We start from the raw sequence: 52,868 nt of genomic DNA on the forward strand, positions 1-52,868 counted from the left end.
GGGCAGCTTGCCCCTGAAACGCCGCAACCGTTGCAGAAGTTCATCGGGCCTCGGCTTGCGGCTGACGGCAAACACGCGCGGGCTATCGACGACGATTTCGATATCGTCCCCTTCGCGGAGCTCCAGTGCATCGACCACGCTGGCGGGAAGGCGGACGGCCAGGCTATTGCCCCACTTTGCGACTTGCATACGGACCTCTTGGACTTTGGATATACATCGATGATTGTATATCTCCCATATCCCGCCTGCAAAGTCGGGGCATAACGCATGCAGCGCGGGCCCCACCGTTCGATCTGCGCGATAATCGCCCACTCCCGCGCGATCACCGCGCATGACGGCACCGCTTCCCGACGATGAACAAGCCCGAACTCGACCGACGCGACTGGATTGCCGGCCTCGAAAAAGGCCTGATGATCCTGGAAGCATTCGACAGCCAGCACGCGCGCATGACGCCCACGCAGGCCGCCGCGCGCACCGGCCTCACGCGCACGGCCGCGCGGCGCTACCTGCTGACGCTCGAATCGCTCGGCTACGTCTACACCGACGGCAAGCTGTACGGCCTGACGCCGCGCGTACTGCGGGTCGGCTGGTCGTACTTCGACTCGGCGCGGCTGCCGCGCACGGTCCAGCCGTATCTGCAGCAACTGAGCGCGTCGTTGAACGAATCGGCTTACGTGAGCGTGCTCGACGGTTGGGAACTCGTGTTCATCGCGCGCAACGGCGTGTCGCGCGTGATGACGACCGGCTTCGTGCTCGGCGCGCGCGTGCCGGCGCCGCTGACGTCGCCGGGCGTCGTGCTGCTCGCGCATCATCCCGATCGCGAGGCCGTGCGAGCGTGGCTCGACGATACCGAACTGCCGCCGTTCACGCCGCACACGATCACCAACAAGGCGCGCCTGCTCGAACAGGTCGACCACGCGCGCGACGCCGGTTTTGCGGCGATCGAACAGCAATTGCAGGTCGGCGTGCGCGGGATCGCGGTGCCGCTGAAGAATCGTCACGGCGAAGTCGTCGCCGCGCTGAGCACGAACATGCCGATCGGCACGGAGACGACCGACGCCGCCGTGCGGCGCGTGCTGCCGCATCTGCAGGAAGCCGCGCTGGCGATGCTGAACGTGCTGTAGTGCCCCGCCCAGGGCGACGCCTGCTACACCGCTACGCAACGAACGGATAGCGCTTCTGCGCCGCAACCGGCAGTCTGCCGGCCGGGCAACTTCTCCTTCACCCGATCCGCCACCACCGCGGCAGCAGATCGCGCACTTCCCGCCGCCGGTAACGATCGTCGATCAGATGCACGACGCCTTCGTCGTGCTCGGTGCGGATCACGCGCCCGGCCGCCTGCACGACCTTCTGCAAGCCCGGATACAGGTACATGTAGTCGTAGCCGTTGCCGAAGCGCGCGTCCATCGCGCGCCGCATCTGCTCGTTGACATCGTTGACCTGCGGCAACCCGAGCGTCGCGATGAATGCGCCGATCAGCCGTTCGCCGACCAGGTCCACGCCTTCCGAGAACGCGCCGCCCAGCACCGCGAAGCCGACACCGCGCCCGCCCGCGTCGAAGCGCGCGAGAAACGCATCGCGTTCGCTTTCGGCCATGCCGGGCGCCTGCGCCCACACCGGCACGTCCGGATGGCGCGTCTGCATCAGCGCGACCACGCGCCCCAGGTAGTCGAAGCTGCTCAGGAAGCCGAGGTAGTTGCCGGGCCTGGTCGCGTATTGCGCGGCGATCAGGTCGGCGATCGGTTCGAGCGAACGGTCCCGGTCGCGCCAGCGCGTCGATACATGGCTCGCGACGCGCACCGTCAGTTGCTCGGCGCGGAACGGCCCGTCGACGTCGAGCCAGCCCGTGTCGCCAGGCAGCCCGAGCGTGTCGCGGTAGAAATGGAACGGGCTCAGCGTGCCCGAGAACAGCACGGTCGCGCGCGCGGCTTCGTAGCGCGGCGCGAGAAATCCGGCCGGGATCACGTTGCGCACGCACAGCGTCGACTGGACGCGGCGCCGGCGGGCGGCCGACGCGACGCCGTCGAGCGCCGGCTGGCGCGGCATCGGTACGCCGAGCAGCGTCGCGTCGAAGATCGACGCGCTGTCGAAGGCTTCGGCGAGCACGCCGAACTGGATCGCCTCGAAATGAAAGCGCAGCAGCGCGTCGCCGTTCGCGCGCGGCGCGTCGGTCAGGTGTTCGCCGATCGCCGCGACGAGGTTCTGCACGGCCGATACGATAGGGCCCGGAATGTCCGGATAGGCCGCATAGCGTTCGGCCTGCGCGCGATTGACCGTGCCCCACGCGCGGCCGAGCCGGTCGAACGCCTTGCGCAGCGCCGCGGGCGCGGCTTCGCGCGCGGCCGCGAACGCGAACGGATCGAGCGACGCGCTGTACATCTTGCGCGCACGGTCCAACAGGTTGTGCGCTTCGTCGACGAGCACGCCGACGCGCCACTGGTTCTGCTGCGCGAGCGTGTGCAGCATCGCGCTGCCGTCGTAGTAGTAGTTGTAGTCGCCGATCATCATGTCCGACCATCGCGCGAGCTCCTGCGCGAGGTAGTACGGACAGACGTCGTGCGCGAGCGCGGCCGCGCGCACGGTATCGCGATCGAGCAGCCCGGCACCGATCGCCGCGTCGCGCGCGGCCGGCAGCCGGTCGTAGAAGCCTTGCGCGAGCGGGCACGATTCGCCGTGGCACGCTTTGTCCGGATGCTCGCACGCCTTGTCGCGCGCGACGAGCTCCAGCACGCGCAGCGGCAGCGCGGGCGTGCCGGCGCCGAGCGTCGTCGCCGCTTCGAGCGCGAGTGCGCGTCCGGGCGTTTTCGCGGTGAGGAAGAACACATGGTCGAGCTCGCCCTCGCCGCACGCCTTCAGCAGCGGGAACACGGTGCCGAGCGTCTTGCCGATGCCGGTCGGCGCCTGCGCCATCAGGCAGTGCTCGTCGCGCGCCGCGCGATAGACGGCAACCGCCAGCTCGCGCTGGCCGCTGCGGAACTGCCCGTGCGGAAACGCAAGCGCGCGCAGCGCCGCATCGCGCGCCGCGCGATGGGCCGTCTCGCGCTCGGCCCAGCCGACGAAGCATGCGCACTGCTCGGCAAAGAACGCCGCGAGCGTGGGCGCGTCCAGCGTTTCCGTCAGCACGGTCTCGCGCTCGGACACGATGTCGAAATACACGAGCGCGACGTCGATTTCCGCGAGGCCGCGCGCGTCGCACATCAGGTGCGCATAGACCTTCGCCTGCGCCCAGTGCAGCGCGCGGTGGTTCGCCGGCATCGCGTCGAGGCTGCCGCGGTAGGTCTTGATTTCCTCGATGCGGTTCGCCACGGGATCGTAGCCGTCCGCGCGGCCGCGCACGGTGAGCGTGCCCCACGTGCCCGTCAGCGCGACCTCGGTTTCGTAGCGCGCGCCGCGGTTCGACGTGACCGCGCCGTGGCCGGCGATGCCTTCGAGCGCGGTCGGCGCAGGCGTGAAGCGCAGGTCGAGATCGCCGCGCCGCGCGGTGAACTCGCACATTGCCCGCACCGCGACGACGTAGCTCACGCGGACAGCCTCGCCGCGTCGGCGTGCGCGCCGCCCGCGCCGGCCCACTCGACATCGACGACGCGCACCGGCATGCCGTGCGCGACGCAGTACGCGAGCCAGCGCGTCTGGTTGTCCTGCAGCCGGTCTCCCGGGCCCTTCACCTCGATCAGTTCATAGCGGCGCTCGCCGGGCCAGAAGCGGACGAGATCGGGCAGCCCCGAGCGGTTGCTGCGGATATCCGCGAGCAGGCGCGCGAACCACAGCCGCAGGTGCTCGGGCGGCAGGCACGCGAGCGCCTCGTCGAGCAGTTCGTCCGTCAGCACGCCCCAGAACACGAACGGCGACTGCAGCCCCGCCTTCGTCGAGTAATGCCGGCGGATCGTGTCGCGATACGCGCCCGAATCGAGCTGCGCGAAGCAGGCGGCGAACGCGTCCGCGCGGCGTGCAGCGAAATCGGGCGCGTGCAGGTCGGCCGGGCCGCGCTGGAACGGGTGGAAGAACGCGCCGGGCACGGCCGCGAACACGGGCTCCCAGCACAGCAGCCCGAACAGCGAATTGATCAGCGTGTTTTCGACGTAATGGACCGTCGACGCCGGCTGCGCGAGATGGTCGCGCACCGCGAATTCGACGCTGACGAACGCGTCGGGGCGCGCCAGCACGAGCGTCTCGCGCGGCACGTCCGGCGCGGCGGCCGCGCGTTCGACGCGCTGGCCGACGCGGCGCTGCAGGCGCGGCAGCATGCGCTCGACGCGCTGGCGCTCCTCGTCGCTCTCGAAACCGCCGCGCGCATCGAGCGCCAGTGCGAGCGCGTCGTCGTCGCGCCCGCAGCGCTCGAGCACGCGGATGCGCCGATGGCGGCTGCCGGGCCATGCGCTGCGCGTGTAAGCATCGAGCGCGGCGGCCCAGTCGGCGCGGCGCTCGCAGGTCTGCCCGAGCGCGAACAGCAGCTTCGCGCGACGCGTCGCGAGCCACGGCTGCGCACAGCCCACCGCGTCGATCGCGCGCAGCAGGTCGTCGAACGGCAGATCGTCGGGCCACGCGTCGAGCGCGTCGCGGCACATCTGCAGCGCGAGATACGCGTCGACGTCGTCGCGCTGCTGGAACGCACGCGACGACGGCGCGATCGGCACGCTTTCGTACTGGAACACGCCGAGATCGGCGAGCACGAATTCGCTCCAGTCCTGATGCAGATTGCCGAAGAACATCAGGCGCAGCCGGTCGCACAGCGCGCCGACCGTCACGCGCAGCACGCGGTCGCCGGCCTGCGCGCACCACGCGTCGAGCGGCTGCGCGGCGTCGTGCGCGGGCCGCAGCCGTTCGAGCCATTCGGGCTTGCGCTCGCCCGCATGCGCGGCGAGCGACGGGAAGATGCGCAGCAGGTCGGCCTTGGTCGACAACGCGAACAGCTCGTCGAGCGTCAGCGCGGGCGCCGGATCGACCCAGCCGAGCTCGACGAGCGGCGCGGCCGCATCGAGCGTGCAGCCGATTTCGTCGTACGCGAGCTTGCTTGCGCGGAAGTCGGACCCGCTGCGCATCAGCATCCGCACGAGCAGCGCGCGCGATGCCTGCGGCAGCGACGCGAAATCGCGAACGAACGCCTGCTCCCGATGGTCGAGCAGGTCGTCGTAACGCTCGCCGAGCCAGGCCAGCGCGCGTTCGAAATTGGTCAGGTAGTAAAACGCCGGGGGCGTCGGCGAAGCAGGCGTCACGGGAATCGATCACTGTACGTTTGTACAGGTCGGAATCATATCAAATGTGACGGGAATTGCCGCACGCCGCCGCCCGGCCAGGACGCCGGGATCAGAACTGGTAATTCACCGACATGTCGAACACGCCGTTGGTCGACTGCTGCGTGATCGGGCTGCGCGCCGCGCGGCCGACGAGCTGCTCGATCGCGCCGTCCATCGTCACGAACCAGTGCTTGTTCACGAACCAGACCATCGTCACGCCCAGGCCAGCCGACTTGATCCCCGCGCCCGACGAATAAGCCGGCAGCCCCGAGCGAGCGGCGGCACCCTGGCTCACGCCGAACCAGCTGTTCATGTAGCGCGAGTCGGCGAACGACACGGTCGGCCCCGCGAACCAGAAGAAGTTTTCGTTGCTGCCGGGCATCGGCATGTATGCGGAGAAATCGCCGGTCCAGCCGTTCGAGCCGCCGATGCTACGGCGGACATCCGCGCGCAGCACGAGCGGGAATTCCTTCGAGATCACGTAATCGGCCGCCAGCTTCATCACCGGCGCCGCGTTGATGTTGTCGAGGCCGTTCAGGTGGCCGAGATCGTCGGCCGAGCGGCGCCCGAGGTCATAACCGACCGACAGGCTCACGCGCCAGTTCGGCCCGCGCAGCACGTTCGCGCCCAGCCCCTCGCCCGTCGACAGGAAGAACAGGTCGCGATAGCGAATGTCGAGATTCGGGCCGCCCATCACGCGATAGCGGTCGGAGCCCGCGTAGCGCGGCTGCAGCGTCATCGCGGCGCCGACGCTGACCTGCCAGGTGGAGACGGTCGGATCGAACAGTTTCTCGAGCGGCACGCCTGCCGAATATTGCCACTCGCCGAGCGGCGAAGGTGTCTGGGCCGACGCGTCGCGGGCGCCGGCCGCGGCAAGCGCCGCGCATGCCGACAAGCCGGATACGAACCGGCGCGCGCCGGGTGACAGTAACGGGCGGGCAACAGTCATCAAGGCGGTCTCCGTCGGTTGCGCGAAACGAACCTGAGGAAAAGCGCATCGCAGCCTCTTCGGCTGCAGCGGCTGGCAAGGCAGCCTGCGGCGCGAACGTAGCGTGCGCTGAATTAACGGACATCCTACGCGACGCGCGCGCAGACGCAAAGCGCCCGCTGCGCGCGGGCACTTTGCCGCCTTCCGGAATGGATGGGGGGAAGCGTTGCCGGATCAGAAACGCTCGACGTGATAGTCGCCGGCCAGCGCGGCCGGGCTGCGCGTCGACATCATCCGCGAGAAGCCGTCCGCGAGCCGCCCGAGCGCGAGCTGTTTCTGGCTGGCATCCCAGTGCGTATAGGTATCGTATGCGGCATCGTCGAACGATACGGTGACGGCGACCGGGCGGCCGCTGGCGCGAAAGCCGATATGCAGCACGCCGCCGGGCAACTCCTCGATGTGATAACGCAACGCGCGCGATTCGAAATAGCGGCCCAGCACCTGAGCGATCGCGCGCTTGTCTGGCGATTGCACGTGAATGTCCATGATGGTCCTCCTTTCAGTGGTCGTGCGGCCGGTTGCGGCGCACCGCGCCCGCCCGGCATCCGCATCGGCGGCGGGTGCGACGGCGGATCGCCGTGCGGCAGCCCGTCGGGCACGGGCGGATCGACGGGGTCGTCGCGCCCGGGCTGCGTCGGATCGGGGTCGACGTCGGGTGTCGGTTCGGGGCGGTGCAGCGTGAATGGCGTCTTCATGTCACTCCTGCGCGACGGCGCACATCTCGATGGCGCTGCGGCCGTACGCAAGCGGCGTGCCCGCTCCCGCGCCGTGCCCGTTGCCCGATCCGGCCTGACGCTGCCGTGCGGTCAGTCGTCGTAGGCCGCCATCACCAGCCACATCGTGCGCCCTTCCGCGATCAGCCGCACCGCGAGCGCGAACGGATCGGACGGCGAGCATTGCGCGACGAGCGCCCGCTGCGCGCGTTCGGGACCGTCGTAGACGACGTCGTTCAGCTCGCGCACCTCGTCCTTGCCGTCGAACATGCGCCGTTCGGGCCAATAGACCAGCGATTCGCGCTTCCACGCGTCGAACCGCTCGCGTACGTGGCCGAAATCGCCGCCGCATACGTTCGCGTCGTAACGTATTCTTTCCTTGGTTGCATTCATCACGATGTCCTCTCGTCCACGCCGGCGGCGCGCGGGTCATGCCCGTCGCACCGGCCGGCGTCCCCCGGCGTGCAAGCGTCGTGCCGCCGATGCCGCGCAGGCACGGCGCTTGCGCCCGCATCAACGAACAAGGAGGTTCGACCATGAACGTTCACGCCCCCGGCCGCCGCGACGCCGTGTCACCGGCTGCCGGCCTGCTCAGGCTCGCCACGTCCCGCCCGCCGCCCAAAGACAAGACGGAGGAGCGCATCGACGAAGGGCTCGAGGAGACGTTCCCGGCCAGCGATCCGCCCGCCGTCGGCGGTGCGACGCGTATCGACCCCGCCAAGCCGTCCGGCAAGCACGAACGTCGTGCGCCGCACGTCCCTTCCCCGCCCCGCGATCACGGCTGACGGCGGCACCCGGCTCGCGATGCATTGCGGCGCATCGGCGGGCCGGCGGAATCCGGAGCGATCTGATGAAGATCCTTGAACGCCGATGGCATGAAATCAGCGGCGCCGCCGGCGTCGCGACGCTGGCGGCGATCGAAAGCGCCGTGGTGCTCGCGATCGTCGCGATAACCGGCATCGGCCACTGACATCGCTTGCCGCCCGTTCGCGACTGCCGCCGTGGAAGATGTACAAGCGGGCTGGCAAATTTCTCCGTCGTCCGGCCGACAACGGCCGGCGTGCGCGGAGCGCGCGCGGCACGGTATCTGCTCCTGAATCGATTCGCTCACGAAGGAGGCTTCATGTATCGCGTCAACGAGATCATGTCGCGCGACGTGGTGTGCGTCGCGCCGACCGATACGATTCGCCATGCGGCCGAACTGATGCAGCGCTTCGATATCGGCGTGCTGCCCGTTTGCGACGGCACCGAACTCGTCGCGATCGTGACCGACCGCGACCTCGCGGTGCGGGCGCTGTCGCACGGCCATTCGTCCGATACGCCCGTGCTGGCGGTCGCATCCGCACCCGTGCAGTGGTGCGTCGAGGACGACGGCGTCGGTGATGTCCAGCAGCGGATGGCCGACGTGCAGTTGCATCGGCTGCCGGTGCTCGACCGCAGCCTGCGGCTCGTCGGCATCGTGTCGCTCGGCGATATCGCGACGCGCGCGGGCGGCCCCGAGCGCGACGAGCTCGCCAATACGCTCGAGGACGTGTCGCTGCCGCGTCGGCGCTGACACACGCGCGCTCCGTCGTTCCGCACGACGGCCCGCTGCCCGGGTGCGACGCGCACACGCACGCGTTTCGCGCGTGCGCCGGGTTGCCGTTTCGACCAGGAGGTTTTCGATGACAACGGACAAACCGTCGCGCGACGCCGCGCGCATTGTCGGCGCCGGCCGCCGCCCGCACGCACGCGGGCCGGGGCCCGACGTGATGGCCGCCCGCACGCTCGAAGGCGATCGCGTTCTGACGGTGGACGGCGACGACATCGGCAAGGTCACCGACATCATGCTCGACGTGCGTTCCGGCCGGATTGCATATGCGGTCGTCGCGTCGCGCGGCGGGAGCGGCGACAAGCTGCTCGCGGTGCCGTGGAACGCGCTGATACTCGACGTCGAGCGCAAATGCTTCGTGCTGCCCGTTGCCGCCGAGCAGGTGCGCGACGCACCCGGCTTCGACAGGAACCGCTGGCCGGCCATGGCCGATCCGGCCTGGGCCGAGGCGCTGCATGCGTACTACGGCAGTGCGCCGTACTGGCTGATCGAGGAAGGCGAAACGGCGCTCGACTCGCCGCCGTACGAGGCGTCGCCGGGCGGCCCCGAAGACGAGGCCCGGCGCAAGCGTTGAAATCGGCCGGCTGCAACGCGATTCAGTGCGCGGCCGCCACCGTCTGCGCGAGCTTCCGCGCGGCGGCCAGATGCGCGTTCAACGTCGGCAGCGCGCGGGCCGCGAATGCGCGAAGCTGCGGATCGCGGCCGTTGCGCGCCTCGGCTTCGTAGAGCCGGATCGCCGCCTCGTGCGTGCGCGGGCCCGCCAGCGCGACATAGGCCGTGTCGAACGCGCGGCCATCCTTCGTTCGCAATGCCGTCACTGCCGGATCGACAAGCATCCGCGTCTGGACCGGTACGCCCTTTTGCGCGCCAAGCTGCCGCAATTCGGCGGCGATGCGCGTGAGATCGTCGATCATCCGGCGCGCGAAGGCCTTTACGTCCGGGTTCGACGAGCGGTCGAGCGCGAGCTGGCTGGCCTGTCGTTCGACCTTGCCGAGCATCGCGGCCTTGTCGACGAATTCGGCATCGATGCCGGTCGGCCGCTGCGTCATGGCGGCCTCGTCGGCGGTCGGGCCGGGGCTGACGACGCCCGGCTCGACCTGCACCGACGAAGCAGGCGGCGCCTGCGCGTGCGAGAGCGCGAACGCCAATGCGCCGGCGGCGGCCAGCGCGCCTGCCGCCGGCCGGCGTTCGTCCCGGTTCATCCGATTCGTTTTCATCCGGGGACCTCCGTATGCGAGACGGAGCGGGCCGATCGCGCGGTTTCCCGTCACGCGGAACGCTCGGCCGACGTAAGGAAATCGGTCCACGCGCCGCTGCTCCATGCGCCCGCAGTGTCCGCTACCGGTCGCGCACTTTCCCGTCGCGTGAATCGTCCGGCGCGACGTCGACGATCACGCTCGCCAGCGTCGGCATGTCGACCGGCTTGCACAGATACGCGTCGAAGCCGGCGGCCAGCACGCGGTGACGGTCGGCCTTGCCGGCGTGCGCGGTGACCGCGACGACCGGCAGGTGTCCGCCGCCGCCCGGCAAATGCCGAATGCGGTCGAGCAGCCAGAAGCCGTCGCCGTCGGGCATCGCGAGATCCGACAACACGACGCTCGGCGGATGCCGTTCCACCACGTCGAGCGCATCGTGCCCCGACTGCGCGGTCGATACCTGCGCGCCCATCGTTTCGAGTGCCGCGGCGAGGCTGGCGCGCGACGTCGCGTCGTCGTCGACGATGAGCACGCTCCGGCCGTCGAGCGCGGCCGCGGCCGGCCGGCCCGTCGTGCGCACCGGTTGTGCGACCGGATCGTCTGCGTCCCAGCCGGCCGGCAGCGTGACCGTCACGGTCGTCCCGCGTCCGGCGCCCGCACTCGTTGCGACGACGTCGCCGCCATGCAGTTGCGCGATGTTGCGCACGATCGACAGGCCGAGGCCGAGGCCGCGTTTCGGCGAAGCGAACGCGCCTTCGGGCCGGTTGAACGTCTCGAACAGGTGCGGCAGGTGTTCCGCCGCAATGCCTTGCCCCGTATCGGCGACCGACAGCTGCACGCGCTCGCCCGCTCGCGTCAGCGACACGGTGATGCGCCCGCCCGGCGGCGTGAACTTGATCGCGTTGGACAGCAGGTTCGACAGGATCTGGCGCACGCGCTCGCCGTCCGCCGAGATCACGCAGGTCGGCATCGAGTACTCCGTCGACAGCACGAGCCCGTTCGCCCGTGCCGTCGCGTCGAGTTCGCGCGTGGCGTCGCGCACGACCCGCACGAGATCGACCGGCACGTGTTCGAGGCGCAGCCGGCCCGTCGCGAGCGACGACGCGTCGAGCAGGTCGCCGACCATGTGAGACAACGATCGCGCGCTGCGATCGATTGCGTCGATCGCCTGTTGCGCGAAGCCCTGCCCGTCGACGTTGCGCAGCACCTCGACCCAGCCGTAGATCACGTTCACCGGCGTGCGCAGCTCGTGCGAAACCGTGGCCAGCAGTTCGTCCTTCAGCCGGTTCGACGAGTCGGCCTGCGCACGCGCGTCGCGCGCGCCGCGCAGCGAACGCAGATCGCGCCGCTCGTCGCGGCGGCGTTCGCGCGCTTCGCTCAGCGTCATCGACAGGCCCGTGCAGTTGCCCTGCGCATCGATGATCGGCGACGCGGCAAAGGTCGCACGAAAGCGGCCGCCGTCGCCGCGCACGCACAGCACGTCGAGCGGCCCGACAGGCGCATGCAGGTTCGCGAACGATGCGGGCACCGGATGCCGCCGCAACCAGCGCGGCGCGATCATCGAAACGATGTCGCGCCCGGTCGCCTGCGCCGCGTCGATCCCGAAGATCCGCCACGCGGCCGGATTCCAGCTCGTGATCCGCCGCGCGGCGTCGACCCCGACGATCGCATCGGGCGACGCGTCGACCACACGGCGCAGCTGGCTGTCGTCAGGCGCGCGCGCGGCGGGCGCGGGCTCGCGGCGCGGCGGGCGGGCATTGCCGTTGCCGTCGTCATCGATTTCGCGCGGACGCGGACGATCGTTCGCGAGCAATGGCTTCACGGCCGCCACGAGCACGCACTCGACGAAGCCGATCGCGACGAACGTGCCGGCCTGCGCGAACAACGTGGCCAGCGGCGCATCGCGCCACCACAGCATGCCGATCACGGCCACGCTCGTAATGGTCGCGACCAGGCCGCCGCCGAATGACGTCAGCCACGCAGCAGCCGCAACGGCCGCATAGAAAGGCAGCGGCGCAATTGGCGCGTGCTCGCCGACGACGCGAATCGCCCACGCCTGCAGCGCGGACGCCAGCCCGATGGCCAGCACGACCCATGCACCCTGCCGTAACAACTCACGGTTCAGGGTCCTCATTGCATCCTTGCATCGCGCCGGCTCCCGTCGTGCGGCATCGTGCCGCTTGTCGGCCATCCGGCATTGTCGTCGAGCGTGCCGAGCGAGCATGGTGGTATCAGCAAGCAACATGCCCGATGCGGGCCTGGGGCGGTGTCCGGACCGAGGATGGTCGGACCGGCGTCATGACGGCCGTCTGTTCGGTCGCAGCCGGTCCGGCACCGGTCGAAGTCGCGGTCCGCCCGGGAGGAATGCAATCGCAACCGGCTTTTTCATCGGGTTTCTGTAAAAAGGCGCCGGTGGATCGTTCCACGGGTTCGCGGAAAGACCGATGGGCGATTCCTTCCGCTCACGCCGCGCACATTGGAAATTCCTATTCAGCGGCACCTTCGCGGCCGTTTCGCTGTCGATGACAAATATTGCAATGAACGGAACACGTGATGCCGATTTTCAAAACGGCCCGCTAACGCCGATGGTCGAACCCGCAAACCGGTCGAAGCAGTGCGCAGACGGCCGCCGGTTGTCCGGACGGTCCTCCGCGATGCGCAGGCTGCTCGGCCGCATCGAGAAAATCGCTCCGACCCGCGCCAGCGTGATGATTGCCGGCGAAAGCGGGGTCGGCAAGGATATCGTCGCGCGCCGGCTGCACGATCTCAGCGCGCAGCGGGACGGCCCGTTCGTGCCCGTGAACTGCGGCGCGATTCCGCCCGATATTGCCGAGTCGCAACTGTTCGGGCACGAGAAAGGCAGTTTTACCGGCGCGATCGCGCAGCGGGAAGGTTTTTTCGAAGCCGCGCGCGGCGGCACGCTGCTGCTCGACGAGATCGCGGAAATGCCCGCGGCGCTGCAGGTGAAGCTGTTGCGGGCAATCGAGTCGAACGCGATCGTGCGGGTGGGCGGCACCGAGCCGATTCCGCTCGACGTGCGGATCATGTCGGCCACCCGCCACAATCCGGCCGACGCCGTGCGCGACGGCCGGCTGCGCGAGGACCTGTTCTACCGCCTCGCCGCGTTCGCACTGTACGTGCCGCCGCTGCGCCAGCGCGACGGCGACATCGAGACGATCGCGCTGGAATTCGTCGATACGCTGAACGCGCGGCACCGCTCGCACAAGCGGCTGACCGACGCGGCGATCGCGGCGCTGCGCGCGTATTCGTGGCCCGGCAACGTGCGCGAGCTGCACAACACGCTCGAGCGCGCGTACATCCTGGCGGACGACGGCATCGACGTCGCGCTGCCGAAGCAGGCGATGCCGCCCGAGCGCACGTCGGAGAGCGCAATGGCGCTGCCGCTCGGCGCGACGCTGCACCACGCGCAGCAGCGCTTCATCGCGGCGACGCTGCGTCATTTCGACGGCAACAAGCCGCGCGCGGCGAAAGCGCTCGGGATCAGCCTGAAGACGCTCTACAACCGGCTCGCGCTGATGCGCGACCGAGGCCGCTCCTGAGCGGCACGGCCGCGCATCCGGCGTGCCGCGTCACGCGACCTTGAACTGCCCGACCGTCGTCGCCAGCGCGTTCGCCTGCGACTGCAGCGCGGTTGCGGCCGCCGTCGACTGTTCGACGAGCGCCGCGTTCTGCTGCACCATTTCGTCGAGCTGCGTGACCGCGCGATTCACTTCCTGGATGCCGCGCGTCTGCTCGTTCGCCGCGTGCGTGATCTCGGAAATGATCGTCGTCACGTTCGACACGTTGGACACGATCTCGCGCATCGTGTCGCCGGCCTGGCGCACCTGCCCGGACCCGGCCGACACGCTCGCGACCGTCGATTCGACCAGCACCTTCACTTCGCGCGCGGCCTGTGCGCTGCGTTGCGCGAGGCTGCGCACTTCCTGCGCGACGACCGCGAAGCCGCGGCCCTGCTCGCCCGCGCGCGCCGCTTCGACGGCCGCGTTCAGCGCGAGGATGTTGGTCTGGAATGCGATCCCGTCGATCACGCCGATGATGTCGCCGATCCGGCCCGACGCTTCCTCGATCTTCCCCATCGTCGCGACGACGTCCGACACGACCACGCCGCCGTGCGACGCGATCCGCGACGCGGCTGCCGCGCGTTCGTCGGCCTGGCCGGCGGCTGCCGCCGACTGGCCGACGGTGGCCGTGATTTCTTCCATCGAAGCGGCCGTTTCCTCGAGGCTCGCCGCCGCCGATTCGGTGCGCGACGACAGGTCCTGGTTGCCCGCCGCGATTTCGTTCGCAGCCGTGCGCACCGATTCGCTCGCGTCGCGGATCTGGCGCATCACGTCGTTCAGCTTGTCGATGAAGCTGTTGAACGAGCGCGCGATGTCGGCGACTTCGTCGCGGCCGTCGGCCGGCAGGCGCTGCGTCAGGTCGCCCGCGCCCGAGCCGATCGCGGCCATCGCCTGACGCACCAGCGACAGGCGGCGGAACGCGGTCGCGGTGATCGCGCCGATGATCAGCGACGCGACGCCGACGATCACGATCAGCGTGATCAGCGACGCGGTCAACAGCGAGCGCATCCCGGCCGTCGCCTCGGTCTTGTCGAGCAGCACCAGCGCATACCAGTCGGTGCCCGGCACGGGCCGCGCGCGCACCAGCTTCGCCTCGCCTCCGACACTGACCTCGACGGGCGCGGTCGCGGCCGCGATCGACGCGGCGCTCGTCGCGCCGAACTCGGGCGACACGTCGGCGACCGGCTTCAGCGTGAGCTTCGGATTCGGGTGCGCGACAACGTGGCCGCTGCTGTCGATCAACATCCCGAAGCTTGCGGGCGTCGGGTGGATCGACTTCACGTTCGCGATCACGCTGTCCATTGCGACGTCCGCGGCGACCACGCCCTTCAGCGCACCGTCGCGCAGGATCGGCACCGCGAACGTGACGACCAGGTTGCCGGTGCCGGCGTCGACGTAAGGCGGCGTGACGACCGGCTTGCCGGCCTGCGCGGCCTGCTTGTACCACGGGCGGCCGGTCGGATCGTAGTCGGGCGGGATGCCGGTCGGGTCGGAGAAGCGGAACGCCTTGTCGGCATAACCCGCGTAGACGTTCGTGAAGCCGCCGGCCGCGGCCATCTGCTTGAACACGGGCAGCGGATCGGGCGCCAGCGCGGCATCCTGCAGCGACGCGATCATCCGGCTCCGGGTGGCGACCCAGTCGGCAATCCCGACCACATGGCCGCTCGCGACGGAGGTCAGGTTGCGGTCGATCGCGTCGTCGTTGTATGAGCGTGCGATGAAGTAGTTGATCAGCGTGGTGGCGACGAGCGCGAATACGACGATGGCGACGCACGCGGCAAGGATGCGGGCGCGGATGGAGGAGAACATGGCAACGACTCGGTAAGGGAGCGCGAACGCGCGGTGGACCAGTTCACCGGGTAAACGGCAATCGCGCCGCTTACTTGAGGCCGTTGCGACAATTCAGCGAAATGTATGACGAAACGCCGCCGGCTGTCGGCGGATCGTCAGGAGACTGCCGTGCCTGACCGGTGCCCGTGCAGGTCGCCGGGCGCGGCGACGGTGCCGACAGCCTCGTGCGCGGAAATCGCCGGGCGTTTCGGGTTGGCCGGCTCGCCGTCGACCGCATGCGTGAAGGTCGAGCGGGATTTGACCGCGGCCCGGCGACGGATCGGGTAACGCCCGCGGCGTCAGCCGCGGCGTGCGCCCGTCATAGCCGATGGCTCGGGCGCGGATCGGATTCAGCGGGCGACGTATCGGCCCGCGTGACGCTGTCGAGATCGTCCTGCTGGCGCATCCGTTCGCGCAGGTGCCGGATCGCAAACACGTGGATGTAGTCGTGCACGCGCGCGCCGGACGACAGCACGCGCACTTCGTCGTCGAGCATCGCGCGCAACTGGTCTGCGCCGATCGCACGCTGTTGGGCGGCTTCCTTGAGTGAATCGAGCAAATTGTCCTTGGACATCGACGAACTCCTGACGGTCGAGGAACGAAAAGATGACGGTACTGGAAGTTTAGAAACTGGACGGCTGCGCGGCGTACGATGCGCCGGAGCATATTTGCGCGCGATCAACGGCACGTTGCGTGCCGCCGTGCCGATCCGTCTCCGGACCGGCCGCGCCCGGTTCGCGGCGCAAACCGCCCGCGAACGAAACTGGAAGCCCTGCCACGCCACCCCGGGCGCGGCACCGGTCGACGGGCTGACGATGGAACGCCGCGCGACGCCGATGCAGTTGGGGAACTTAGACCGGCCGAAATCATGCGTCAAGCGACGTCTGCGGCACCCCGCTCATTCGTCGGAACGAACGCGCGGATCACGGCAGATAGCATCGCACCCGCCGATCGGCCGCCACGCGTGTCAGCGGATTCCGATACGCACCGCGCAATGCCTGACAGCGACTTCAGCGCACGCTGCTTGGCAGCGCGTTGTCGCCGCCCGATACTGATGGCATGAACAAAGCGTTCATACCGGGTCATCGCCCAGCCGGCCATCGAGCCGGCATGCGGGGTCCGGCGCGGGAGACCAACCATGACACATCGCAACTTCGCAGGCCGGGACGGCCAGCGGCACGCGTCGGGCAATGCGCGCGCCCTGCCCGCCCAGGCCGGGTCAGCCGGCATCCGTCCGTCCGACGATCTCGACACCTTGCTCGCGCTCGCACGCGAAGCCGGGCTGCTCGTCATGCTCGACGGGCAGATCGGTCGCGAAAAATACCAGAGCGTCGCGGGGTCGGTACTCGCGCTGCAACGGTTCGCCGCGGCACTCTGCGCGCGGGCCGCGGACGACGCGCCGGCCGTTTCGGAGTCGCGCCGCAAGGCGCGCCCCGGCTGGCCGCATGCGAACCGGCTGCGCAATCGCACATGCGGCGTGTGCGCACCGCTGCATGTCGTGCGCCGACGCCCGCATGTACGCCGCGGTGCCGGCCGCCAGCACACTCTGCGGTCGACTCTTCGCACCCTCTGAGCGCGCACGCAGCAGGCACGGCACGGGGCCGTGCGATGGCCTGGCTTCTACAGGGCCTACAGCGTGCCGCGCATGTACGGCGATGCCATGCATGCCGCGAGCATCCGCCGGCCCGCATCGACTGCGCGCCATGACGGGCCATCGCGTGCCGTTCCACACGGCAGCATTCACGACAATTCCTGCGGGGAAAAGAAATCTGACGGGGCCGGCAATGCGGAAAGCGGACGGGGTGACTCGCACCCCGCCCGTCCTCCAAGGCAGCCATCGGCTGCCTACCCTCGTGCCAGAGAGTTCCGGGTCGGACGATGCGCCATGCAATGCGAGGCGCGGCTCCTGAAAAGGATGGGTCGGCGACCAACGCGCCGTCGATCGATGCCCGCGTTCATGCGCGACTGTCATTACATTTGCACGACAGACCGGCCGCATCGGCGGATATTCAATGAATGTCTCACGCGATGCGCATGCCGTTTCTGATGCAGGTCAACCAAGGCCCGTTTCGTGCGTGACAGCGCGCCATTCACTCCGCGCCACGCACGAGCAAGACAGGCACTTGCGCGAGGTGCGCAACGCGGCGCGCGACGCTGCCGATCAGCCAGGCGGCGATGCCGCGCCGGCCATGCGTGCCGACCACCAGCAACTCCGCACGCCAGTGCACGGCGTCGCGCATCAGCGCATGGGCCACGTCGTCGCTGGTCGGACGCGTTTCGACGATACCGCGCTTGGTCGGGTTACCGGTCGCATGGAACAGCGGACCGACCTTCGCGAGTGCATCCTCGCCCTCCGCACGGTACGCATCCTCGAGCGCGCGCACCGGCACGAAATCCGTCAGACGAACCGCGCGATCGATCACGTACGCCGCATACAGCAACGTCGTCGGCGCCGCGAAGCCGAGCCCGACAAGCACCGCGTGCAGCGACGGCTCGCTGCCGTCGACCGCGAACATCAGCCGCTGCAGCGTGCCGTCCGACGGACGTGCATAGCCGGCCGGCACGATCAGCAGCGCGCAGCGCGCGCGCGTCGTCAGCGTGTCCGACATCGCGCCTTCGACGAGCCGCAGCAGCCCGTGATGCGGATTCGCGCCGACCACGAGCACGTCTGCGCGCCACGCCAGCGTGTCGTTCACCAGCGCATCGGCGACCGTGCCGCCCGTGACCGACGTATCGATGACGACCTGCTCGACCTCGATGCCGCTGTCGTCGAACAGCGCCGCGATCCGCGCGTTGGTGGCTTGCGCCTCGCGGATCATGTCCTCGCGCGCCGACGTCAGCAGCGCGTCGATGCGCGGGATGTCGGGCAATACGAGGCGCGGGTTGTCGATCGTGCAGACGATGCGCAATCGCATGCCGGCACGCAGAAGCGTGCGCGCGTAGCGCGCGGCGGCCAGCGATTCGGGCGTCGGATCGACGGCCAGCGCGATTCGCGCGAGCGTCGGGATGGACTGGGCAGGCTGCATGGCGAAGGCCTCCGTGCGGGCGCGTCGTCGCGGAACGACGACGGGAGCTTCGCGCGGAAGCGGCGCGCGACGGCCGGGCGGCCGAACGGCTGGCGCGGTCGCGGGGATCGCCGGGTGACCACGCGAAGCGCGGACAAGCAATGCGTTCAGCATAGGACGTCCGGCCCACGCGCGCATGATCGTGATCAACGATCGCGCAGCCCCTGCCCGTACTGCTTACGACTTCGTCGGCACCGATGCAGCCGGACGGTTCGCGTAGAACAGTGCATACGCGATGCCGAGCAGCACGATCCATACCGGCCCGATCACGAGCGCGACGCGCGTGTCGGGCGTGAACGCCATCAGCACGACGACCAGCGCGAGAAACCCGAGCGCGATGTACGAACCCAGCGGATAGAACGGCACGCGGATCGGCAGGCGCGCGATCTTGTCGGCTGAAAGCGTGCGGCGAAAGCGCATCTGCGCGATCAGGATCACGCACCACGTCCAGATCGCGCCGAACGTCGACACCGACGTGAGCCACGTGAACACGTGCTGCGGCGCGAGATAGTTGAGCAGCACGCCGATCAGCAGCAGCGCGACCGACACGATCACGCCGTACACCGGCACGCCGTTGCGGTTCACGCGGCCGAGGCTGGCCGGCGCCTGGCCCTGCTGCGCGAGGTTGTAGAGCATCCGCGCGGTGCTGAACAGGCCGCTGTTGCACGACGACAGCGCCGCGGTCAGCACGACGAAGTTGATGATGCCGGCGGCGGCCGAAATGCCGAGCCGCGAGAACGTCATCACGAACGGGCTGCCCTGCGTGCCGATCTGGTCCCACGGATACAGCGACATGATCACGAACAGCGCGCCGATGTAGAAAATCAGCACGCGCCAGAACACCGAGTTCACGGCCTTCGTCAGCGACTTCTCCGGGTTGCGCGCCTCGCCGGCCGTGAGGCCGAGCATTTCGACGCCGAGATACGCGAACATCACGATCGGCAGCGCGGCGATCACGCCGCCGATGCCGTTCGGCATGAAGCCGCCGTGCGCCCACAGGTTCGAGATGCCGGTCGCGACACCGCCGTTGCCGATGCCGAACGCGATCATCAACCCTCCGCCGACGATCATCAGCACGATCGTGACGATCTTGATCAACGCGAACCAGAACTCGAATTCGCCGTACAGCTTGACCGCGATGAAGTTCACAGAGCCCATTGCCATGAGCGCCGCGAGCGCCCAGATCCAGTTCGGCACGCCGGGGAACCACATGTGCATGTAGACGCCGACCGCCGTGATTTCCGCCATGCAGGTGACGATCCACACGAACCAGTAGGTCCAGCCGGTCAGGTAGCCGGCGAGCGGGCCGAGGTAGTCGCGCGCGTAGCGGCTGAACGCGCCGGCGACCGGATTGGTGATCGCCATCTCGCCGAGGGCGCGCATGATCAGGAAGATCGCGATGCCGCCCAGCAGGTAGGTCAGCAGGATCGCCGGGCCGGCCGTGCGGATCGCGGTGGCCGAGCCGAGGAACAGGCCGACGCCGATCGTCGCGCCGAGCGCCATCAGGTTGATGTGCCGCTCTTCCAGCCCGCGGTGCAACTGGTCTTCTGGTTGTTTCAAGTCCGTCTCCTGGCAGCCGCGCGCGGGCCGCCGTCATTGTGTCGATGTCAATGCGCGACCGTTCATGCCGATCTCGGCAGCCGAAAACGAAATAATCTCCGCCGTCGTTTTCCGAATGAGAAACGACACGGGTGCTGCGTCAATCCGATTGGAATCGCCGCGGATTATCCGTATTCTCCGGAACAATCCGGAAAACGGATCGGGCCTTTCACGGAATACGCCCGTGCGGCCCGTACGACGCGGCTGTGCGCGTGACGAGCGGCAACGGGATCAATCGCTTTCGGCGCGAACGAGCGCGCGTCGAATGTGCGCGATTAGGCGCACGCAATATGCAGGCGGGATTATATGAATGATCGGAGGTTTCACGCCAGCCGATTTTCTCAAATCGCGATGCGTGAAACCGCTGGCGGAATTCGAATGCGCGCGGCGCCGCGCACGCATTTATTTGGACAGCGTCGCCCTCACCGTATATTCGCCTTCGAGCGCACCGTGTTCGGGCCGCACGAAATAGCGCGACGAATCGAGATCGGCCGGCAGCGGCTCGACCGGATAGCCGTGCTTCTCCCACGCATCGAGGCCGCCCTTCAGCGCCCGGATGTTGTGGATCATCTTCTTGCGCTGCATCTTCGCGATGATGCGTTTCGCGGTCGCTTCGTTCGGGCACACGCAATAGACGACAATCGGCCGCTTCAACACTTCCGGATCGAGCAGGTCCGGCGAATCGAGATCGACCGGCACCGCACCGGCGATCCGGTACGGTTCGCGCTCGCGGATCGCCTTCGGCCGCGCGTCGAAGATCAGCGGCGGCTCGTCCGACGTCATCATCTCGACGAGCTGCGGCGGCGAGATGCGCACCTGCGCGAGATAGCGGCGGAACTGCACGCGGCGCACCCAGCGGTACAGCAGGAACGTGATGAAGATCGCGAGGAACGCGTCGAGGATCGTGCCGCCGCTCGCGCGCACCCACAGCACGAACTGGACGATCTGGTCGTGAATGGCCGCGCCGCCGACGAGCCAGAACGCGGCCCACAGCGACGCGCCGGCCAGATCCCAGAACAGGAACACGCCGACGCCGATCGCGGTCGTGCCGAGCAGCGGCGCCGACACAAGGCCGAGGCCCGGCAGGAATTTGGACAGCACGAGCAGCGGCGCGCCGTATCTTTCGAATACGTTACGCGCGAAGCGCAGCGTCGTGTCGAGCGACAGCGAGAAGCGCACGAGGCCGTTCAGCAGGCGCCGGCCGCGCGTGCGGCCCATGAAGAACCACAGCGAATCGGCGAGCATCGTCGCGCCGATCGCCGCCGCGAACATGCTGGCCCACGACGCCTGCCCCATCGCCGCCATCGTGCCGCCGAGAATCAGCATCGGCACGGCCGGCACCGGCACGCCGAGCTGCGTGATCAACACGCTCGCGAACACGGCCCACGGGCCGAGCGACGATGGAATTGCAATGGGAAAGTGCCACACGGCGGCGCTCCTGGAAGACATGCGGGCCGCGCGACGGGGGCCGTCGGACCGGCTGCGCAACGGCCGCCGCGGCACGTCCGCAGCAGACCTTGTGCATCACGCGCATTCTAAACGGGTTTGACCGGAATCGCGCGGAACACACGCCATCGTCACGGGCTTCAGGCCGACGGCTGCACCACTTGCGACAGTTACGCGTCCGGGCGCTGCGCGAGCCTTGCGACGTGCTCCGCGTAGTCGGGAAACGCGGCTGTCAGCATGGCCGCGTCCGCCAGCTCGAATTCCGCGAACTCGAAGCCCGGTGCAACCGTGCAGCCGACCAGCGCGACGTGCTCCGGCGACGCGCAGCGCGCGCCGAACCAGCGCCCGGCCGGCACGACCGTCTGGAACACGGTGCCCGGATGCGTGAGCGGGTTGCCGAGCCGGTGGATCGTCAGCCCGTCGCGCTCGTCGAGCACCCACACCTCGAGCGGATCGCCTGCGTAGAAATGCCAGACCTCGTCGGAGCGGATCCGGTGCCACGACGAATAGGCGCCGTCGCAAAGCAGGTAGTAGATCGCGGTCGATGCGGCGCGCGGTGCGCCGTCGGCCGGACGCACGACCGAATCGGCCGCACGGTAGGTTTCGCGGAAATAGCCGCCCTCGGGGTGCGGCTGCAGGTCGAACTGGCGGATCAGGTCGGTGGCGGAAATCGGCATGGCGGATGACGTCGGCAAGGTAGGAATCCGGCATCCAGCGTACGGCCCGGTTCGTCGCGGATGCGATCGGGTGCCGCCGGATACCGCTGCGTCGATCGCCGCGGCCATGCGCGCGGCGAGGAATCGGACACGGTCGATGCTGCCAGAACTGCGGGTCGGGATGCAACCCGCGGGCGTCAATGGCGCCTATGCGTGCGCATCCGGGGCGCCCTCTCGTCCGGACGACGCATGCGTCGAACGCGACAGGCGCACTCGCGCGCGCTGCGCCGATCAGCGCGTCGCGCGTTCCATCAGGCAGACATCCGGCAAAGGCGCGCGGCAGTCTCCTGCCCGCAACCGCTCATGCGTCAGCAACGCACCGCATGCATCACGCGGTCGCCGGCGCGCCCGGCTCGCTGTGCCGCACCAGCAGCACGGGCCGGTCGGCCGTGCGCAGCAGCGATTCCGCGACGCTGCCGAGCAGCAGCCGGCGCAGCCCGTGCCGCCCGCTCGTGCCCATTACGATCAGGTCGGCGTCGGTTTCGGCCGCCGTGCGCATCAGCACCGTGGCGACATCCTCGCCGTACGCGTCGAGCGCGCGCACGGTGCCCGGCACGTGCTGCTGAGCGAGCTCCGCTTTCGCAGCGTCTAGCACCGGCGTCGCAGCGGCGGTGGCCGCCGCATCGCCGTCGCGCTCGGCTGCGAAGCCCGCGTCGACGTCGACGAGCTGCGGCCGATGCTCGACGACATACGCGCAGGTGACCTCGCCGCCGGACGCCGCCGCGATCCGGATCGCCTCGTTCAGCGCGAGACGCGCGCTCGGGCCGCCGTCGAGCCCGACGAAAATCCGCTTGTACATGGTCCGTCCCTCCGACCGGGCATGCGTCGCGCGTTGTACGACGACGGCCCGTTACCGCAAGCCGGCCCGTTGCCGGCTCGCCTGCCGAACAGTCTGCCCCACGTGCCGACGCGCTCGTTGACGCGCGTCAAGCGCGGCCGGCGCGCCCGCTGCTCCACGCCGTTTGCCGCATTTTCAGCTGACCCTATTACATAAAACGTGTAAAACGCGCACAATTTCATCTTCAAAATAGACGCTGTACGCAGCCGGTGCGAGTTTTGCCCGGTTTTGCCGCGCTGCCCGAGTGCTGCGGGCCGCCCCGACAACAGAATGGCCATCGAATGACCGCCAGTGGAACCCCGACGCGTGATTCCCGAGGGCCCACGCGCCTCCAGAGCATGTTACGCCAGCCGCTTGCGGCTGGCATCGTCGCGCTGTGCGCCGGCGCGGTGCTGTCGCTCGGCGTCGCGCTGCTGGTGCGCGAGCAGTGGCAAGGCGCCGTCCGTACGCGCTTCGAGCGCCGCACGACGCACGTGACCGCGATGCTGCGCCACGAGCTGCAGTCCGGCGTCGCCGTGCTCGAAGGCGCGCGCGGCGCATTCAGCCTCGTCCCGGAAATGACGCCCGAGCAATGGCGCCGGTATGCGGAGACGCTCGATCTCGACAGCGGCCGCTCGCCGGTGCGGCAGATCGGCTATGTGCCGCTGCCGCCCGCGACACGCAGCGCCCTCGCCGGCTCGAAACCGATGCCGGGCGGCGCGCTCGCGGCCGCGGCGCTCAGCGCGCCCCCGTCGAGTTCGCCTGTCGTGCGCTTCGGCGCGTCCGACGCAGCGCCGCTGGCGCGCGCGCTGCAAACCGGCGACATCGCGCTCGGCGTTCACCCGGCCGACGACGACACGTCCCGCGACGCGCGCACCCTCACACTGTTCCTGCCCGTGAGCGCCTCGCCGCATGCGGCCGCCACGCCGTCCGGCACGCGCGAAGCCGGCGCCGACGGGATGCTGTTCGCAGCGCTGAGCCCACGGCGCCTGGTCGAGCGCGCACTCGACGCGGAACGCGGGATCGACCTGTGGATGACCGCCGGCGGCGATCCGCGCGCGATCGCCAGCGTCGAAACGACGACCGACGAGGCATTGGCTTCGCCCGACCTGTTGCGGCGCACCGACGTGCTGAATTTCGGCGGCACCGTGCTGACGCTCGCCTATTCCGCTGACGGCCGCCCGAGCGCAACCGGCGCGCAGCGCGCGGCCGGCACCGTGCTTGCCGCCGGACTGATCGCGTCGTTCGCGTTCGCGGCGCTCGTCCATGCGCTGATGCGCGGCCGGTCCGGCGCCACGGCCGATTCCGGCGCGAACAGCCGCGGCATCCTCAACGAGGCGCGGATGATGGGCATTATCCGTTCGTCGATGGAAGCGATCATCACGATCGACGAGAAGCAAACGGTCGTGATCTTCAATCCGATGGCCGAGCAGGTGTTCGGCGTGTCCGCGATGGAGGCGATCGGCGCGCCGCTGTCGCGCTTCATCCCCGAGCGGTTCCGCGCCGCGCACGCGAGGCATGTCGACCAGTTCGGCGTGACGGGCGTTTCCGAGCGGCAGATGGGCCGCCAGCGCGTGCTGTTCGGGCTGCGCGCCAGCGGCGAGGAATTTCCGATCGAGGCGTCGATCTCGCAGATTCGCGACGCGTCGGGCAAGCTCTATACGGTGATGCTGCGCGACATCACCGAGCGGCTGCGCGCCGAGAATGCTCTGAAGCAATCACGCGAGGAATTGCGCGAACTGTCGGCGAACCTGCAGAACGTGCGTGAAGAAGAAAAGACGCGCATCGCACGCGAGCTGCACGACGACCTCGGCCAGCAGCTCACCGCGCTGAAGATGGACCTGTCGGTGGTCGAGCAGCAGTTGCGCGTGCCCGGCCGCGCGCAGCCGGACGAAGGCATGCTGTCGCACCTGCAGGGCATGCGGCGGCTGATCGACGCGACGGTCGCGTCGGTGCGGCGCATCGCGGCCGACCTTCGGCCGGTGATGCTCGACGATCTCGGCCTCGTGCCCGCGATCGAATGGCTCGCGAACGATTTCACGAACCGCTACGGGATCGATGTCGAGCGTCACATCGAAACGGGCGGCCTTACGTTCACCAGCGCGGGCGCGACCACGCTGTTCCGGATCGTCCAGGAAGCGCTGACGAACGTTGCGCGCCATGCGGATGCGACGCGCGTCGCGCTGCGGCTCGACATCGAGGACGGCTTCTGCGTGCTGCGCGTCGCGGACAACGGCCGCGGCGCGGCGCCCGGCGGCACGGTCCACGAGGACAAATCGTTCGGCCTGATCGGCATTCGCGAACGCGCGCACATGCTCGGTGGTACCGTGACGATCGACACCGCGCTCGCGCGCGGTTTCTCGATTACCGTCGCGTTACCGCTCAGTACCGTCCAACAGGAAACCCTCATCACATGATCAAGGTGCTCATCGCCGACGACCATACGCTCGTGCGCGACGGTCTGCGGCACATCCTCCAGAACGCCAGCGGATTCGAGGTGGCCGGCGAAGCCTGCGACGGCCCGTCGACGATCGCGCTCGTGCGCTCGACGCCCGCGCAGGTGCTCGTGCTCGACCTGTCGATGCCGGGCCGCAACGGCGTCGAACTGATCAAGCAGATCAAGGACGAGAAGCCCGCGCTGCGCGTGCTCGTGCTGACGATGCACGCGGAACAGCAATATGCGGTACGCGCGTTCCGCGCGGGTGCGTCAGGCTATCTGACGAAGGAAAGCGCGAGCGCCGAATTGGTCGGCGCGGTCACGAAGGTGGCGTCGGGCGGCGTCTACGTGAGCCTCGCGATGGCCGAGCAGTTCGCGCAGAGCCTGAACGAGCCGGCCGAGACGCTGCCGCACCAGCGGCTGTCCGATCGCGAATTCGACGTGTTCCGACGGATCGCCGCCGGCCAGACGCTGACCGAGATCGCGCACGCGCTGTGCGTGAGCGCGAAGACGGTCAGCACCTACAAGACGCGAATCCTGGAAAAGATGCAGATGCCGCACGAAGCGGCGCTGGTGCGTTACGCAATGCGGCACAAGCTGCTCGACGAAACGGACGACGTGTAACGGACGACGTGTAACAGAGGATCGCGAACCGCACCGGCCGAGCCGGTGCGTGACTTTACCTGGCGGGCACCGGGCACGCGAGATCGCCTTCCTCGCAGGACAGATAGGCCTTCAGCGTTTCCGTACGCGCTTTCGTCAGATCGTCGAGGCAGGTCGATACGACCATCGGATATACACTACCGCCCTCGGCGTTCGCGCTGGAGAAACTGCACTCGGCATCGCGGTACGCGATCCACGCGCGCTGCGCATTCACGAGTTTGTCGGCAAGCGGCCGTGCATCGCGCAGGCGCGCGGTGACGGACTGGTAGGTCCGGTTCAAATCCCCGTCGGATTTCTTGTACGCGCGATCGGCACACGCCGTCATCGTCGCCTGATCCGTTGCGTCCGCACAATTCGCCTGTGCATGGGCGACGTTCGCCGCCAGTGCCAGCGAGCACAGCAGGCCGGTCAAGACACGCATGGATGCTCCTTGTTGTTCGTTGAAGTCGTGGAAGCCGGTGCGGAGCCTGACGCCCCTGCCGCGCCTCGGCGCGCGGCGACACCGTCCGCGATGCTAGCGCACGCGCGTCCGCTTGTCAGCCGGCATCATGCTCGCGCGTCGGCTTGCATATCATCCACGCGCGCCTACACTGGAAAAATTGATACGCCGCTTCAGGCCAGCGCTATCGCGTCCATCCCGTCCCGCTTCCGCGCATTTCTCAGCGCATTTCGCGTTCGTGCCGCCGAGCGGGCCTGACGTTTCGTCAGCCGATTTCCTCTGCCTTGCGCAACGCGCAATCGCCGCCGCTCTCTGGAGGAAATCATGAGCTATCACCTGGAAGGCCGTCTGCTCGAGGTCTGCAACTGTCGCGTACTGTGCCCGTGCTGGATCGGCGAGGATCCGGATTTCGGCGTGTGCGACACCATCGTCGCCTGGCATGTCGACAAGGGCACGATCGACGGCGTCGACGTCGGCGGCAACACGATCGCCGCGGTGTGCCGCGTGCCGGGCAATATCCTGGAAGGCAACTGGACGGCTGCGATCTACGTCAGCGACACGGCGTCCGACGAGCAGGAGCAGGCGCTGCTCAAGGTCTACACGGGACAGGCCGGCGGCCCGATCGCCGAACTAGCGAAACTGATCGGCAAGGTCGTGTCGATCGAGCGCGCACCGATCCGGTTCGACGTCGAAGGCGCGCGCGGCACGCTGTCGATCGGCACCGACTATCACGCGGAACTCGAGCCGTACCTGGGCCCGAGCGGCGCGCAGACGACGCTGACCGACACCGTGTTCTCGACCGTGCCCGGCGCCCCCGTGTTCGTCGGCAAGGCGCCCGTCTACCGGTCGAAGAATGCGGCGATCGGCATCGACGTCGATCTGAAGAATCACAACGCGTTGCAGAGCACGTTCCTGTTCGACGCGTGAATCGCGGCCGCACGGAAACGGCCATGGCAGCGTCGCTGCACCGGCGCCTGTTTCCGCTCGTGCTCACGAGCCTCGTTGGATTCGCGTGGGTCACGCTGTGGGCGTGGACGCGCAGTCCGTACGGGCGTTATCTCGAGCACGGCGACGGTGCCGCCTCCGAACCGTTCAGCGCACTTTGTCGCGCGCTGCCGGGCGGCGCGCTATGGCTGCCGGCCGTGCTCGACGCGGCCGCCTGGACGCTGATGATCCTTGCGATGATGCTGCCGACCACGCTGGCGCTGTTCGATGCGTTCGCGCGCGTCGTCGCGAACCGCCCCGATCAGGCGCGCCTGCTCGCGCTCGTCGGCGTCGGCTACGTCGTCGTGTGGAGCGGATTCGGCCTCGTCGCGCACGGGCTGCATGCACTGGTGCTGACGGGCGTCGCGCATGTGCCGGCGCTCGCGTGGCGCGGCTGGCTGATCGGCGCGGCCGTGTTTGCGCTCGCCGGTGCATTTCAGTTCAGTTGGCTGAAGGAACACTGCCTGGACCGGTGCCGCACCCCTTTCAGTTTCGTGATCAGCCGCTGGCGCGGCCGCACGCCGTTGCGCAACGCATTTGCGCTGGGCGCAAGCCACGGGCTCTTCTGCGTCGGGTGCTGCTGGGCGCTGATGCTGCTGATGTTCGTCGTCGGCGCCGGCAGTCTCGGCTGGATGCTGTCGCTCGCCGCGCTGATGGCCATCGAAAAGAATGCGGCGTGGGGACGGCAGCTCACGGCGCCGCTCGGCGCCGCGCTGTTCGGCGCGGCCATGCTGATCGTCGCGAACCACGCGTGAGGCCCGCGATGCGCCCGCCCGCCTCCGCATTCGCGCTGCACGTACGGCCGGGCGTGCGGGTCGCCGCGCTGACGTCCGTCGCGATGCTCGCATTCGCGTCGAATTCGCTGCTGTGCCGGCTCGCGCTGCAGGCCGGGCGGATCGACGCGGCCAGCTTCGGCAGCCTGCGCCTCGTGTCGGGCGCGCTGATGCTCGCGATCGTTGCCCGCGCGGGTGCGCGACGGCCCGCCCCGCCCGCGGACTGGCCCGCGGCGGCGATGCTGTTCGCCTATGTCGCGTGCTTCTCGTTCGCGTACCTGACCGTCAGTGCCGCAACCGGCGCGCTGATCCTGTTCGGCGCCGTGCAACTGACGATGTTCGCGGCGGGATGGCGCGCCGGCGAACGGTTCGCCCCGGCGGGCTGGGCCGGGTTCGGCGTCGCGCTCGGCGGGCTGCTGTATCTCGTGTCGCCGGGGCTCGCGGCGCCGACGCCGCAAGGCGCCGCGCTGATGACCGTCGCCGGCATTGCATGGGGCATCTATTCGATACGCGGCCGCAAGCCCGCCGATCCGGTCGCGGCGACCGCCGGCAACTTCCTGCGTGCCGCACCGCTGGCGCTCGCGTTGAGCGTCGCGCTCGCCCCCCGCATGCGCGTGACGCCGGCCGGCGTCGCGCTTGCCGTGCTTTCCGGTGCGCTCACCTCGGGCCTCGGCTACGTCGTCTGGTATGCCGCGCTGCGGCACCTCACGGCCATGCGCGCCGCGGCAATCCAGTTGTCCGTGCCGCCGATCGCCGCGTGCGGCGCCGTGCTGTTCCTGTCCGAACAGCCGACCTGGCGGCTCGCGCTCGCATCGGCCGCCATCCTCGGTGGCGTCGCGGCGGTGCTCGCGACCCGTGCTCGCCAGGCAGGCACCGCGCCGTGACCCCACGCAGGCGCACCGCGCTCGCCCCGGCATTCGTGCCTGCGGAAACGAAAAACCCGTACACGGATACCGTGCACGGGTTTCGGGGGAACCGCAAACCGGGCGCCGTTGCGGGCGCCGGCCCGCTTAGTGGCCGAAGTACACCGACGAACGATCGGCGGCGGCCGGCACGACCACGCGTTGGCCCGACTGCGACGTCGCGGCGGCATTCGCGCCGTAGCCCGTTGCGTCAGCTTGCGCGCCGGTGTTCTGCGCTGCGGCGATCTTTGCCTGTGCGGCCTGGATGTTTTCCGGGTAGTTCACCCAGTCGTTCGGGTTGTAGCCGGCCTTTTCCAGCTGGACCAGCTCGGCGCGCACTTGCGCGCGCGTCAGCGGCTGCTGGTTCGATTGGGCAAACGAGACGACCGGTGCGGCCACCAGGGCGGCCAGTGCAACTGCCTTGATCAGCGATTTCATGATGCGTTACCTCCAGGATTGTTTTGTCAGGCGCTTCGGACTCGGGGTCGTTGCGCATGGGTAGAAGTCTAGGAGGCGCGACTATCAGGGTAAATACTTAAATCGCAAATTCACTGTTGACGGAAACCGTACAATTTCGCCGGAATAGCCACAATCATCAGACGATTGTCGACATTCATGCGCCGAATGCTGCGATACAGCATCTGGCGCGCGCGGCCCACGCGTCAGCGCGATGGGTCGATGTCCGCCGAGGCCATCAGCCTGTCGAACAGCAGTGCCTTGAGGCGGACCAGATCGTCGGCGCCGGTCTCGCCGAACGCCGCGTGATGCAGCGTCAGTGCCGGCGCCGCCGGATCGGCATGCACGGCCCGCACCGTGCCGTCGAGCGCCAGCTGCTCGACGCGGTCGCCCGCCGCGTACGGCAGCATCGCTGCGAAATCTGAACGGCTTCGTTACTGCGAGGCGCCCGTCGCGTCGGGAGCGACCGGCGCGGGCGGCTGGGTCGGCGTGGCGGCCGGCGCAGCACCGATGCCCGCACTGCTGTCGCTCGTCGTACTTGCGCCCACTGCCGGCGGCTGCGCTGTCTGCGGTTGCGATGCGCCTGGCGATAATGCAGCGGCCGATGCGGCCACTTCGGACGCCGGTATCCATTCCTCGACGATGCCGCCGGACGCCGCTTCGGGCGCCGATGCCGCCGACGCGGCCGATGCCGCGCCTTCGTCGGCCTCCGATGAAGGCTCCATGCGCTGCGTCCTGACCGGCGCGGGCGCCTTCGTCGGCTCGGGCCTGAACCACGTGTCGAACAGATCCGTCGCACGCTCGCGCAGCGACGCGAACCAGCCGGGCGACGGCTCGGTATCGAATTTCGCCTTCGTGTCGACGATCCGGGCGCGCTGCGCGCGCTGAAAGAAATCGCCGACGATCGGCAGCGCACTGTGCGCGCCCTGCCCCCAGTAATCGCTGCGCAGCGTCACGCGGCCGTCGTCGAAACCGACCCACGCACCGGCGACGAGGCCGGGCTGCATCAGGATGAACCAGCCATCCGCGTTGTCCTGCGTCGTGCCCGTCTTGCCGGCTACATCGCCGCGAATGCCGAAGCGCGTGCGGATGCTGCCGCCCGTGCCGCGCGTCACGACATCTCGCATCACGTCGAGCAGCGTCTTGTCGGTTTCGGCGTCGAGCGCGCGCTCGGGCGGCGCCGGCGCGTACTCGGCGAGCACGTCGCCCTGGCGGTTCTCGATGCGCGTCACCATCTGCGGTTCGACATACAGCCCGCCGTTCGCGATCGTCGCGTACGACGCGACCATCTCCTTCAGCGTGACCGGGCTCGTGCCGAGCGCGAGCGACGGCACGCGTTCGAGCGGGCTTTCGCGCACGCCCATGTCGCGCGCGAGCCGCGCGACCGCCGTGGGCCCGACCTTCTCCATCACCTGCGCGGTGATCCGGTTGCGCGACAGCGCGACCGCGTCGCGCAGCGTCATCGGTTTGCCCGTCGGCGGCACGTCGTCGTTCGGCCGCCAGATCTCGCCGCCCTTCAGCGGGATCTCGACCGGCTGGTCGATGAACGTGTCGTCCGGCTTCATCCCGCCCGCGAACGCAGCGCCATAGACGAACGGCTTGAACGTCGAGCCCGGCTGGCGCCGTGCCTGCGCGACGTGGTCGAACGGCTCGTTGGTAAAGTCGCGGCTGCCGACCCATGCGCGGATCTGCCCGTCGCGCGGATCGATCGCGAGGAAGCCGGCCTGCACGTCGGTCTTCGTCTTGCACAGCGCGCGCATGAAGCCGCGGTCGGCCGCGAGCAGCTTCATCGCGGCCGCGTCGTCCTTGCCGGTGTCCTGCGCGGCCTTGTACTCGGGCGACTCGCGCATGAAGGTGCGGAACACCTCGTTGTCGGTGCCGCAGCCGTCGCGGCCGCTCCACGCGTTGTTCGCGATGCCCTGCAACTGATTACCCTGCAGCGTGAGCGCCTGCGTCGCCATCTGCTGCAGCCGCGAATCGATCGTCGTGCGCACGATCAATCCGTCCGAGTAGATGTTGTAGTCGTTGCGGTCGGCCCACGCGATCAGCCATTTGCGCAATTGCTGCGCGAAATGCGGCGCCGGCCCCGGCGGCTCCTTCTGGCGCTCGAAGTCGATGCGCAGCGGCCTGCGCTGCAACTGCGCGAACTGCGCCGTCGACAGCTTGCCGTACTTCACCATCTGGCCGAGCACCGTGTTGCGCCGCTGCAGCGCACGCTCAGGGTTCAGCACCGGGTTGTAGTAGCTGTTGCCCTTAAGCATTCCGACGAGCGTCGCGCTGTCGAGCACGTCGAGTTCGTCGGCCGACTTGTCGAAATAGGTGCGCGCGGCCATCTCGACGCCGTACGCGTTGTACAGGAACGGCACCGTGTTCAGGTAGGTCTCGAGGATCTGGTCCTTGCTGTAGACGGCCTCGATCTTCAGCGCGGTGATGGCTTCCTTCACCTTGCGCGTGAGCGTCGGCGCGCGGCCGATCTCGTCCGGATACAGGTTGCGAGCGAGCTGCTGCGTGATCGTCGAGCCGCCCTGGCGACTGCCCGAGAACGTATGGAGCGCGGCCGACGCGGTGCGTTTCCAGTCGAGGCCGTGATGCTCGTAGAAGCGATGATCCTCGGTCGCGATCAGCGCGTCGACCATGTGCGGCGAGATCTGCTTGAGCGGCACCCACTCGCGGTTCGACGGCTTGAATTCGGCCAGCAGCTTGCCGTCGGCGGACAGCACCTGTGCGGGCTGGTCGACGCGCGCCTTGCGGATGTCGCCGATGCCCGGCGTGAACGGGATCAGCACGATCACGTACAGCACGAACAGCACCGGCACGCCGGCGGCCGTGAGCAGTACGCCGCGGCGCGTGGGACGACGGAGATGCTGCCACGCGACGGCGGCGAGAGGCTTGACCCTCGCGACGGCGGCAGCCGCGACGGGTTGGGCGCGCGCAACCCAGCTGGCACAGAAGTCACGCACTGACGACACGTTTCGGCGATTCACGCGGGTGGAGCTCGGCTGAAAAGGGTGCATCGTACCAAAACTCGCGCGGCCCGCCGGCCGTGGCGGCCTTGCGCCGGCGCGCACCGCACGGCTTCGCGACCGGTCGCACGCAAAAAAGGCGCGTGCCCCCGCAACGGGAACGACGCGCCAGGCCTGGTACGACAACCGGGTAGCCGCGCGACGGCGGCCGATCTGTACCGCTGCTCAGCGCACGAGAAAACCGTAGGTCAGCGGATCGCGCTCGTCGACGATCCAGTTCGCGAAACCGCAGATATGCGCGCTGCCCTCCACTTCCGGGATCACGGCCGGGATGTCGCCGACCGTCGTCTCGCGCAGCACGCGCCCCTTGAAGATCGTGCCGACGATCGATTCGTTGACGAGCGTGTCGCCGGCCGCGAGCAGCCCGCGCTGGTACAGCTGCGCGACGCGCCCGCCGGTGCCGGAGCCGGTCGGCGAGCGGTCGACCTCGCGATCCGCGAACACGCAGCAGTTCGCCTGCGTCGAGCCCGGATGGCGCGGCGCGTTCGCGATGATCGTGCCGTAGATATGGTTGATTTCCGGAATCTCCGGATGCATGACCGGGTACTTCGCGTTCGCGGCGGCCTTCACTTCCGCACCGAAGCGGATCAGCCTTTCCACCGCCGATTCGCGCACCGGCAGGTCGAACGGCGCGCCGTCGACGTAGAAATAGAACGCGCCGCCATACGCGATGTCGCCGGTCACGGTGCCGAACGACGGCGTATCGACCGACACGTCGCGCCGCCAGATGAACGACGGCACGTTGACGAAGCGCACGGGCCCCGCATGCTCGCCGTCCCACCTGACGAAGGCCTCGATGAAGCCGCACGGCGCGTCGATGCCGACCCGCGTTTCCGGCATCGTGCGCTGCACCCAGCCGAGTTCGACCGCGGCGGTCGACAGCGCGATCACGCCGTGCCCGCAATGGTCGCTGTAGCCTTCGTTGTGCACGAAGATCACGCCGAAATCGGCGTTCGGCGACACGGGCTCGGTCAGGTAGCCGCCGTACATGTCGGCGTGGCCGCGCGGTTCGAACATCAGCGCGCGGCGGATCTCGTCGGCGTTCTCCTTGAGCCATGCGCGGCGCTGGACGATCGTGTCGCCAGGCAGGCGCGGCAGCCCGCTCGTGACGATGCGGAACGCTTCGCCGCCCGTATGGACTTCGACGGTGGAAAGGGATCGGGAAATTTTCATGTTCGGTCGAATGCGTTGAATCGAAGGACGGCGGCCGGGCCGCCGTCCGATGGCAGACTGGCCGTTACTTCGCGTACGGCTCGGGCAGGCCGTTGCGGATCACGTAGACGGACGTCGGCGCGCCCTTCAGGTCGCCGTTCGCGTCGAACGAATAGGTGCCCGCGACGCCCGCATAGTTCGACTTCGCGAGCTGCGCGATCAGCTTCGCCTTGTCGGTGGTCGTGCCGGCCTTGGCCATCGCGTCGGCGAGCAGCTTCACGCCGTCGTAGTAGTTGACGCCGTAGACCTGCGTGTCCGTGTGATAGGCGTCGTGGTACTTCTTCAGGAATTCGCGCCCGGCCGGCGTCTTCTCGAGCGCGACGCCGCCCTGCGCGCAGTAGACGATCGATGCCGCATCGCCCGCCACCTTGCCCATGTCGGCCGAGCAGATGCCGTCGCCGCCGAGCAGCTTGGCGCGCAGCCCGCGCTGCTTCATCTGCTTGGCCATCGGCGCGCCCTGCGCCGCATAGCCGCCGAAGAAGATCACGTCGGGGTTGCCGGCCTTGATCTTGGTGAGAATGCCGAAGAAATCGGTGGCCGACGAACTCGTGTATTCCTGGTCGACGATCCTGATCCCGTTCGCCTTCGCGACGTTCATGAACTGCTCGGCGACGCCCTGCCCGTACGCGGTGCGATCATCGACGACGGCCGCGGTTTTCGCATTCAGCGTCTTCGCGGCGAACGTGGCCATCGTGCCGCCGAGCTGCTCGTCGCTCGCGCCGATCCGGAAGATGTTCTTGAAGCCCTGCTTCGTGAGTGCCGGATTCGACGCAACCGGCAGGATCGGCACGCCCGCATTCGAGTACACGCGCGATGCCGGGATCGCGACGCCCGAGTTGTACGGCCCGAGCACCGCGACGACGCCCTTGTCGACGAGGTTCTGCGCGACCTGCACGCCGGCCTTCGGGTCGGCCTGGTCGTCGTCTGAAATCAGCTTGAAGGTGACGGTCTTGCCGCCAACCTTCACGCCTGCCTTGTTGAGTTCGTCGATGGCAAGACGCGCGCCGTTTTCGTTGTCCTTGCCGTTCGCGGCCTGCGGGCCCGTCAACGGCGCCGAATGACCGATCATCACGACTTCCTGCGCGTGCGCGGAAGTCAGCGCGCCGGCGGCAACAGCCACCGAGAGCGCGGTAACGAGGTGTCGCATGATGTCTCCTGATTGGTTTTGTGTGAAACCAATGTAGGACACGCGTGGTCACATCGCAAGCAATTTCAAAATAATTTTCGCGATTCTGGTCATATTTCAGACCAGAACGAAACCGGGCGCATCACTTCGGCGCGATGTCGCGCCGCACGCGGCGGATATGCTGCTCGACATAGAACGCAGCCGCATCGGCATCGCCGGACACGATCGCCTCGTAGATCAGCCGGTGTTCGGACACGTAGAGCCGGATCCGGCCCGCGTCGTAGATGCCGTCGTCCTTCAGCCGCTTCCATAGCGGCTGGTCCATCGTCTTCGCGACCTCGTCCGCGATCTTCACGATCAGCGGATCGCCGGTCATCAGCGCGAGCTGCCGGTGGAACAGCCGGTCGCTCTCGTTCCACAGCGCGCGCTGGTGCGGATCGTCGACGTCGGTGATGGTTTCCATCTGCGCGAGATAGCGCTCGGCGCCCGGATCGGCGCGGCCGTGCGAGGCAGCGAGGCGCGCGATCGCGGGTTCCAGGATCAGCCGCACGTCGAGCGTCGACGTCGGGCTGAAGTCGGCCTCGGACCCCGCACGCGTGTCGCCGCGTTCGGCGAGCACGTCGAGCGGCGACGCGACGACGTAGGTGCCCGAATTGCGCTTCGTGAACACCAGCCCTTCGTTCTGCAGCGCGCCGAGCGCCTCGCGCACGGCCGGCCGGCCGACCTGGAACAGCACCGCCAGTTCGCGCTCGGACGGCAGCCGCGATTCGGCCGCGTAGCGCCCCGCGCGAATCTCGTCGCGGATCTTCTCGGCGACCTGCTCGTAGATCTGCAGCGGCCTGAAACCGCCTTCGAGTGATTCGGGACGCGCGGACATCATCGTATGGCTCCTGCCCGGTCGCGGGCGTGGACTTGGAATGGGTTCGCACTATACCGGAGCGGCGCCGGCATCGAGACCACGGCGACCCTTCTGGACAGATATTAGAACCAAAACCGGCGCTTCGGTTTATTTTACGGGTTGCCGGTGCGACGGAAAGTGGTATAGATTCGATCCACACTGCCACCGTGTCACGGTATCCGGCAGCCCCTTGGCGGGCGCGTCATGCGCCCGTCGCCCACGCTCACCGACACCTGCGACGTACACGATGACCGCCCTTTCCCGGATTCCCGTTTTCGATGCGGCCGACACGGCCGCGCTGCTCGACTACCCGGCGCTGCTCGCCACGCTCAGGCAGGCCGTCGCCGAGTACGCGGCGGGCGAGATCGTCAGCCCCGAACGCCTGGTCGTGCCGCTGCAGGCCGGCGGCGTGATGCTGTCGATGCCGTCGAGCGCGCGCGACCTTGCCACCCACAAGCTTGTGAACGTATGCCCCGGCAACGGCGCGCGCGGGCTGCCGACGATCCTCGGCCAGGTGACCGCGTACGACGCGACCACCGGCGAGATGCGCTTCGCGCTCGACGGCCCGACGGTCACCGGCCGCCGCACGGCGGCCGTCACCGCGCTCGGCATCGACGCGCTGCATGGCGCCGCGCCGCGCGACATCCTGCTGATCGGCACGGGCAAGCAGGCGGCCAATCACGCGGAAGCGCTCGCGGCGATCTTTCCCGACGCGCGCCTTCACGTGCGCGGCACCAGCGCCGACAGCGCGGCCGCCTTCTGCGCCGCGCACCGCGCGCAGGCGCCGCGGCTCGCACCGCTCGACGGCGACGCGATTCCCGATGCGATCGACGTCGTCGTCACGCTGACGACGAGCCGCACGCCCGTCTACCGCGAAGCCGCGCGCGAAGGCCGGCTCGTGGTCGGCGTCGGCGCGTTCACTGCGGATGCGGCCGAGATCGATGCGAACACGGTGCGCGGCAGCCGGCTCGTCGTCGACGATCCGGCCGGCGCGCGTCACGAGGCCGGCGACCTGATCGTCGCGCAGGTCGACTGGCAGCACGTCGCGTCGCTCGCCGACGTGCTGGGCGGCGCGTTCGCCGTCGGCGGACCGCTGCTGTTCAAGAGCGTCGGCTGCGCCGCGTGGGATCTCGCCGCGTGCCGCACCGCACGCGATGCGCTGGACGCGCGCCTGGCCGGCTGACCCGGCAGCGAAGCCCACCGGCCGCGCGCGCGGCGCCGGTGCGGCGTTGCAACATCCGGAGCGCTCTGACACTTTTCCGCACGCGTTGTAGGAAACGCCCTACAACGCGTCGAAGCGGCCTACACCAACTTCCAATTCGGCCGATTTCATTTCCGGCGGCGCAACACGATACTGCCGGCATGAATGCCAGCTTGTCGCCCGCCCCGCTCAGGGTGTTTCTCGTCGATCACGCCGTTGCCGTCCGGCAGCGGATCGCGCTGCTCGTCGGCGCGATTCGCGGTGTCGCCGTCGTGGGCGAAGCGGAAGACGGCCAGCACGCGTTGACGCAGATCCGCGGCAGCCGGGCGGACGTCGTGATCGTCGACCTGCGGCTCGCGGACGGCAGCGGCCTCGACCTGATCGGGATGCTGTCGAAGGCCGCGCCGCGCATCGTCACGATCGTGCTGACGAATCATTCGGCGCCGGCATTCAGAGAGGCATGCGCGACGGCCGGAGCCGACTACTTCTTCGACAAGACCGTCGAATTCGACGCCGCGTGCCGTGTCATCGAATCCCTGGTGCACGCTCGCGTGCACCACCCCTGACAAGCCGGAGCGACTCATGTCCACCGCCACCGCCTGCCCCGCCGACGTACCCGTCGCGCCCCGGCCGACGACTCCGCTTCGTGCGGTCACGCGCGCCGACGCCGCCAAACATCCCGCCGCACGCTGCTCGGCCTGCGCGATGCGCTCGATGTGCCTGCCGCCGCAACTGACGGCCGCCGAATACGGCCGGCTCGACGCGATCATCTGCACGACCCGGCAGGTTCGCCAGGGCGACGCGCTGTTCCGCACCGACGATCCGTTCCAGAGCATCTATGCGGTGCGCGCGGGTTCGGTCAAGACGGTGATGATGCATCGCGACGGCCGCGAACACGTGACGGGCTTCCAGATCGCCGGCGACACGCTCGGGATGGACGGCATCGGCAGCGGCCAGCACTGCTGCGACGCGATCGCGCTCGAAGACAGCGTCGTGTGCGTCATCCCGTTCGGTGCGCTCGAAGCGGCGTGCCGCGAGATCAAGCCGATGCAGCACTTCCTCTATCAGATGCTGAGCAGCGAGATCGCGCGGAAATCGAGCCAGATGCTGCTGCTCGGCACGATGTCGGCCGAACAGCGCGTCGCGCATTTCCTGCTGAACCTGTCGTCGCGCTTCGAGGCGCGCGGCTATTCGGCGACCGAATTCAACCTGCGGATGACGCGCGAGGAAATCGGTTGTTATCTCGGGATGAAGCTGGAAACGGTCAGCCGGATGTTCTCGCGGTTCCATCGCGATGCACTGGTCGAAACGCGCGGCAAGCGCGTGCGCATCATCGACGCGCAAGCGCTCGCGCGGGTCTGACTCGGGTCGGACTGACGTACGCACCGGCATCGTCCGCGCGGCATCGCGCGCCGTGCGTCACCGAGCCGTGCCATCGGTCGCCGCGTCGCGCAGCATCACCCTGCCACCGTCCGCCTGCCACGCGATCAACGCCTGTTCGGCCTGAGCGAACGCGCGGTGCAGCGCATCGTCCACGTCATCGCCGCTGCACGGCGGCATCGGCCTGAGCGCCTCGTCATGAAACACCAGGTCTAGCCGCACGTCGTATGTGCGCGCGCCGTCGGCCGCCACGCGCGATTCGATTGCGAGGTGACAGCCGTCGATCAGCGCGCGAAACCGTTCGAGCCGCACCAGTTGCGCGCCGGCTTCGGCTTCGATCGCGGCCGAACCCGTGAATCCGAGGCAGGCGATCTGCATGCCCACGCCCATGTCGTTTCTCCTGACGGGGCCGCCCGCTCGTCGACCGCCTTGCATGCACCGCCCGCGCCGAAAGGCGGCGGTGCGTATTTCCCGTAGCGTGGCGCGAATTCTTCGATCGCTGGCCTGCCGATAAGTCTGTCCGCACCTCTGCCGGCGCGGCACCGTTCATACGTTGAATACCTGCGACGTCTTCATCTCGATCCACGTCATTCCGGCCCGCAGCCCTTCGATCATCGCCTCGCGCTCGGTCGGATACGCATGGCTGTGCTCGAACGTATGATGAAAGCGCGCGGCGCCGCTGCCGTGCTCGACCGACACGCGGCAGCGGAATTCCCCCGATTCGCACGGGCGCGTCTCGACTTCGACCGACCAGTCGCGTTCGTGAATGTTGCCCTGCAGAGTCATATGCCCTCCTGCGGTGTCAATCGCCGAGCCTGAAGTGGCCGCTGTGCAGCAGCACCGGCCGGCCGCCGATTTCCTCGAGCATCCGTCGTGCCATCGCTTCGATCGCCGGCCGGTGCGCGTCGAACGCGGCCAGCAGGTCGCGTTCGAGCAGCGACGGCGCGCCGAAATGGTCTTCCAGTGCCTCGGCCGTGACCGCGCACTGCACGCAACGTCCGTCGACCAGCGCCGAAAACGCGACGACCAGGTCGCGCGCGCAATATTCGGCCGGCTCGGGCGGGAAGGTAATGTGCATCTGTCCGCCTGTCATTGTCGTGATGACTCCATGACGAGAGCATAGTGGCGCGCGCGGCCGCCCGCTTGACCCACGTCAACCGGTTCGCTGCACCGCACGATCGCAGTGCGGTATCGTGCCGCCGCGTCGGTCCGATTCAGCTCGCTTCAGCCCGCATCGGGCTCGATCGCCGCGCCGCGCTCCGCGAGCAGCTCGCGCAGCACGCTGCGGTGGCAATGGCGCTCGTCGTCGCAGTAACAGCCGATCGAGAACGCGGTGGTCGCCGACAGCGCCGCCAGCAGGTCCAGCACCTTTGCCGGATCGCCATGCGCCATCTCCGCGCGGAAGTGGCGCTTGAACGCGTTCCATTCGGCGTCCGTTTCGGCCGCCTGCGCCTGCGCGACGAGCTCGGGGCTCGGCGACAGCGTCGGCAACCATACATCATAGTAGTTGCGCGACGCGAATTCCGCCTTCGGAACGCCGCGCGGCGGCCGCCGCACCGTCCCGATCCGCAGGCCCTCGCCGGCCGCGCGCGGCGTGCCGAGCTGGATGATCCGGATGCCCATGTCGCTCCTCTGTCCTGTGTCCGATTCCGTGATCGTACTGCCGCGCCTGGGCGCGCGTCAGCCGGGCAGCACGCATCGCGGCCGTGCAACAAAAAACCGGCTGCCTCCGCGACGGGAGACAGCCGGTTCGGCCGGCAGCGTTGCGCGCCGGGCGCGCGACGATCAGACGCCGCTCTTCAGCACCTTGCCGATTGCGTCGGCAACGATGCCGACGTTCGAGTCGTTCAGGCCCGCCACGCACATCCGGCCGGAACGCAGGATGTACACGCCGTGCACTTCGCGCAGCGCGTCGACCTGCGATTCGGTCAGGCCCGTGTACGTGAACATCCCGCGCTGCTTCACGTAGCGCGTGAGCGCTTCGCCGCTGACGTGGTCGCGCAGGCCGTCATGGATCGACTGGCGCATCCGCGCGATGCGGCGGCACATCGCCGACAGTTCCTCTTCCCACTGCTTGCGCAGCGCGGGCGTGTCGAGCACGGCCGCGACGACCTTCGCGCCGTAGGTTTGCGGGTTGCTGTAATTCGAGCGTACGGCGCCGGCCAGCTGGCCGAGCACGCGCTCGGCCGCGGCCGCATCCTCGCAGACGACGCTCAGGCCGCCCACGCGCTCGCCGTACAGCGAGAAGTTCTTCGAGAACGAGTTCGCGACCAGCGCCGGCACGCCGCGGCGGGCCAGCTCGCGCACCGCGAACGCATCCGCATCGAGGCCCGCGCCGAAGCCCTGGTATGCCATGTCGACGAACGGCAGCAGGCCGCGCGCCTCGATCACGTCGATCAGCTTTTCCCACTGGCCTTCGTCGAGGTCGACGCCGGTCGGGTTATGGCAGCACGCGTGCAGCAGCACGATGCTGCGCGCCGGCAGCGCGTCGATCGCCGCGAGCATCGCGTCGAACTTCAGGCCGCCGGTCGCCTCGTCGTAGTACGGATACGTGTTCACCGTGAAGCCGGCGCGCTCGAAGATGAAGCGGTGGTTTTCCCAGCTCGGATCGCTGAGCCACACCTGCGCGTCCGGGAAGTAGCGCTTCAGGAAATCGGCACCCACCTTCAGCGCGCCCGAGCCGCCGAGCGTCTGCAGGGTCGCGATACGGCCGGCCGCGCGGGCCGGGTGATCGGCGCCGAACACGAGCGCCTGCACGGCGTCGCGATACGCGGCCAGGCCGACCATCGGCAGATACGGCTTAGGGCCGCTCTCGCGCTGCAGCGCGGTTTCGGCTTCGCGCACGGCGCCCATCACCGGAATCCGGCCTTCGGCGTCGAAGTAGATGCCGATGCTCAGGTTGACCTTCCGGTCGCGCGGATCTTTCTGGAAGTTCTCGTTGAGCGTCAGGATCGGGTCGCCCGGGTACGCGTCGATGTGTTCGAACATGGCTTGAGTCGGTCTCGTTTGGAAGAATGGTCGGTGGTGGCCTGCGTCAGCCTGCGGACGCGCCGTCGCGCACCGCATAGCCTGCATCCTTCTGACGGAAGCGATACCCGATCGCGAGCACCGCGAGCCATACCGGGATCAGGTACACCGACAGGCGGAGATCGGGCGTCAGGTACATCACGACGAGAATGCCGGCCATGAATGCCAGGCACAGGTAATTCGTGAAAGGATAGCCCAGACTGCGGAAGGAAGTCTTCTCCCCGGCTGCGCGCTTGGCCTGACGGAACTTCAGGTGGATCAGGCTGATCATCGCCCAGTTGATGATCAGCGCCGACACGACGAGGCCCATCAGCACCTCGAACGCCTTGCCCGGCATGAAGTAGTTGACCAGCACGCACGCGCCGGTGGCGAGCGCCGACGCGCCGAGCGCGGCGAGCGGAATGCCGCGCTTGTTCACCGAGCACAGCACCTTCGGCGCATTGCCCTGCTGCGCGAGGCCGAACAGCATCCGGCTGTTGCAGTACACGCCGCTGTTGTAGACCGACAGCGCGGCGGTCAGCACGACAACGTTCAGCACGTTCGCGACCAGGTTGCTGCTCAGCGCGTGGAAGATCAGCACGAACGGGCTGCCGCCGCTGACGACCTTCTCCCACGGATACAGCGACAGCAGCACGGCGAGCGCGCCGATGTAGAAAATCAGGATGCGGTAGATGACCTGGTTGGTCGCGCGAGGGATGCTGTGCTTCGGATCGTCGGCCTCGGCCGCCGTGATGCCGACGAGTTCGAGCCCGCCGAACGAGAACATGATCGCGGCCATCGACATCACGAGACCCGACACGCCGTTCGGGAAGAAGCCGCCGTGCTGCCACAGGTTCCTGACGCTGGCCTCCGGCCCGGCATTGCCGCTGGCGAGCAGCCAGCCGCCGAAGCCGATCATCCCGACGATCGCCGCGACCTTGATGATCGAGAACCAGAATTCCGTCTCGCCGTACGACTTCACGCTGGTCAGGTTGATCAGGTTGATGACGACGAAGAACACGAGCGCCGACACCCAGGTCGGCACGCCCGGCCACCAGTACTGCACGTAGATCCCGACGGCCGACAGTTCGGCCATGCTGACGAGGATGTACAGCACCCAGTAGTTCCAGCCCGACAGGAAGCCCGTGAAGTGGCCGAAATACTTGTTGGCGAAGTAGCTGAACGAACCTGCGACGGGCTCGTCGACGACCATCTCGCCGAGCTGGCGCATGATGAAGAACGCAACGATGCCGGCCACCGCATAGCCGAGCAGCACGGACGGGCCGGCCATCTTGATCGTCTGCGCGATGCCGAGGAACAGCCCCGTGCCCAGCGCGCCGCCGAGCGCGATCAGCTGGATGTGCCGGTTCTTCAGCCCGCGCTTCAGGCCGTCGCTCTCGTTTCCAGAAACCATGTCTTCTCCACTCTGTCCGCCTCCGCCTGAAGCGGTGCGGCGCGCCTCGGTGTGCCGGGCGCTGTTTTTGCTGTGTCGGCGGCGTTCGTGGAGCCGCCGGGTTGGGGACTGCAATCTTCGCGTGGCGGCGCCCGATTCGCGTCCGCGTGCCCGCCAGACCGGCCGCCGACTTGTCGCCCACGCCGCATTGCTGCGGCCACACACGAAAATCCGGCGTCAGTTTAGCGTCGCGACGGCGAAATCGGGTTTCGTAACCCGTTCATGCAAACCCTACATTATGAGATAAGATTGCATCCAGGAGACAAATGAGGAAATAAAAATGCCTGAACCGGTTCTCGACCGCATCGATCGCCACTTGCTTTCGATCCTGCAGGAGAACGGCCGTGCGTCGAACCTCGATCTGGCGAAGGCCGTCGGCCTGTCGCCCGCGCAGACATTGCGGCGCCACCGGCGGCTGGAAGAGATCGGCGCGATCCGCCGCTATGAAACCCGGCTCTGCCCCGACACGCTCGGCTTCGGCGTCACCGCGTTCGTGCACGTGACGATGGAGCGCGGGCATATCCGCGATCTGTCGAAATTCCAGAAACTGGTGTCCGATCTCGCGCAGATCCAGGAATGTTTCTCGGTGACGGGCGACATCGACTATGTGCTGAAGGTCGTGGCACACGACCTGAAGGGGCTGTCGCAGTTCCTGCTCGAAACGCTGATGCGGATTCCCGGCGTGAGCGGCGTGCATTCTAGCGTGTGCCTCGACGAGATCAAATGCACGAGCGCGATGCCGGTTGAAGCGTGACAGCCGGCGCGCCTGCCGGTCATTCGCAGACGGGCGCCGGCGAGATCGACAGCGGCGTTGCCGCCACGTGGCGGTCGGTGTCGACATGGAATTCGCGCAACGTCAGACGGCCGTAAGTGACGGTCGGCCGGATTCGTCAGGCGATGTACCGTGGCCGCGAGCGGGTCGAGCAGTTGTTCCTTCTGACTCAGGCGGCCTACAACCTCACGCGCATGCGTACGCTCGCGGGCAGAACGGCGTAGAAGCACAAATCGGCGAGGAGACAGCATTGGTTTCACCTGAATTAAGGACGCTCGGCATCAAATCGGCACGAACCAAACCGACGCAGCAGTTCTTTGGAAAGGCATGCCGCGCATCCTCGAGGTGTATTTCAACAGCCTGCCAGATTAGCCAGTCGTTCGGAGTAGGTACTTGTGATGCCCCGATAGCACCAGTTCTCCGCGTTGATTGTGGACGGTGACTGCCGTGCTGACTTCACCGTGCTCGCCGTTGGGTTCAAGTGCGACAATTTCGAGTGCTGAGAAAAGCGTGTCGCCGGCGTGAACCTCTGCGTGAAACTTCGCCGACAATTCAGTGAATGCGACGAAAATTGCGCCAAAATTATGTGGCAAGAGTGTTGCCCCCGGCGCGGTGAAAGCCAGAACTTGAAGGCCATGGACGACCGGCGCCGAATGGCCGTAGCGCTTCGCGTAGACTTCGTCGTAGTGTATCGGATGGTTGTCGCAGGAGACCGTTTGAAACGCCGAAGCGTGAGCATCCGTCAGCGTACGGCTCGGTGCGCGGTAAATCTCGCCGACGCGCAGTTCCGAGAAAGTACGAGCCGGGACGATTTGCCAGTCGGTTGGGTCAAAGTTGAACGCCATGGATTTCTCCTCAAGTTTTGCATGAGTGCAGTTGTGGGTTCTGTACACCCGGCCGCTTAGGTATCACGTCCGACGCCGCTTTGGTGGCGTGGGAGCAAAATCGGTCACGTGCGATTCGATGTGCACAGAGGAGTGAGTGGAAACAGAGTAAGACATCTTTTCATGGGTAGTCCTTGCCCGGCTCTGAAGGCTTCTAAATTTTGCTTAACAGATGAGATATCGAGCGTAGCCAGCAGCTTGGCTTGAGCTGGCTCGTCTGACTGTTCAAGCCGTCGAGTCGATTTGATCTGAATCAAAGACATGAGCCTGTCAGATTTTTAGTGTGCCGAGGTCATGAGACGGTCATTGAGGAAGATTGGAGCGTTCACGCGCCGCTTATAACAAATATTCCAATTGCATCGGAAAATAAAACGGTGAATCTCAAACTTATATAGCATTCCAATATCGGCGCAAGATTACTTCTTAACATTCGCTTGTGCGTGTCCTATGCTGACTGAGATCGAATGGAACATGCCGTTCGTTCGATCATTTTTATTCCTTGACCGATATCGCATACTGCCGGCCTGCGCGCCGCGCGGTTCGTCGTCGATGCGATTCTTGAGCCATTCAGGAAGGAGCCGAACATGAACCGAACAACCCGGGCCGTGCTGTGGTGGCTGTGCCTTTTCATCGCGCCGCTCGTGCTGGCGACGATCGAACTGTTTCATCCTGCCGGATTCACGCATGACCCCGGGATGTTCGATTACCTGTCGAAGCCCGAATACGATCACAACCACGACGCGCTGGCGTATTTCGGCCCCGCCTGGTGGTTTGCGCTGCACATGATCCAGACGCCGTGCGTCGTGCTCGTCTGCATCGGGCTGTGGCTGCTCGTCGGCGACGATCCGGGTCCGGTCGCATGGCTCGCGCGCCTGTCGACCTTCGTTTTCCTGGTGGCCTACACGGTGCTCGACGCGGTCGGCGGCATCGGGCTCGGGCGCTTGCTGCAGATCGCATCGCAGATGACGCCCGACCAGCACACGGCCATCGCGACGCTGCTGAACAACTTCTGGGTCGACCGCTGGACGGGCGGTGTCGGGTCGTTCATCAGCCTGACCGGGTCCTGGGCCGCGTTTTTCGCGACGGCGTTCGTCGGGCTCGAACGTTGGCTGCGCCGGCGCACGCGGGCCGCCGTGGTGCTCGGCATCCTGCTCGCCGCAGCGGGATACCTGCTGCAGATCAGCCATGCGGCGATGACGGGCCCCGCCGCGTTCGCGTTGCTGACGATCACCGCGCTCGCGATGCATTTCCTCGAAAGGCGCGAAAACGCGAAAGCGCCGCAAGCCGCCGCCGCCCCGCTCGCCGCGCCGCCGGACACGCGCCAGCCCGAGCTGGGAGCGTGAGCGCAGCGGAACACGTCGCGGATTCTCAACCCTTTGTTGGCCAGGGTCGCGGCAACGCGAGGCGCGTCAGACTGTCCGCCATGGACACATGCCGTTATTGCCAGAGAATCCGTGACGAATGGGACTGCCACGGGGACGAATGCCGCCGGGCAATCGCGAAGGCGCTGCGCCGGCAGCGCGCGGGTCTGCCGATGGTGGCCGACCGCATCCGCAACGAACTCCCTTCCGGCGCCCCCACCCAGCAGGTGATCGCCGTGCTGTCGCGCCAGCGGCTGCGGGCGCGCCGCCCATCCCGATCCATTACAAAACGCACCTCGATCATTAGGGAATCACTAATTAATAGGCGACCCCGCGAGGCCGTCGGAGACGCTGATGCGGAACTGCCGGATGCCGAAGTGAAACGCCAAACGGCCGATGGCCGCACGTACGACGGCCGACTCGATCCAAGCGGAGAATTACCCCGCATCGATACCGGCAACAAGCCCGATGAGTACACGGTTTATTGGGGCGACGAAGCCATTGAAAAACAATACGAGAGTTGACTGATGCGACCCATGGAACAAGGATACCCTTACGCCATCTACCGCTTCGTTCTGGCGGTTTCGCATAGGCGTGCCGAGCATGATTAACCCACTTGATTACCTTCGGGGCCGACGCGGGAATTGGTATTCGGATCTGGCCGACTCGAAAGAAATCCTTTTCCGGGAAGTTAAATGAAACGACTGGCGGTTGCAGTTCCGGGGTTCCTATGGGGTTTGCTCATCACATGGGCGTCCCTTTACACGTTCAGCCGTATTCACTGGCCTGCTCCGCCGTCGCATTCGGCCGGCTGCAACGACATGGAACACTGCGCTCCACACGCAGTATTCATCGTCGGCCTGTTCGCTCTGACCTTGTGGCCTTCGGTCGTCTTTGCCGCACTCAATGCCTTCGCTTACCGACGTTGGTCGTCGCGCAAGTGGGTATCACGTTCATTGCAGCTACGCTATTTGTTGTTCTCTTTCATCTTGCGACCTACGCACTCCCCGCGCCAGGTCTTTTCGGCGAGTCAGCTTTCGGATTTCGGTTCTGAAAATCAGCACCCAGCCATATACGCATTGCACATCCTGGTACGCCTTCACCGCACCGCCTCGAACGCACTGATCAGCAACGCCCCCGCCGCAATCACCGCACATCCCACAGCACGGCGCGGCGTCAGCCGCTCGCCGAGATACACGCGTGCGATCAGCGCCGCGAACACCACGCTCGTTTCGCGCAGCGCCGACACGGGGCCCATCGGCGCGCGTTCCATCGCCCAGATCACGATGCCGTACGCGAGCGCCGCGAACACGCCGCCGCACGCAGCCTTCGCCGTCTCGCCGACATCCTGCGTCAGCCGCAGCGGCCCCGCGCGCAGCCGGTAGTACGCGGCCATCATCACGCCCGTCAACACGAACATCCACGCGGTATAGCCGACCGTGCCGCCGCTTTCCCGCACGCCGATCCCGTCGACCACGCTATAGGCCGCGATCGACACGCCGGTCGCGAACGCGGTCGGCAGCACCTGCGTCATCCGGTGCTTCGCGCCACGCCCGCCCTCCAGCCCGATCGCCATGATGCCCGCGCAGATCAGCACGAGCCCGCCTTGCGCGCCGGCGTTCAGGTGCTCGCCCGCGAACGCCGCCGCGCCGAGCGTGACGAGCAGCGGCGCGGTGCCGCGCGCAACCGGGTATGCGACGGTCAGGTCGCCGTGCTCGTAGGCGCGTACCAGCAGCAACGTATAGACCACATGGATCACGGCCGATGCGACGACACAGAGCCAGCTCATGGGCGTGATCGGCGCGGCGGCAGGCAGGAACAGCAGCGCGAACAGCCCGATCGCGATCTGCAGCACCGTGGCCGACCGCAGCCGGTCGCCGCTGCTGCGGACGAGCGCATTCCATGACGCATGCAGGAACGCCGCACACAGGACAGCAAACAGAACGGGGATCGGCATGCTGAATTCTCGGTAACGGTCGGCAACATGAAATCGTCGCCGCAGGGCGTTCATCGTATGAATACGTCACACGATTGTCAAAAACGCGGTAACCACGGCATTACGCGCGAACCGGCCGACGGCACCCTCTCGCCCGCCTCGCACGGCATTCACGGCAACGGCCCCGCGCGCCGCGAAATGTGTCGTCGAGGTTGCGCGCGGTCCGCCCCTTTCCGTTCTCTTTCGCACCGCGTTGCGCCGTAATGGAATCGATACCGCAGCGCAACCGTCGCGAAACCGCTCCGTCCCCATATCTTCATACGCGACTGTTCCAATGCGCGTGCTCTCTCGCGAGCTCCGCGCCGAACCGATATGGCGACGGGGCCGCTCTCCACCATCGAAGGCCTTACCTGGAGTTTCCCGATGTTCCGTCAAGCCTTGCTCGTCACCGCCTGCGCAGCCGCAGCGCTTGCGCTGTTCGCCTGCGGCGGCAGCGACGATCCGACGTCGACGCCCGCGGTGTCGTCGCAGGATGCGCTGCAGACCGCCACGCCGATCAAGCACGTCGTCGTGATCTACGGCGAAAACATCTCGTTCGACCACTACTTCGGCACCTACCCGAACGCGACGAACCCGTCGGGCGAACCGGCGTTCACCGCGAAGCCCGGCACGCCGACGCCGAACGGCCTGACGGGCACGCTGCTGACCGCGAACCCGAACTTCACGAACACGGCCAACGGCACCGGCGCGGCGAACCCGTTCCGCCTCGACCGCACGCAGGCCGCGACCGCCGACCAGAACCACGCGTACACGGCCGAACAGCTGGCCGAGGACAACGGCCTCGCCGACCTGTTCCCGAAATACACCGGCAAGGGCTCGTCCGGCGGCGCCGGCGCGTTCGGCACGAAGGGCCAGGTGATGGGCTACTTCGACGGCAACACCGTGACCGCGCTGTGGAACTACGCGCAGCGCTTCGCGATGAGCGACAACGCATACACGACGGTCTACGGCCCGTCGACGCCCGGCGCGCTGAACGTCGTGTCGGGGCAGACCAACGGGATGCAGATCGTGAAGACGTCGAAGCAGCCTTCGACGCTCGCAGCCACCTCTTACTACATCAACGACGGCCAGGGCGGCTTCACGATGATCAACGACGTCGACCCCGGCTTCGACGTGTGCTCGAGCACGACCGACCAGGCGATGATGACCGGCAAGAACATCGGCGACCTGCTGAACGGCGCGAAGATCACGTGGGGCGGCTTCATGGGCGGCTTCAACCTGTCGACGACCAACGGCAACGGCACGACGGGCTGCAGCCGCAGCACGGTCGCCACCGCCGTGAACGCCGCGACGGCCGACTACATCCCGCACCACAACTGGTTCCAGTACTACGCGTCGACGTCGAACCCGCAGCACACGCGCCCGAGCTCGATCGCGGCGATCGGTTCGAGCGTCCAGACCGATGGCAAGACGGCGGAACCCGCGAACCACCAGTACGACAGCGACGACTTCTTCGCGGCCGTGAAAGCCGGCAACTTCCCGTCGGTCAGCTTCCTGAAGGCGCCGGCCGCGCAGGATGCGCACGCGGGCTACTCGGATCCGCTCGACGAGCAGGCGTTCGTGACGAAGGTCGTCAACTTCCTGCAGCAGCAGCCGGACTGGCAGAACACGGCCGTGATCGTCACCTATGACGACTCGGACGGCTGGTACGACCACGCGTACACGGCGCCGACCCGTTCGTCGTCCGACGCCGTCGACCAGGTCAACGGCAACGGCAAGTGCGGCACGGGCGGCACCACCGGCGTGAACGGCGGCACCGTGAACGGCCGCTGCGGCCCGGGCGTGCGCATTCCGCTGATCGTGATCTCGCCGTACGCGAAGCAGAACTACGTCGACCACACGATGATCGACCAGGCATCGGTCGTGCGCTTCATCGAGGACAACTGGCTCGGCGGCCAGCGCATCGGCGGCGGCTCGTTCGATGCGACGGCGGGCGACCTGCGCGGGCTGTTCGACTTCACGTCGAAGCCGAACACGACGCCGCTGTACCTCGACCCGACGCTCGGCACGGCATTGAGCGCGGCACCGTCGATCTGATCGGCTTCCGTTGACCGCAGGCCGGCGCATCACGCGCCGGCCGTTTCCATTTAACGCGCCGCTTCGTGCGGCGCCCGATTTCCGACCGACAGCATGACAGCTCGCCCCGCGTTCCCGTCTCCCGACGCCTCCGGCCCCCCCGCGCCGCGTTCCCCCTCCCGCCTGCTGCGCCGCGCGGCGTTCGTGCTCGGCGCGGCCGTGCTCGGCTATGGCGCGTTCGCGGTCGCGTTCCCCGCGAGGGTGCCCGCGGCGATCGGCACCGTCGTCGCCGACTGGACGGGCGCGAATCCGCATCCGGTCGTGCTGCAGCGGCCCGCCGCGCAGCCGCTGTCGGCGGTCGCGCAGCTCGGGCGGGCGCTGTTCGTCGATCCGTCGCTGTCCGCGTCGGGCAAGCAGTCGTGCGCGTCGTGCCACAGCCCCGATCATGCGTACGGCCCGCCGAACGCGCTCGACGTGCAGCCGGGCGGCCTCGCGATGACGCAGCACGGATATCGCCCGCCGCCGTCGCTGATGTATCTGTACCGCCAGCCGAACTTCAGCATCGGCCCCGATGCCGGTGAAAACGACGCCGCGCCGAGTGTCGCGCAGCAGGCCGCGGCGGCGGCCGGCGTCGTCAAGGCGCAGAAGGTGGCCGGCACGTCAGCCGCGCCGCAGCTCGTGCCGCAGGGCGGGATGTTCTGGGACGGCCGCGCCGATACGCTGCAGCAGCAGGCGTTCGGCCCGCTGCTGAATCCCGTCGAGATGGCGAATGCGAGCATCGACGACGTCGCGCACAAGCTCGCGCAGTCGTCGCACCGCGCGCAGTTCGAGCAGCTGTTCGGGGTGCGTGTGTTCGACAGCCCGCAGCTCGCGGTGTCGGAGGCGATGTTCGCGATCGCGCGGTATCAGGTCGAGGATCCGTCGTTCCATCCGTACAACAGCAAGTACGACCGCTGGCTCGAAGGCCGCGCGCGCCTGTCGCAGGCCGAGCTGCGCGGGCTGCGCCTGTTCAACGATCCGGACAAGGCGAATTGCGCGGGCTGCCACTTGTCGAAGCCCGGCAAGGACGGGCTGCCGCCGATGTTTACCGACTATCAGTACGAGGCGCTCGGCGCGCCGCGCAACCAGCAGCTTGCGCAGAACCGCAACGCGGCGTTCTACGATCTCGGCGTGTGCGGGCCGTTCCGCGACGACCTGAAGGACCAGACGCAGTATTGCGGGATGTTCCTCACGCCGACGCTGCGCAACTCGGCGACGCGCCATGTGTTCTTCCACAACGGCGTGTTCCACACGCTCGACCAGGTGATGGCGTTCTACAACGAGCGCAGCATCTCGCCGCAGAAGTTCTATTCGCGCGGCGCGGACGGCAAGGTCGACGAGTACGACGATATTCCGCCGAAGTATCGCGCGAACGTCGACGTGACCGATGCGCCGTTCGATCGCAAGCCGGGCGACAAACCCGCGATGACGGCGCAGGATATCAAGGATATCGAAGCGTTTCTCGGAACGCTGAACGATGAGCCGGTGAAACATTGAGCGCCGCTTGACCGCCGCGCTGCGTCAGCGGCGCGCGCGGATGCAAAGGAAGGCCGGCGCCAGCGACAGCTCCGCATGGAGCCGTTCGGACGCTGCCTTCATCTCCGGCTGCGGCTTCGGTTCGACGAACCGGTCGAGCCGCCAGCCGCTGTCGGCTACCGCGTTCAGAATGTCGGCGAGCGGCCGCCGCCAGGCTTCGACATACGGCTTCGGTTCGCCGAAGCCCGACCAGTGAAAGCCGAACCGGGACGTGTCGAAATACGTGCCCTCGCCGCGCGTGCGTTCGTCCATCCAGTCGCGCATCGGATGCGCCATCGAGAACACGAGCGTGGCACCCGGCCGCGCGACGCGCCGGAATTCGCGCAGCGGCGCTTCGAGGTCGCGCACGTAATCGAACGCCAGCGAACACAGCACCTTGTCGAAACGGCCATCGGGCAGCCAGTCAAGCGGCACCGACAGATCGCCTTCCGTCACCTCGACCGCAAGACCCGCGCAACGCGTGCGGGCAAGCGCAACCATCTCCGGCGTCACGTCGAATGCGTGCACGGTCGCGCCGTGGCGCGCGAGGTGCTCGCTGCAGATGCCGGGCCCGCAGCCGGCGTCGAGCACCGTCAGGCCGTCGACGTCGCCGAGCAGCGCCATCGTCGCCGGACGCTCGTAGAGCGCGTTGTGCGCCTTGGTCGGCGCGATGTCCGCATAGCGTTGCGCGAAGCTCGCGTACGCGCGGCGGCCGGGCGGTTCATTCGGATCGGTCATGCGGCATCCGTCGGCGGAAACTGGGAGTGTCGATTCTGCCCGATCGGACGACCGATGGCGACCCGCGCCCGCGCCCCGTCAGGAAAGGCTGTCGAGCAGCCGATACCAGGCCACCCCGGCGGCGATGTAGAAGCGCTGCAGCCCGTGAAACGGAATCGGCCGGATCGGCGTGGCGCGGAACGGCAGCGGCAGTTGCGCATCGCCCGACAGGTGCGCGGCCAGATGCTTGCCGAGCGTCGTCGCCATCGCGATGCCGCGGCCGTTGTAGCCGAGCGCGATCGTCACGCCCGGCGCGGGCTCGTGCACGTGCGGCATGAAATCCGCGGTGATCGCGACGCGCCCCGCCCAGCGGTATTCGAACCGGACACCCTTCAGTTGCGGATACAGCAGCGTCGTCGCGCGCTCGAGATGGCGCCAGTCGCTCGTCGCGCGCGGCTCCGCGAACGGGCCGCGGCCGCCCATCAGCAGGCGGCCGGCCGAGTCGCGGCGGAAATACAGCAGCAGGCGCCGCGCATCCGATGCGACCTCGCCGCCGGCGAGAATGTCGCGACCGAGATCCGGTGCGAGCGGCTGCGTTGCGACGATGAAACTGTTCGCGGCGATCACCGACTGGCGCAAGCCGGGCCACAGCCCGTCCGTGTAGCCGTTGGTCGCGATCACGACACGATCCGCCGACAGCGTCGCGCCGCCGGCCGTCGCGATCCGCCAGCGGCCGTCGGCACGCGTCAGCCCGACGGCGCGCGTCAGCCCGTGCACGACCGCCCCGCTCGCCTGCGCGGCGCGCACGAGGCCGCGCGTGTAGCTGAGCGGCTGCACGC

50 protein-coding genes and 3 pseudogenes (1 of these 53 only partly in view) are annotated in these 52,868 nt (G+C 67.9%); 21 read left to right on the top strand and 32 right to left on the bottom strand.

Annotated features, from left to right (window positions below):
• Nucleotides 1–189, bottom strand: the 5' portion of a protein-coding gene (locus ACPUER_RS09540) for an AbrB/MazE/SpoVT family DNA-binding domain-containing protein (protein WP_175959113.1). The gene continues 45 nt to the left of window position 1, outside the view; the window shows 189 of its 234 coding nt (coding positions 1–189); it begins with the start codon at nucleotides 187–189; its stop codon lies beyond the left edge, outside the window.
• A gap of 164 nt (nucleotides 190–353) precedes the next feature.
• On the opposite strand from ACPUER_RS09540, the gene ACPUER_RS09545 reads away from it, so the two are divergent.
• Nucleotides 354–1,124, top strand: a complete 771-nt coding sequence (locus ACPUER_RS09545) for an IclR family transcriptional regulator domain-containing protein (RefSeq protein WP_425130945.1) — start codon at nucleotides 354–356, stop codon at nucleotides 1,122–1,124.
• Nucleotides 1,125–1,221: 97 nt separating this feature from the next.
• On the opposite strand, the gene ACPUER_RS09550 is transcribed toward ACPUER_RS09545, so the two are convergent.
• From ACPUER_RS09550 to ACPUER_RS09570, 5 genes are all read right to left on the bottom strand, one after another.
• Entirely contained in the window at nucleotides 1,222–3,522 is a 2,301-nt protein-coding gene (locus ACPUER_RS09550) for an ATP-dependent DNA helicase (protein ID WP_425130946.1), read from the bottom strand.
• Nucleotides 3,519–5,213 carry a VRR-NUC domain-containing protein gene (locus ACPUER_RS09555; protein WP_310140017.1) on the bottom strand — a complete coding sequence of 565 codons (1,695 nt, stop codon included), beginning with the start codon at nucleotides 5,211–5,213 and terminating at the stop codon, nucleotides 3,519–3,521. The genes ACPUER_RS09550 and ACPUER_RS09555 overlap by 4 nt, the downstream gene beginning before the upstream one ends.
• Nucleotides 5,214–5,304: 91 nt before the next feature.
• Nucleotides 5,305–6,183: a MipA/OmpV family protein gene (locus ACPUER_RS09560; RefSeq protein ID WP_072436788.1), complete on the bottom strand. Its 879-nt coding sequence runs from the start codon at nucleotides 6,181–6,183 to the stop codon at nucleotides 5,305–5,307.
• 213 nt (nucleotides 6,184–6,396) lie between these two features.
• Complete coding sequence (locus tag ACPUER_RS09565; protein WP_310140015.1) at nucleotides 6,397–6,708, bottom strand: hypothetical protein; 312 nt, start codon at nucleotides 6,706–6,708, stop codon at nucleotides 6,397–6,399.
• Nucleotides 6,709–7,028: 320 nt separating this feature from the next.
• A complete protein-coding gene (locus ACPUER_RS09570; RefSeq protein ID WP_425130947.1) occupies nucleotides 7,029–7,328 on the bottom strand; it encodes a hypothetical protein in 300 nt (99 codons plus the stop codon).
• A gap of 143 nt (nucleotides 7,329–7,471) precedes the next feature.
• Between ACPUER_RS09570 and ACPUER_RS09575 the strand changes: the two genes are divergently transcribed.
• From ACPUER_RS09575 to ACPUER_RS09585, 3 genes are all read left to right on the top strand, one after another.
• On the top strand, nucleotides 7,472–7,720 hold the full coding sequence (locus tag ACPUER_RS09575; protein ID WP_175959107.1) for a hypothetical protein: 249 nt from the start codon (nucleotides 7,472–7,474) through the stop codon (nucleotides 7,718–7,720).
• Nucleotides 7,721–8,058: 338 nt separating this feature from the next.
• The gene (locus ACPUER_RS09580) at nucleotides 8,059–8,490 is read left to right on the top strand and encodes a CBS domain-containing protein (protein ID WP_034179547.1); all 432 of its coding nucleotides are present in this window, start codon (nucleotides 8,059–8,061) and stop codon (nucleotides 8,488–8,490) included.
• Nucleotides 8,491–8,599: 109 nt separating this feature from the next.
• Nucleotides 8,600–9,100 carry a PRC-barrel domain-containing protein gene (locus ACPUER_RS09585; RefSeq protein WP_425130948.1) on the top strand — a complete coding sequence of 167 codons (501 nt, stop codon included), beginning with the start codon at nucleotides 8,600–8,602 and terminating at the stop codon, nucleotides 9,098–9,100.
• Nucleotides 9,101–9,122: 22 nt separating this feature from the next.
• On the opposite strand, the gene ACPUER_RS09590 is transcribed toward ACPUER_RS09585, so the two are convergent.
• Together ACPUER_RS09590 and ACPUER_RS09595 are read right to left on the bottom strand one after the other, a co-directional pair.
• Nucleotides 9,123–9,743: a DUF4142 domain-containing protein gene (locus tag ACPUER_RS09590; protein ID WP_425130949.1), complete on the bottom strand. Its 621-nt coding sequence runs from the start codon at nucleotides 9,741–9,743 to the stop codon at nucleotides 9,123–9,125.
• 121 nt (nucleotides 9,744–9,864) lie between these two features.
• Nucleotides 9,865–11,856: an ATP-binding protein gene (locus tag ACPUER_RS09595; RefSeq protein WP_425130950.1), complete on the bottom strand. Its 1,992-nt coding sequence runs from the start codon at nucleotides 11,854–11,856 to the stop codon at nucleotides 9,865–9,867.
• A gap of 388 nt (nucleotides 11,857–12,244) precedes the next feature.
• Between ACPUER_RS09595 and ACPUER_RS09600 the strand changes: the two genes are divergently transcribed.
• Nucleotides 12,245–13,282 carry a sigma-54 interaction domain-containing protein gene (locus ACPUER_RS09600; protein WP_425130951.1) on the top strand — a complete coding sequence of 346 codons (1,038 nt, stop codon included), beginning with the start codon at nucleotides 12,245–12,247 and terminating at the stop codon, nucleotides 13,280–13,282.
• Between the two features lie 30 nt (nucleotides 13,283–13,312).
• Here the strand turns inward: ACPUER_RS09600 and ACPUER_RS09605 are convergent, their stop codons facing one another.
• Together ACPUER_RS09605 and ACPUER_RS09610 are read right to left on the bottom strand one after the other, a co-directional pair.
• The gene (locus tag ACPUER_RS09605; RefSeq protein ID WP_175959102.1) at nucleotides 13,313–15,112 is read right to left on the bottom strand and encodes a methyl-accepting chemotaxis protein; all 1,800 of its coding nucleotides are present in this window, start codon (nucleotides 15,110–15,112) and stop codon (nucleotides 13,313–13,315) included.
• Between the two features lie 340 nt (nucleotides 15,113–15,452).
• Entirely contained in the window at nucleotides 15,453–15,707 is a 255-nt protein-coding gene (locus ACPUER_RS09610) for a DUF3562 domain-containing protein (RefSeq protein ID WP_425130952.1), read from the bottom strand.
• Between ACPUER_RS09610 and ACPUER_RS09615 the strand changes: the two genes are divergently transcribed.
• Complete coding sequence (locus ACPUER_RS09615) at nucleotides 15,700–16,188, top strand: hypothetical protein (RefSeq protein ID WP_425130953.1); 489 nt, start codon at nucleotides 15,700–15,702, stop codon at nucleotides 16,186–16,188. The two genes, ACPUER_RS09610 and ACPUER_RS09615, sit on opposite strands and share 8 nt — an antisense overlap.
• 83 nt (nucleotides 16,189–16,271) lie before the next feature.
• Nucleotides 16,272–16,706, top strand: coding sequence for a hypothetical protein (locus ACPUER_RS09620; RefSeq protein WP_310139995.1), 435 nt, complete (start codon nucleotides 16,272–16,274; stop codon nucleotides 16,704–16,706).
• Between the two features lie 517 nt (nucleotides 16,707–17,223).
• Here ACPUER_RS09620 and ACPUER_RS09625 read toward each other — a convergent pair.
• From ACPUER_RS09625 to ACPUER_RS09645, 5 genes are all read right to left on the bottom strand, one after another.
• Nucleotides 17,224–18,159 (bottom strand): universal stress protein, encoded by a 936-nt coding sequence (locus tag ACPUER_RS09625; RefSeq protein WP_175959099.1) that lies wholly within the window; start codon nucleotides 18,157–18,159, stop codon nucleotides 17,224–17,226.
• Between the two features lie 216 nt (nucleotides 18,160–18,375).
• Complete coding sequence (locus ACPUER_RS09630) at nucleotides 18,376–19,758, bottom strand: amino acid permease (protein ID WP_175959098.1); 1,383 nt, start codon at nucleotides 19,756–19,758, stop codon at nucleotides 18,376–18,378.
• 441 nt (nucleotides 19,759–20,199) lie between these two features.
• Nucleotides 20,200–21,225 (bottom strand): DedA family protein/thiosulfate sulfurtransferase GlpE, encoded by a 1,026-nt coding sequence (locus tag ACPUER_RS09635; RefSeq protein WP_175959097.1) that lies wholly within the window; start codon nucleotides 21,223–21,225, stop codon nucleotides 20,200–20,202.
• A gap of 188 nt (nucleotides 21,226–21,413) precedes the next feature.
• Nucleotides 21,414–21,920 (bottom strand): cupin domain-containing protein, encoded by a 507-nt coding sequence (locus ACPUER_RS09640; protein WP_175959096.1) that lies wholly within the window; start codon nucleotides 21,918–21,920, stop codon nucleotides 21,414–21,416.
• Between the two features lie 367 nt (nucleotides 21,921–22,287).
• Nucleotides 22,288–22,758 carry a universal stress protein gene (locus ACPUER_RS09645; RefSeq protein WP_072436774.1) on the bottom strand — a complete coding sequence of 157 codons (471 nt, stop codon included), beginning with the start codon at nucleotides 22,756–22,758 and terminating at the stop codon, nucleotides 22,288–22,290.
• A 320-nt stretch (nucleotides 22,759–23,078) separates the two neighbouring features.
• Here ACPUER_RS09645 and ACPUER_RS09650 point away from each other — a divergent pair, with 320 nt between their 5' ends.
• Together ACPUER_RS09650 and ACPUER_RS09655 are read left to right on the top strand one after the other, a co-directional pair.
• The gene (locus ACPUER_RS09650) at nucleotides 23,079–25,193 is read left to right on the top strand and encodes a PAS domain S-box protein (RefSeq protein WP_425130954.1); all 2,115 of its coding nucleotides are present in this window, start codon (nucleotides 23,079–23,081) and stop codon (nucleotides 25,191–25,193) included.
• Complete coding sequence (locus ACPUER_RS09655; RefSeq protein ID WP_034179559.1) at nucleotides 25,190–25,837, top strand: response regulator; 648 nt, start codon at nucleotides 25,190–25,192, stop codon at nucleotides 25,835–25,837. Before ACPUER_RS09650 ends, ACPUER_RS09655 begins: the two co-directional genes overlap by 4 nt.
• A 55-nt stretch (nucleotides 25,838–25,892) precedes the next feature.
• Here the strand turns inward: ACPUER_RS09655 and ACPUER_RS09660 are convergent, their stop codons facing one another.
• Nucleotides 25,893–26,297 carry a lysozyme inhibitor LprI family protein gene (locus tag ACPUER_RS09660; protein WP_072436772.1) on the bottom strand — a complete coding sequence of 135 codons (405 nt, stop codon included), beginning with the start codon at nucleotides 26,295–26,297 and terminating at the stop codon, nucleotides 25,893–25,895.
• Nucleotides 26,298–26,639: 342 nt separating this feature from the next.
• On the opposite strand from ACPUER_RS09660, the gene ACPUER_RS09665 reads away from it, so the two are divergent.
• From ACPUER_RS09665 to ACPUER_RS09675, 3 genes are read left to right on the top strand one after another with little or no spacing between them, the layout of a single operon-like run.
• Nucleotides 26,640–27,242 carry a DUF1326 domain-containing protein gene (locus tag ACPUER_RS09665; RefSeq protein WP_425130955.1) on the top strand — a complete coding sequence of 201 codons (603 nt, stop codon included), beginning with the start codon at nucleotides 26,640–26,642 and terminating at the stop codon, nucleotides 27,240–27,242.
• Between the two features lie 23 nt (nucleotides 27,243–27,265).
• Nucleotides 27,266–28,054 (top strand): DUF2182 domain-containing protein, encoded by a 789-nt coding sequence (locus ACPUER_RS09670; protein WP_175959094.1) that lies wholly within the window; start codon nucleotides 27,266–27,268, stop codon nucleotides 28,052–28,054.
• 8 nt (nucleotides 28,055–28,062) lie between these two features.
• Nucleotides 28,063–28,956 carry a DMT family transporter gene (locus ACPUER_RS09675; protein ID WP_175959093.1) on the top strand — a complete coding sequence of 298 codons (894 nt, stop codon included), beginning with the start codon at nucleotides 28,063–28,065 and terminating at the stop codon, nucleotides 28,954–28,956.
• A gap of 126 nt (nucleotides 28,957–29,082) precedes the next feature.
• On the opposite strand, the gene ACPUER_RS09680 is transcribed toward ACPUER_RS09675, so the two are convergent.
• The 6 genes and pseudogenes from ACPUER_RS09680 to ACPUER_RS09705 all read right to left on the bottom strand — a co-directional run bounded on the left by ACPUER_RS09680 (nucleotide 29,083) and on the right by ACPUER_RS09705 (nucleotide 35,671).
• Nucleotides 29,083–29,412, bottom strand: a complete 330-nt coding sequence (locus tag ACPUER_RS09680) for a DUF4148 domain-containing protein (protein WP_034179562.1) — start codon at nucleotides 29,410–29,412, stop codon at nucleotides 29,083–29,085.
• 224 nt (nucleotides 29,413–29,636) lie between these two features.
• Nucleotides 29,637–29,840: pseudogene (locus ACPUER_RS09685) on the bottom strand (PilZ domain-containing protein); the annotation flags it as partial.
• A 24-nt stretch (nucleotides 29,841–29,864) separates the two neighbouring features.
• Nucleotides 29,865–32,444, bottom strand: a complete 2,580-nt coding sequence (locus ACPUER_RS09690) for a penicillin-binding protein 1A (RefSeq protein WP_425130956.1) — start codon at nucleotides 32,442–32,444, stop codon at nucleotides 29,865–29,867.
• A gap of 174 nt (nucleotides 32,445–32,618) precedes the next feature.
• The gene (lhpH, locus tag ACPUER_RS09695) at nucleotides 32,619–33,626 is read right to left on the bottom strand and encodes a trans-3-hydroxy-L-proline dehydratase (protein WP_425130957.1); all 1,008 of its coding nucleotides are present in this window, start codon (nucleotides 33,624–33,626) and stop codon (nucleotides 32,619–32,621) included.
• Between the two features lie 64 nt (nucleotides 33,627–33,690).
• The gene (locus tag ACPUER_RS09700; protein WP_425130958.1) at nucleotides 33,691–34,812 is read right to left on the bottom strand and encodes a branched-chain amino acid ABC transporter substrate-binding protein; all 1,122 of its coding nucleotides are present in this window, start codon (nucleotides 34,810–34,812) and stop codon (nucleotides 33,691–33,693) included.
• 121 nt (nucleotides 34,813–34,933) lie between these two features.
• Nucleotides 34,934–35,671, bottom strand: coding sequence for a FadR/GntR family transcriptional regulator (locus ACPUER_RS09705; protein WP_425130959.1), 738 nt, complete (start codon nucleotides 35,669–35,671; stop codon nucleotides 34,934–34,936).
• Between the two features lie 265 nt (nucleotides 35,672–35,936).
• Between ACPUER_RS09705 and lhpI the strand changes: the two genes are divergently transcribed.
• From lhpI to ACPUER_RS09720, 3 genes are all read left to right on the top strand, one after another.
• Nucleotides 35,937–36,872 (top strand): bifunctional Delta(1)-pyrroline-2-carboxylate/Delta(1)-piperideine-2-carboxylate reductase, encoded by a 936-nt coding sequence (lhpI, locus tag ACPUER_RS09710; RefSeq protein ID WP_310139970.1) that lies wholly within the window; start codon nucleotides 35,937–35,939, stop codon nucleotides 36,870–36,872.
• Nucleotides 36,873–37,051: 179 nt separating this feature from the next.
• On the top strand, nucleotides 37,052–37,456 hold the full coding sequence (locus ACPUER_RS09715; RefSeq protein ID WP_175959087.1) for a response regulator transcription factor: 405 nt from the start codon (nucleotides 37,052–37,054) through the stop codon (nucleotides 37,454–37,456).
• A 16-nt stretch (nucleotides 37,457–37,472) separates the two neighbouring features.
• The gene (locus tag ACPUER_RS09720; RefSeq protein WP_175959086.1) at nucleotides 37,473–38,252 is read left to right on the top strand and encodes a helix-turn-helix domain-containing protein; all 780 of its coding nucleotides are present in this window, start codon (nucleotides 37,473–37,475) and stop codon (nucleotides 38,250–38,252) included.
• A 57-nt stretch (nucleotides 38,253–38,309) separates the two neighbouring features.
• On the opposite strand, the gene ACPUER_RS09725 is transcribed toward ACPUER_RS09720, so the two are convergent.
• From ACPUER_RS09725 to ACPUER_RS09750, 6 genes are all read right to left on the bottom strand, one after another.
• Nucleotides 38,310–38,660 carry a metal ABC transporter ATPase gene (locus ACPUER_RS09725; RefSeq protein WP_175959214.1) on the bottom strand — a complete coding sequence of 117 codons (351 nt, stop codon included), beginning with the start codon at nucleotides 38,658–38,660 and terminating at the stop codon, nucleotides 38,310–38,312.
• Between the two features lie 156 nt (nucleotides 38,661–38,816).
• Complete coding sequence (locus tag ACPUER_RS09730; protein WP_034179571.1) at nucleotides 38,817–39,056, bottom strand: hypothetical protein; 240 nt, start codon at nucleotides 39,054–39,056, stop codon at nucleotides 38,817–38,819.
• Nucleotides 39,057–39,072: 16 nt separating this feature from the next.
• Complete coding sequence (locus ACPUER_RS09735; protein ID WP_072436760.1) at nucleotides 39,073–39,363, bottom strand: DUF1488 domain-containing protein; 291 nt, start codon at nucleotides 39,361–39,363, stop codon at nucleotides 39,073–39,075.
• 131 nt (nucleotides 39,364–39,494) lie between these two features.
• Nucleotides 39,495–39,893, bottom strand: coding sequence for a DUF488 domain-containing protein (locus ACPUER_RS09740; protein WP_072436759.1), 399 nt, complete (start codon nucleotides 39,891–39,893; stop codon nucleotides 39,495–39,497).
• Nucleotides 39,894–40,055: 162 nt separating this feature from the next.
• A complete protein-coding gene (locus ACPUER_RS09745) occupies nucleotides 40,056–41,258 on the bottom strand; it encodes an amino acid aminotransferase (protein WP_175959085.1) in 1,203 nt (400 codons plus the stop codon).
• Nucleotides 41,259–41,304: 46 nt separating this feature from the next.
• A complete protein-coding gene (locus ACPUER_RS09750; RefSeq protein ID WP_175959084.1) occupies nucleotides 41,305–42,690 on the bottom strand; it encodes an amino acid permease in 1,386 nt (461 codons plus the stop codon).
• 319 nt (nucleotides 42,691–43,009) lie between these two features.
• Between ACPUER_RS09750 and ACPUER_RS09755 the strand changes: the two genes are divergently transcribed.
• Both ACPUER_RS09755 and ACPUER_RS09760 read left to right on the top strand, forming a co-directional pair.
• Nucleotides 43,010–43,483: an Lrp/AsnC family transcriptional regulator gene (locus ACPUER_RS09755; protein WP_034179576.1), complete on the top strand. Its 474-nt coding sequence runs from the start codon at nucleotides 43,010–43,012 to the stop codon at nucleotides 43,481–43,483.
• A 119-nt stretch (nucleotides 43,484–43,602) separates the two neighbouring features.
• Nucleotides 43,603–43,725: pseudogene (locus tag ACPUER_RS09760) on the top strand (IS5/IS1182 family transposase); the annotation flags it as partial.
• A gap of 144 nt (nucleotides 43,726–43,869) precedes the next feature.
• Here the strand turns inward: ACPUER_RS09760 and ACPUER_RS09765 are convergent.
• Nucleotides 43,870–44,346, bottom strand: a complete 477-nt coding sequence (locus ACPUER_RS09765) for a MaoC family dehydratase (RefSeq protein WP_175959083.1) — start codon at nucleotides 44,344–44,346, stop codon at nucleotides 43,870–43,872.
• A gap of 623 nt (nucleotides 44,347–44,969) precedes the next feature.
• On the opposite strand from ACPUER_RS09765, the gene ACPUER_RS09770 reads away from it, so the two are divergent.
• Together ACPUER_RS09770 and ACPUER_RS09775 are read left to right on the top strand one after the other, a co-directional pair.
• Nucleotides 44,970–45,728 (top strand): hypothetical protein, encoded by a 759-nt coding sequence (locus ACPUER_RS09770; protein ID WP_425130960.1) that lies wholly within the window; start codon nucleotides 44,970–44,972, stop codon nucleotides 45,726–45,728.
• Nucleotides 45,729–45,808: 80 nt separating this feature from the next.
• Nucleotides 45,809–46,108: pseudogene (locus ACPUER_RS09775) on the top strand (hypothetical protein); the annotation flags it as partial.
• 737 nt (nucleotides 46,109–46,845) lie between these two features.
• Here ACPUER_RS09775 and ACPUER_RS09780 read toward each other — a convergent pair.
• Nucleotides 46,846–47,703 (bottom strand): EamA family transporter, encoded by an 858-nt coding sequence (locus tag ACPUER_RS09780; RefSeq protein WP_425130961.1) that lies wholly within the window; start codon nucleotides 47,701–47,703, stop codon nucleotides 46,846–46,848.
• Between the two features lie 402 nt (nucleotides 47,704–48,105).
• On the opposite strand from ACPUER_RS09780, the gene ACPUER_RS09785 reads away from it, so the two are divergent.
• Nucleotides 48,106–49,779, top strand: a complete 1,674-nt coding sequence (locus tag ACPUER_RS09785) for a phospholipase C (RefSeq protein WP_425130962.1) — start codon at nucleotides 48,106–48,108, stop codon at nucleotides 49,777–49,779.
• Nucleotides 49,780–49,872: 93 nt separating this feature from the next.
• Nucleotides 49,873–51,294, top strand: a complete 1,422-nt coding sequence (locus tag ACPUER_RS09790; protein ID WP_425130963.1) for a cytochrome-c peroxidase — start codon at nucleotides 49,873–49,875, stop codon at nucleotides 51,292–51,294.
• Nucleotides 51,295–51,318: 24 nt separating this feature from the next.
• On the opposite strand, the gene ACPUER_RS09795 is transcribed toward ACPUER_RS09790, so the two are convergent.
• Together ACPUER_RS09795 and ACPUER_RS09800 are read right to left on the bottom strand one after the other, a co-directional pair.
• Complete coding sequence (locus tag ACPUER_RS09795; protein WP_425130964.1) at nucleotides 51,319–52,050, bottom strand: class I SAM-dependent methyltransferase; 732 nt, start codon at nucleotides 52,048–52,050, stop codon at nucleotides 51,319–51,321.
• A 78-nt stretch (nucleotides 52,051–52,128) separates the two neighbouring features.
• Nucleotides 52,129–52,868 (bottom strand): NAD(P)/FAD-dependent oxidoreductase (locus ACPUER_RS09800; RefSeq protein WP_425130965.1); only part of this gene is annotated, 740 nt, incomplete at its 5' end.

Origin of the sequence: Burkholderia sp. DN3021 (assembly GCF_049805555.1) — a bacterium.
GTDB classification, from domain to species: domain Bacteria; phylum Pseudomonadota; class Gammaproteobacteria; order Burkholderiales; family Burkholderiaceae; genus Burkholderia; species Burkholderia pyrrocinia_C.

Coding starts and splice junctions, on each gene's coding strand:
- ACPUER_RS09545 (WP_425130945.1), top strand. CDS start 354: ATGAACAAGCCCGAACTCGACCGACGCGACTGGATTGCCGGCCTCGAA.
- ACPUER_RS09560 (WP_072436788.1), bottom strand. CDS start 6,183: ATGACTGTTGCCCGCCCGTTACTGTCACCCGGCGCGCGCCGGTTCGTA.
- ACPUER_RS09565 (WP_310140015.1), bottom strand. CDS start 6,708: ATGGACATTCACGTGCAATCGCCAGACAAGCGCGCGATCGCTCAGGTG.
- ACPUER_RS09570 (WP_425130947.1), bottom strand. CDS start 7,328: ATGAATGCAACCAAGGAAAGAATACGTTACGACGCGAACGTATGCGGC.
- ACPUER_RS09575 (WP_175959107.1), top strand. CDS start 7,472: ATGAACGTTCACGCCCCCGGCCGCCGCGACGCCGTGTCACCGGCTGCC.
- ACPUER_RS09580 (WP_034179547.1), top strand. CDS start 8,059: ATGTATCGCGTCAACGAGATCATGTCGCGCGACGTGGTGTGCGTCGCG.
- ACPUER_RS09585 (WP_425130948.1), top strand. CDS start 8,600: ATGACAACGGACAAACCGTCGCGCGACGCCGCGCGCATTGTCGGCGCC.
- ACPUER_RS09590 (WP_425130949.1), bottom strand. CDS start 9,743: ATGAAAACGAATCGGATGAACCGGGACGAACGCCGGCCGGCGGCAGGC.
- ACPUER_RS09595 (WP_425130950.1), bottom strand. CDS start 11,856: ATGAGGACCCTGAACCGTGAGTTGTTACGGCAGGGTGCATGGGTCGTG.
- ACPUER_RS09600 (WP_425130951.1), top strand. CDS start 12,245: ATGACAAATATTGCAATGAACGGAACACGTGATGCCGATTTTCAAAAC.
- ACPUER_RS09605 (WP_175959102.1), bottom strand. CDS start 15,112: ATGTTCTCCTCCATCCGCGCCCGCATCCTTGCCGCGTGCGTCGCCATC.
- ACPUER_RS09610 (WP_425130952.1), bottom strand. CDS start 15,707: ATGTCCAAGGACAATTTGCTCGATTCACTCAAGGAAGCCGCCCAACAG.
- ACPUER_RS09620 (WP_310139995.1), top strand. CDS start 16,272: ATGACACATCGCAACTTCGCAGGCCGGGACGGCCAGCGGCACGCGTCG.
- ACPUER_RS09625 (WP_175959099.1), bottom strand. CDS start 18,159: ATGCAGCCTGCCCAGTCCATCCCGACGCTCGCGCGAATCGCGCTGGCC.
- ACPUER_RS09640 (WP_175959096.1), bottom strand. CDS start 21,920: ATGCCGATTTCCGCCACCGACCTGATCCGCCAGTTCGACCTGCAGCCG.
- ACPUER_RS09645 (WP_072436774.1), bottom strand. CDS start 22,758: ATGTACAAGCGGATTTTCGTCGGGCTCGACGGCGGCCCGAGCGCGCGT.
- ACPUER_RS09650 (WP_425130954.1), top strand. CDS start 23,079: ATGACCGCCAGTGGAACCCCGACGCGTGATTCCCGAGGGCCCACGCGC.
- ACPUER_RS09655 (WP_034179559.1), top strand. CDS start 25,190: ATGATCAAGGTGCTCATCGCCGACGACCATACGCTCGTGCGCGACGGT.
- ACPUER_RS09660 (WP_072436772.1), bottom strand. CDS start 26,297: ATGCGTGTCTTGACCGGCCTGCTGTGCTCGCTGGCACTGGCGGCGAAC.
- ACPUER_RS09665 (WP_425130955.1), top strand. CDS start 26,640: ATGAGCTATCACCTGGAAGGCCGTCTGCTCGAGGTCTGCAACTGTCGC.
- ACPUER_RS09670 (WP_175959094.1), top strand. CDS start 27,266: ATGGCAGCGTCGCTGCACCGGCGCCTGTTTCCGCTCGTGCTCACGAGC.
- ACPUER_RS09675 (WP_175959093.1), top strand. CDS start 28,063: ATGCGCCCGCCCGCCTCCGCATTCGCGCTGCACGTACGGCCGGGCGTG.
- ACPUER_RS09680 (WP_034179562.1), bottom strand. CDS start 29,412: ATGAAATCGCTGATCAAGGCAGTTGCACTGGCCGCCCTGGTGGCCGCA.
- ACPUER_RS09690 (WP_425130956.1), bottom strand. CDS start 32,444: ATGCACCCTTTTCAGCCGAGCTCCACCCGCGTGAATCGCCGAAACGTG.
- lhpH (WP_425130957.1), bottom strand. CDS start 33,626: ATGAAAATTTCCCGATCCCTTTCCACCGTCGAAGTCCATACGGGCGGC.
- ACPUER_RS09700 (WP_425130958.1), bottom strand. CDS start 34,812: ATGCGACACCTCGTTACCGCGCTCTCGGTGGCTGTTGCCGCCGGCGCG.
- ACPUER_RS09705 (WP_425130959.1), bottom strand. CDS start 35,671: ATGATGTCCGCGCGTCCCGAATCACTCGAAGGCGGTTTCAGGCCGCTG.
- lhpI (WP_310139970.1), top strand. CDS start 35,937: ATGACCGCCCTTTCCCGGATTCCCGTTTTCGATGCGGCCGACACGGCC.
- ACPUER_RS09715 (WP_175959087.1), top strand. CDS start 37,052: ATGAATGCCAGCTTGTCGCCCGCCCCGCTCAGGGTGTTTCTCGTCGAT.
- ACPUER_RS09720 (WP_175959086.1), top strand. CDS start 37,473: ATGTCCACCGCCACCGCCTGCCCCGCCGACGTACCCGTCGCGCCCCGG.
- ACPUER_RS09725 (WP_175959214.1), bottom strand. CDS start 38,660: ATGGGCGTGGGCATGCAGATCGCCTGCCTCGGATTCACGGGTTCGGCC.
- ACPUER_RS09730 (WP_034179571.1), bottom strand. CDS start 39,056: ATGACTCTGCAGGGCAACATTCACGAACGCGACTGGTCGGTCGAAGTC.
- ACPUER_RS09735 (WP_072436760.1), bottom strand. CDS start 39,363: ATGACAGGCGGACAGATGCACATTACCTTCCCGCCCGAGCCGGCCGAA.
- ACPUER_RS09740 (WP_072436759.1), bottom strand. CDS start 39,893: ATGGGCATCCGGATCATCCAGCTCGGCACGCCGCGCGCGGCCGGCGAG.
- ACPUER_RS09745 (WP_175959085.1), bottom strand. CDS start 41,258: ATGTTCGAACACATCGACGCGTACCCGGGCGACCCGATCCTGACGCTC.
- ACPUER_RS09750 (WP_175959084.1), bottom strand. CDS start 42,690: ATGGTTTCTGGAAACGAGAGCGACGGCCTGAAGCGCGGGCTGAAGAAC.
- ACPUER_RS09755 (WP_034179576.1), top strand. CDS start 43,010: ATGCCTGAACCGGTTCTCGACCGCATCGATCGCCACTTGCTTTCGATC.
- ACPUER_RS09765 (WP_175959083.1), bottom strand. CDS start 44,346: ATGGCGTTCAACTTTGACCCAACCGACTGGCAAATCGTCCCGGCTCGT.
- ACPUER_RS09770 (WP_425130960.1), top strand. CDS start 44,970: ATGAACCGAACAACCCGGGCCGTGCTGTGGTGGCTGTGCCTTTTCATC.
- ACPUER_RS09780 (WP_425130961.1), bottom strand. CDS start 47,703: ATGCCGATCCCCGTTCTGTTTGCTGTCCTGTGTGCGGCGTTCCTGCAT.
- ACPUER_RS09785 (WP_425130962.1), top strand. CDS start 48,106: ATGTTCCGTCAAGCCTTGCTCGTCACCGCCTGCGCAGCCGCAGCGCTT.
- ACPUER_RS09790 (WP_425130963.1), top strand. CDS start 49,873: ATGACAGCTCGCCCCGCGTTCCCGTCTCCCGACGCCTCCGGCCCCCCC.
- ACPUER_RS09795 (WP_425130964.1), bottom strand. CDS start 52,050: ATGACCGATCCGAATGAACCGCCCGGCCGCCGCGCGTACGCGAGCTTC.